The organism is Nocardia sp. Marseille-Q1738 (genome assembly GCF_965283145.1).
In genome coordinates, this window is record NZ_CBDIMS010000001.1 from 1,366,947 (window position 1) to 1,424,617 (window position 57,671).

Consider the following 57,671-nt stretch of genomic DNA (forward strand, 5'->3'; position numbering starts at 1 on the left):
TAATCGTGGATGGCGGCGCGCCCCGAGTACCGCTGCGGCCAGTCCGGCTTCGGTTCGAACGAGTACGAGTACAGCGGTGACGGCACGTCGCAGGCGGCGCCGGGGTAGGTGTTCTCCCACCACACGCCGCCGAGGTCGCTCGCGCGCTCGACGAGGGTGATGTCGTCGAAACCGTTGCGGCGCAACTCGATCGCCATCCCGATGCCGCCGAAGCCCGCGCCGATGATGAGGATCGATGGCCGATCGCGCGCTGTCACGGGCACCACACTCCTCACTCCGACCGTAGATGACTCCACTGTAGGAGCCCCCGGTCCGCCGTATCGAGAAATTCGGCCATACTGTCCGCGTGGAACGGGTGCAAGATCCGGAAATCCGCGATTGGAACTTTCCGCGCGGCGTGGCCAGCGTGGCGCTGATGGTCGGCTACGCGGCCGAGCACGGCGTGGCCGCCGCACGCATGCTGCACGGCACGGGGCTGACCGAACCGCAACTCCGGGATCCGGACGCGCAGATCGACGCGCATACCGAATTGGCGGTGATCCGCAATCTGGTCCGCGCGCTCGCCGACCGGCCCGCCCTCGGCGTCGAGGTGGGCCGCCGCTATCGGATCACGACGTTCGGCATTTTCGGCTTCGCCTGCGTCAGCAGCCCGACGCTCGGTGAGGCGATCGACTTCGCGCTGCGCTATCTGGATCTCAGCTTCACCTTCTGCTTACCGGTGGCACAGTTTCGCGAGGACGAGTTCGTCGCCGTGGTGCACGACGAGTCGGTGCCCGCGGACGTGCGCCAGTTCCTCGTCGAACGCGACGTGACCGCGATGCATCAGGTGATGAGCGACCTGCTTGGCACCCGGCTTCCCCTGACCAGGGCCGAATTCCGTTTTCCCGCGCCGGATTACGCGGACCGGATCGCGGAGGTCACGGTGGTGCCGCCGCGATTCGGCATGCCGGACAACCTGTTCGCCATCGAACCGGTACTGCTGGAACAGCCGCTGCCCCAAGCCAACGAGCACACCTGGGCGATGTGCCTGGCGCAGTGCCGTGAGCTGGTGCACCGGCGCAGGGCCCGCACCGGTATCGCGGCCGAGGTGCGGGAGCGCTTGGTGCCGCGCGGTGGCGTGGACGGATTCGCCGCGCCGCCCGGCATCGACGCGGTGGCAAGCGACCTGAACATGAGCACGCGCACGCTGCGCCGCCACCTCGACGCCGCTGGCACCAGCTATCGCGCCCTGCTGGACGAAGTCCGCCGTGCCTTGGCCGAGGAAATGCTCACGGCCACACCGTTATCGGTGAGCGACGTCGCGATCCGGCTCGGCTACGCCGAAGCCTCGACATTCATCTTCGCGTTCAAGCGGTGGACCGGTAACACCCCCGCGGCCTATCGCCGCGAACGCGCCGCGCGACGTTAGCTCGCTTCGCCGCGGCCGCTCCGGCTGCCGGTGTAGGCCAGTTCGCGGATCTTGCCGACCGCTTTGGGGAACAGTTCCACCTCGGACGGGTGATTGAGCATCGGATCGAAATAGTCCGTCCGGTGTTCGGCCGATTCGGCATGCCGCAGCGTGATTTCGGCCAGTCGCAATTGTGGCCCGCTGAGACGACTCGCGGTGAGGGTGAAGCTCACCAGGTCCTCGTCGAGATGGGCGTTCATCGCCTCGAGCGACGCCGACGCGGGCTGAGCGCCGTCCGGCTCGGCGAAGAACCAGGTCGGTGCGGAATTACTGATCCGGTAGGGCATCAGACAGCCGTAGCGGGCGCTGGCCCAGCCGCGGGCGGGGGTGAACACCAGTCGGCCCAGCAGTCCGCGGCCGGTGGTGGCCAACGCGAAATCCCACGGCTCGTCATCGCGATCGAGCACCCGGAACGCGAATCCGAGCACATCGGGGAGGCCGCCCGGCATTCCCGCCCCCTTGGACAACCGCGCGATCACCGCACGCTCGCCGGCCCCGAAGAGCGGCTCGAACTCGGCCTCCGCATGCAATCGGCCGGACAGGTGCAGGCCGTTGGGATGGAACACCCGAGCGTGCCGGATACGTGCTCCGGTCGCGAACGCGCCTTTCACCATTGCGGCTGGTAGGTCGACCATGGCGGTGCCTCCGGGTAGACGTCCGTTGTGTCTCCCGATTGCCCCGGCACGAGCCGGGTAAACCGCACTCAGCCCGGTTGCACGCCGATCCGGCCGCCCATCGGAACCGTACGGAAATGCGTGGTCAGGCGGTAATCGTCATCGATGACGTGCAGCCCGACCGCCGGGTCCGGCGCGTAGTCCATGACGTGGTCGGGCAGGTCGAGTTCCCATTCGCCGGCCAGCACCGACGCGGTGCTCGGCGCCACCAGTAGCGGTCGCCCGGCGAACGTGGTTGTCGCGGAGGAGTGCGCGTGCCCGGTGAGCACGGCGACGATCCGCTCGTCGGCGGCGACCAAGTCGGCGAGCCGCTGCGGATCGGCGAGCGAGATCTCGTCGACGATCGGGCTGTGCAGACGCGCGGGCGGGTGGTGCAGCGCGAGCAGGATCGGCTTGCCCGCGGGCGCCGCCGCGAGTACGCCGCGCAACCAGCCGTAGGTCTCCTCGGAGAGTCGTCCACCCGCCTCGCCCGGGATGCTCGAATCGAGCAGGGCGATGGTGAGATCACCGATCCGGTGGACGCGGTTGATCGGGGCGCCGGAGGTTGGCTCGCCGAGCAGCGCGGTGCGGAAGCCCGCCCGGTCGTCGTGGTTGCCCGGGATGGCGTACAGCGGGATCTCGGTCTCGAACGCCAGCTTGGCCTCGGCGTATTGCTCGGGTTTTCCGGAATCGGTGATGTCGCCGGTCACCAGGATGGCATCGGGCCTGCGGCGCAGGCCGGCGAGGAAAGCCAGCACCCGCTGCACACGGTCGGCGTTCCGGGTGCCGAGATCGAAATGTGTGTCGCTGACCTGAGCCACCAGGATCATCGCCATTCGCTTTCGCTAGGGGTTCGCTGCGTTGCGTCAGAGTGTGCCCGGGTCGTGGCCTCGGCACTTCCTCAGGCTAGTTGACCTGCGTATTACCCGTCGTCATGACGCTCGCCACCCGCTGTTGAGTGCTCCTCGATTTGTGTCTGCGGTCACACTGCGGGCTTCGTTTCGTCTCCGTCTCGGGACTGCTCGGCTACCGCGTCGGACAAAGTGCGCAGGGCGCGCAGGAACACGCGCCGGTCCGCGGCGGGCAGTCGCTCGAGCAATCGGTCTTCTCGGGCCTGGATATCGCGCTGGGCGCGATCGCGGAGTGCCCGGCCCGCCTCGGTGAGCGATACCAGGTTCACTCGCCGGTCCGCCGGGTCCGGTTCGCGCGTGATGAGACCGCGCCGCTGCAACTCGTCGAGCACGCCGATGATGCGGGTCTTGTCCGCGCCGATCGCTTTGGCCAGTGCGGCCTGGGTGTAGACGGGCTCGGCGTCGAGGCCGAGCAGGACGGCATAGCCCCACATCGACAGCTCGTGCCGGTCCAGGACGGGCAACTCCGCGGCCATGAGCGCCCGCCCGAGCGGCACGATCATCGCGGCGAGATCGGGACGGGCGTTCGGCATGGGTCGACGATACTGCTTGGCAGATCGTATGCATCTGCTTACGATCTATATATGAGTATAGTTGATGCGGAGGAACTCCGCGACCGGCACGCCCGTGCCGTCGGCGTGAGCGTGGCTGCCGTCGCCCGCGTGCGCCCCGAGCAGCTCGGCAACGAAACACCCTGTGCGGGCTGGCATCTCCAGGACCTGCTGGAACACATGATCGCGCAGAACCACGGATTCGCCGCCGCCGCTCGGGGCGGCGACGATCCCGCGATCTGGACCGTCCGCCGTTCCGCCGATCCGGTCGCGGACTATCGCGCCTCGGCCGACGACGTGCTCGCCGCGTTCGCTGCCGACGACGTCTTCCGGCGCACGCTTCAGCTCCCGGAAATCCTGCCCGGCTACGGTTTTCCGGCGGCACGCGCGATCGGCTTCCACCTGGTGGACAGCGTCGTCCACGCCTGGGACGTCGCACGATCGATCGGCGACACCATCACTCTCGATGCCGACGTGGCCGAGGAGGCGCTGCGAGTTGCCCTCGCGGTCCCCGACGGCCCGGAACGCTCGGCGCCCGGCACCGCCTTCGCGCCGGGATTGGTTGTTCCGGAAGGAACTTCGGTATTGGATCGAACGCTGCTCGTCCTCGGTCGCGCACCGAACTGGCCGGACGCCGCAGCCTGAACCGGCCCAACGCGGGGCAGGTCAGGGCTCCCGCATTTCGGCCAGAGGGACCTTCCATGGCAGCTTTTCGACGCCGGGCTGCCACTGAGTGGTGTCGAGGGTCAGCACCGGCCAGTCGGGATGTTCCGCCACGGCCGCCGCGTGCGCGGTGGCCATGTCGCATGGGTCGCCGAGCCGGCCGTGCACGCGGGCCAGTGCGGTGATGTGGTCGGGGTCGGACAGACTATCGAGTGTCACCTGCTCGACATGGGGAGCGACAGCGCTCAGCGTCTCGCCTCGTCGTAAAGGCCAGCCTGCGACGCATGAGCACGTCGGCGGGCGCCGCCATCCTTGATTGCCGAGCGTCCAGGCGGCGATCGATGGGTGAGCCGCAATAGCTAGTGGATTGTGTGCAGCAGCTCGGCTGCTCGGTCGAGGATCGCCGCGTCGGCGGGTCCCTCCATCGGTCGCCAGAAGTCTGCGTCGGGGTCGGCGGCGAGCGTCAGTTCCGGTGGCGTCCGCCAGGAGGCCGTGAGGCCGAGACGCCAGGAGTGCAGATAGGTTCGCTGGTGCGTGCCGGACCGATCGAACAAGGGGTCGCCGACGATCGGATGTCCGGTCCAGGCCAGGTGGATCCGGATCTGATGGCGTCGGCCGGTGATCGGGCGCAGGGCGAGCACGGTGTGCGCCGGGCCGCGCAGCACCGTCGCGAAGTGGGTGAGCGACGGATAGTGCTTCGCGGGAAGCAGATCGGCGTCGTCGACGAACCACCGGCCCGCAGCGTGCTGGATGCGTTCCCGCGGCGCGGCGATCCGCACCCGGTTCTTGCGTCCCACGCTGAGCGGCAGGTCGATCACGCCGGTGTCGGGCAGTCCGGTCGCCGCGACCACCGCCAGGTACGCCTTGTCGGCGGTCTGCTTGTTGAACTGCCTGGTCAGCTCGCCGTGGGCGCCGAGTTCCTTCGCGAACAGGATCAGGCCGGAGGTCACCTTGTCGATCCGGTGCACCGGATACAGCGTCTCGCCCGCAGCGGCGGCGAGTTCGACGATGTCGGTGTCGTGCCGTTCACCGGTCACCGAGATCCCGGCTGGTTTGTGCAACGCCAGAATCGCGTCGTCCTCCTCGACCAGGGAACGCGTGCGCAGCTGTGACCAGTCCGTTTCCACCGGAAGAGCATAGGGGCGCAGGCGGGCGGACTCCGCCATCGGCCCTGAGCCGGTCCGACCGAAGGCGAGGCAGCCGCTTACCTGTCGTTCCTGCCGTTGCGGCGCAGCAAGTGCGGACGCAGTCGGTTGAAGCCGCGCACGCGCACGCTGCGCAGGTGCTTGATATTGAATTCCGGGTCGCCGTCCAGAGCGGTGGCGGCCCGGTCGTCGATCAGAATGGTGCCGGGACGCGCGACGCCGGTCAGCCGGGACGCGATATTCACCACCGAGCCGTACAGGTCGCCGAAGCGTTGCAGCACGGGGCCGTACGCGACGGCTACGCGCAGTTCCGGGGTGCCGCCGACCATCATGGTCGACTCCTGGATGGCCAAGGCGATGCTGGCGGCGTCGGCGGCGTTCTCGGTGGCGAACATGACTTCGTCGCCGACGTTCTTGATCACCCAGCCGCCGTTCTCGGTGATGGCGGCCGTGGTGGTGGACTCGAATGCCTCCAGAAGCATGGACAGCTCGTCGGGGTGCAGGTGCCTGGTCAGCCGGGTGTAGCCGACCATGTCGGCGAAACCGACGGCCAGTTCGCGGACCGATTCGCCCGCGGTCGTCTCCGGGTCCAGTGAGCGTGACAGCGCCGCGGCCAGATGCCGTCGCCACGCATACGTGTTCAATCGCTCCAGCGTGGCGATCGCGCCCTCGGTGGCGGTGCGCACCGTCTCGGCCGGGTCGGCGCCGGGGCCCGCCTCGGCGATGCGCTCTTCGATCTCCGCGAGCACCAGGTCGATCTGCCATTCCGCCAGGCGCGCCATGCCCTGACCGAGCGTGCGCGCGGTCGCGGCCTGCTGCCGTTTGTCCGCGGACGACAAGACGTTCAGCTGCTGGAAGTCGCGGACCGCCGCGATGTCGGCGTCGGCGTAGTCGACCTCTTCGTCGCCCATGCTCGACGGGAAGCCGAGCGCCATCCACAACCGCCGGGTCAGCGCCGTCGTCGTCCCGGACTGCTCGGCGACTTCGGTGCGGTTGTACCGGCGCGCTCCGTCGAGCAGATAGGACTCGACGACCGATTGCACCAAGTCGGACATCTCGGTGGGCACCATGATCCGTACCTTACGGGCACCGCGGCTCCGGACGGCCGACCTTGGGGGAGTTCACATATTCAGCGGCCCGACCTTGCGTCCTCGCCATGCCACATCTGCCAGGGCTCGGTCTTGCCGGTTGTCAGCGGATGGGTGTGCGGCCGCGGAAGGTCCGGCGGAGGTCATCGATCCACAGGTCGGGGATTTCCCAGGGGATGAAGTGCCCGCCGCGATCGTGCGCGGTGAGGTTGACGTGGTTGTACCAATCGGCGCGGTCGCCCGCGAGGAAGTGCTGGACCCGCTGTGCGGTGGTGACGCCGGGTGGGTTCTCGTAGCCGACGAAGGTGATGCCGGTGGGCGCCTCGATGGCTGGTGTCCGGTGGTGCGACGGCGTCCACGGGTAGCGGTTGTTGTTGGCGTAGGTGCGGATCGACGTACCGATGGAATTGGTGACCCAGAAGATCATCGCGTGGGTGAGCAGGTCGTCCTTGGGGAAAACGGACTCGATGTCGCCGCCGTTGTCGCTCCAGCTCGCCCAGCGCTGCAGGATCCAGGCGAGCATGCCGGCGGGCGAGTCGGACAATCCGTAGGAGAGGGTGCTCGGTTCGAGTACGTGCGCGGCGAGATGGACGGCGAAACGGCGTTCCAGTTCGATGATCCGGGCCCGGACGTCGGTGGGTAGCCCATCCGGAATCGGCCTGCCGCCGCTGATGTCCCAGCCTCGATCGCCATCGAACAGCGTCAGCTTCTGACCCGACCCGATATGGATGCCGTACAGCTCGTCGGCGTACTTGTGCCCGAGCTGGCCGGTGACCAGCGCGCCCACGTCACAGCCCGCCGCGGCGTACTTCGCATGGCCGAGCGTCTGGGTCATGAGGACATGCCAGAGGTCCGCGACCTTCCAGAAGTTCATGTCCGGGTTGGGCAGCGGCGCGGAGAAACCGAAACCGGGGAACGAGGGAACGATCACGTCGAACGCTTCGGCAGGATCGCCGCCGAACGCCCCAGGGTCGGCGAGGGGGTCGACAACCTTGGCCCAGTGCCAGAAGGTCCAGGGCCAGCCGTGGGTGAGGATCAGCGGTGTCGGGTGTGGTCCCACGCCCGGCTTGCGCATGAAATGCACCGGGACACCCTCGATCTCGACGAAGTAGTGCTCATAGGCGTTGATCGCGGCCTCTGCCGCACGCCAGTCGTAACCGGTGCGCCAGTGTTCGACCAGCTGTTGCAAATAGTCCCGAGACACACCGTAGGACCAGTCCTCGTTGCCGGCGTCGAGCGGCCAGCGGGTCGATTCGAGCCGGTGCCGCAGATCGGCGAGCACCTCGTCGGACACGTGAATGGGCTTGGGCTCCAGCGGAAACCGATGCGTTCGGACTTCACGCGAGGAAGCGGTCTCATGGCTCATCGGGCCAGTATGCTCCGTGTGCTCGCCGGGTCGAGTCGGTACACCGGCCGGTTGACTCCCAGCGAAGGCGGTTGCCCACGCTCAGCGGCAAAACTGATCACGGCTTGGGGGTGGGGGTCCAATAGCCGGATCGGTGGCCTCGAGCCGCTGCTCGCGCGGCCGTGCGGAGGCGGTGCAGCAGATCCGACGGGGCTGCCAGATCGTTCCAGGTCCAGCGGACCACCATCCAGCCGAGAGCGAGGAGTTCGTCGTCGCGCGTCTTCTTCGCGTCGACTATCTGTCCGGGGAAGCGGGGACCGCGTAAGGCGTGGGAATACTCGGCTTTTCCGTCGAACTCGCCGATCAGGCCGAGGTCGGGGAACAGGAAGCCGACGCGGCCGACGCAGACTTCGCTATCGGAGAAGACGCGTGCTTGTACCTCGGGCTCGGGGAAACCGCAGTGGTGCAGCAGGATTCTGCTGCGGGATTCGCCGACGCTTTCGCTGCGGCCATCCAGGAAGTCGAGCACGCGGGCAGCTCTGCGGCGGCCCGGCCGGTGCCGGGCCCGCCGCAGGTGTTCCCCCAGTTCGGCGGTGGTCGTCAGACCGCGGCGCAGCGCGGAATCGCCGAGGGCGACGGATTGCTCGAAGCCTTCCGATCGGGCGATATCGATGACGGTACGCGCCGGAGTGGTCACTCGGATGTCCTCGACGAAGGTGATCTCGTCGGGTTCGACCTGCGCGGAATGGACGACGATCCGCTTGCTCAGGCGGCCGCCGTTGATCCGGTTCCTGGTCAGGTGCACGCGGTCGAGCGAGATATCCCAGGTCGACATCCCGTGCAGCACCGCTGCGGAGCAGTGGCTGGTGATCGCGGAATCGGACGTGGTCTCCGCGGTCGCGAAAGTGAGCAGCAGATGGCGATCCGTCGTGCTGAGACCGGAGTCCGGCGAATTCAGATAGCGCCCGGCCCGCAGGCGATGCCACTGGCCGGTGTGGCACAGCCGCCGCAGTTGCTTGTCGGAGAGTCCGGACGCCAGCGCTTGCCGACGCGAGATCAGTTGCGGTGCTTCCATACCGACGATCGTGGCGGACCCGGGAGCGCGGAACACCCGGCCGACTACCGAATGTGCATAACATGCCCGCTGTGGATAACACTGCCTTCTCGGCGGGACCTCAGCCCATGTGAGTCATGCCTGCCGCGACCACTTGGGCGATGTTGAGCACTTCGTCGGCGGTGGGTAGCGGCACGCCGTCGAGCGCGTGCAGCCGGTCGGTGCTGGCGAGGGCGAACATCGCCGAGACCCACGCCGCGGCGCATGCGCGCAGGGTGCCGGGACGGACCGGGACCGGCGCACTCGCTTGGAGCACCTTGGCGGTGACGTCCAGCATTTGGTCGCGCAGGCGGCGCAGCTGGCGTCGCACGTCGGGATGGGTGTCGGCCTCTCGCCACATGATCACCCGCAGCACCGACGAGTGATGGTCGCGCAGGTTGAGGGCGGTATCGAGGTTGACCAGGCTCGTCGCCGGATCACCCGGCGCGACCACGGTGCCGATGTCGTCGATCGGGTGCGCGGGCACTCGCTCGGACATCAGCGCGGAGAGAATCGAATCCTTGGTCGGGAAGTAGTAGAAGACGAGCCCTTTGGGAACGCCGGCCGCGGCGGCGATGGACGCCGTCGCGGTCGCGTCGAATCCCTGTGCCGCGAAGAGCTTTTCCGCGGCATCGAGGATGAGCTGCCGGGCGTCGCCATCGACTTTCGCGCTACGGCGACGTCCGGCGCGCCGGGATTTCGGCATCTGCATCAGTGATGCGGAGCCACGCCGTGCAGACGATCCGACACCGTCGGCAGTGCCGCCACCGCGACCACCGCCGTCACTACTCCGACTACCCATGCGGTCCAGGATGCGGCCCGGTACTCGGTGAAGTCCATGACCCAGGGGGAAATGAACAGCAGTACGGCGCACAGGCCCATCACATAGTCCGCCGCCGCCATCTCGGGACGAGCCATTTGGGCGAGGCCGGTGAGGGCGATGAGCGCGCCGAGCACGATCAGTGACCACATGGCGTTGGTGTTCGTGTCCACCCAGATGGGTGACAGAGCGGTGAAGACCCCGAGCACGACAGCCAGGAAATCTTGCGCGCGGCTCTCGGTGAACATTGTGTGCCTCCTCGGGCTGTGGATTGTGTCCTAGTTCTCGGTATAGTCCTGATTGACCGGCCGATCAATATCTGGATGACTACGATTTCGCGGCTGTGCGTGGCAGGGGTGGGACGTGACAGTCCTCACAGAATGGACGACCAAGCAAAGGTTAGGGTTAGCTGCGTGTCACCGCCGGTCCACCGAATCGGCGGTCCGGGTTCCAATGGAGGGATGGCCGCATGACCGCGCCGATCGTGATCGTCGGAGCCGGCCTCGCCGGCCTGCGCACCGCGGAGGAACTGCGCCGCGCGGGCTACGACGGTGAGCTGGTACTCGTCGGGGATGAGGCGCGACTGCCGTACGATCGCCCGCCGCTGTCCAAGCAGTTCGTGCGCGGCGAAACCGACGACACCACGTTGCGGCCGAGCGAGTTCTACGCCGAGAATCGCATCGATGTGCGTCTGAGCACCGAAGCGGTCGGCGTCGATACCGATGCCAGGCGCGTTCGCCTCGCCGACGGCAGCACGCTGGACTACGACCAGCTGATCATCGCCACCGGCCTGCGCCCGCGCCGCCTGCCCGGCCTGCCGGATCTACGGGGCGTGCACGTGCTGCGCGGTCACTCCGACGCGGTCGCCCTTCGCACCGACCTGGCTGACGCCGCGACGGCGCTGGTGATCGGCGCGGGGTTCATCGGCTGCGAACTGGCGGCGAGCTTCCGTGCGAACGGCGCCGGGGTCGTCTTGGTCGAACCGCAGGCGACGCCGCTGGCCTCGGTGCTCGGCCCACAGGTGGGCGAACTGATCGCGCGGATGCACCGCGAGGAAGGGGTCGACCTGCGCTGCGGCACCGGCCTGGACACCCTCCACGGCGATGACGCGGGCAGGGTCCGTGGTGCGCGGCTGTCCGATGGCTCGGAGATCGCGATCGACCTCGTCGCGATCGGAGTCGGCTCGCGGCCGGTGACCGAATGGTTGAGCGACTCCGGGATCGCCCTCGCCGAGCCGGCAGCCGGTGGCGGGGTGCTCGCCGACGAGGTCGGACGCACCTCGGTGACGGGAGTCTGGGCGGTCGGGGACGTCGCGGCCTGGCTGCACGAGACCGGATCGCGCAAACGGGTCGAGCATTGGACCAACGCGGGCGAACAGGCCAAACTGCTCGCCTGCGCGTTGCTCGGGGCCGCGCCGCCCACCGCGGCCCGCGTGCCGTACTTCTGGAGCGACCAGTACGACGTCAAGATCCAGGCCCTCGGCACCCCGAACGCCACCGACGACGTGCACATCGTCTCCGACGACGGCCGGAAATTCCTCGCCTACTACTCCCAGGCGGGCACTCTCACCGGCGTGGTCGGCGCGGGCATGACCGCCCAGGTGATGAAGGCCCGCGCCAAGATCGCCGCGGGCGCCCCCATGACGGAACTGCTCACCCCGAGCTGAGGCCCTCGCTCGAGGCCGCGATCGTCGCGCGGCGGTACGGGCTCGCAATTCCTGATTTCGCGAGCACATGGGTAACTCACCGGGAACGCCCAAAACCCGAGCGGACCCAACGCAGGACCTGAACGCAAATCTCCGTCACCCGACTAGTACGGCCTGAAGACTCGGAGAGGCGGGGGGAGAATACGCGGAGAGGCGGGACAGTAATACGGTGGTCCGGTGATCGTCGCGCTCATCGACTCGGGTCTAGGGTTGCTGCCCACCTCCGCTTGGTTGCGTAAGTTGCGGCCGGATGTGGATCTTCTCCTGCAATTGGACCCGCATGGCGCGCCGTGGGGGCCGAAGCCGGAGGAGTGGGTGGTCGAGCGCGTGGTGGACGCCGCGCGGACTTCCCTTCGATCGGGTGCGGAGGTGATCGTCCTGCCGTGCAACACCGCCAGCGTCACGGCGCTGGAGCATGTCCGCGCGGAAGTCGGGCCCGGCGTTCCGGTGATCGGCACCGTGCCCGCGATCAAGCCCGCGGCCGCCGTGTGCAGCTCGGTAGCGGTCTGGGCCACCGCCGCCACCACGGCGAGCCGGTATCAGGCCGATCTGATCGCGAAGTTCGGCGGCGATGCCGAGGTGGTCGGCGTCGCGTGTCATGGGCTGGCGGACGCGATCGATCGCGGCGACTTGGCGGCGGCCGGCGAGGCGATCGCCAGCGCCGCCGCGCAGACTCCCGAGGGCGTGCAGGGCGTGGTGCTCGGCTGTACGCACTATCCGCTGGTGACCGATGCGATCATGGCCGCGCTACCGGACGGTGTGCGCCTCTTCGACAGCGCGCAAGCCGTTGCCGCGCAGACCGTTCGGCGCATCGAAGCGCTTGGTCGCACGAGCACCGGGAACGGCGAGGTCCGGGTACTGAACAGCGGCAGGCCGGGTGCCCTGCCCGCCAGCGCGGCGGCTTTCGAGTCGGGCCGCATTCTGGGCGCGCAGGGGTGAACGCGCAGGCGCTCGGGAGCTGATCCGGCTGAGGCAGGTCGGAACGGAGGGTTGTCCGATGACTGAGGTGGCAAGCGCGGCGGATGTGCAGGCGGCTCTGCGGGCGATCGCGAACCCGGCCGACGCGGTGCACTTGCAGCGGTTCTTCAAGACCGGGCCGGGTGAGTACGGCGAGGGTGACGTGTTCATCGGCGTCCGCGTGCCGGCGAGCCGAGGTGTCGCGAAACGCTTCGCGGAGCTTCCGCTCGACGAGATCGACCGGCTGCTCGACAGCGCGGTGCACGAAGATCGCTTCGCCGGGCTGGTCATCCTGAACGCGCGATTCGCCGCCGCGTCCAAGCCGCGCACCTTCGACGACGCCGCTCGCGCCGCCATGGTGGAGCTGTACCTGGCGGCGGTACGCCGGGGCCGGGTGAACAACTGGGATCTCGTCGACGTGTCGGCCGAGAACATCGTCGGCCCGTGGTTGCTGGACAAACCCCGCGATCTGCTCTTCCAACTGGCACAGGCTGATTCGCTGTGGGAGCGGCGGGTCGCCGTGCTGTCCACGTTCGCGTTCATCAAGGCGGGCGACGCGTCGACCACATTCGCCTTGAGTGAACTATTGCTCGATGACCGGCGTGACCTGATCCAGAAGGCGCTGGGCTGGATGCTGCGCGAAATCGGCAAGCGCATCGACCGAGCGCTACTGATCGGCTTCCTCGACCAGCACGCCACGGCCATGGGGCGTACCGCGTTGAGCTACGCGATCGAGCATTTGCCGCCCGAACTCCGCGCCGAGTACCGCACTCGATGATTCAGCCGCGCAAGCGGCCGATGCCGATCGGTTCCGGAGCCGGACTCAGAACTGGATCTTCAGGTGATCGGTCACGGGATGCGCCTGGCAACCGAGAATGTAGCCGTTGTCGATGTCTTCGGGATCGAGGATTTCGGCGTTGTCCATTTCGACCTTGCCCTCCAGCACCGTGCACGCGCACGATCCGCATTCGCCTTCCTGGCAGGAATACGGCACGTCCAAGCCCTTGGCCAGCATGATGTCCACCAGCGTCTGCTTGCGCGGCCAGGTCAGCTCGTGTACTTCACCGTCGAGTTCCACCTCGACGGTCGCCGCGTCGGCGGCCTCCTCGTCGGACACCTCGACCGGCGCCTGGTCGGCGAACGGGTCTCCAGCGAGGGAGTTGAACACCTCGGCGTGCGTGCGCGAGCGCGGCACGCCCAGTTGCGCGAGAGCGTCGTGCACCCGGTCCATGAACGGCTTCGGCCCGCACATGAACGCGTCGTAGCCCCGATACGGCGCGACGAGGGTGGCCAGCGCGTCGGCCGTCGGCAACCCCTGCAGGTACTCCAGCCAGTGGATCACGGTGAGCCGCTGCGGGTGTTTGTCGGCCAGCTCGCGCAGCTCACCGGCGAAGATCACCGATTCGTGGTCGCGGTTGGCGTAGACCAGCACGATCCGGCCGGTGCCGCGTGCCAGCGCGGACTTCAGGATGGACATCACCGGTGTGATGCCGCTGCCCGCGCCGAACAGCAGCAGATCGTCGTCCAGATCCTTGGGCGTGAAAACGCCCGAGGGTGGCAGTACTTCGATCGGGTCGCCCGCTTTCACGTTGTCGCACACCCAGTTCGACCCGTAGCCGCCCTCGGTCCGCTTGACGGTGACCTTCGGGCGGTCGTCGGTGTAGGGCGAGCTGGCCAGTGAATAGCACCGGGCCACCGAGCCGGTCCGGTCGCTGGGGATGCGCAGCGTGAGGAACTGCCCCGGTTGGTAGCGGAACTTCTCGGCCAGTTCGTCGGGGACGTCGAAGACCAGCGAGCAGGTGTCGGCCGTTTCGGCGATCACCGCGGACACCCGCAGCACGACCGAGCGCGAGCCGTGCGGAATCTCGACAGTGGTCATGTCGTCCTCTCGAAAACCAAAACTAGAACGTGTTCCAGTTTCATCGTACGTCGGGCGTCGCCTGCCGGACAAGCTGGGCTTCCAGACCGGCGATCAGCACGTCCATGCCGAAGTCGTATGAGTACCGCCCGCGCAGGTCGCCGATGTGCCGGGTGGCCCGCTCCACGACGGGGGGCAGGGTGACGTCGGCCGGTGCGGACCGGTCCCGCGGGTTCACCCGGCTGCGGCCGAAGAGATAGGTGTGGATGGTCGCGTAGGCGGCGAGCACGTTGCGGTCGTCGAATCCCGCTTCGGCCAGGATGTCCATGATCGCGGCGATCAGGTCCAGCTGTTTGCCGAGCATCTGCTCGATCAGGATGTCGCCGAGACCGGGATGCTTGCGCAGCTTTTCGTCGATCTGGTCGACGAGGTCGCGCAGCCGGTGCTGCCACGGACCGGCTGCGGCTGGTGGCGTGCGGACTCCGGTGAGTGCCGCGCTGGCGACGAGGTCGAGCAGCTCGCGTTTGTCGGCCACGTAGTAGTACGGCGCCATGGGCGAGACGCCGAGTTCGCGGGACAGTCGCCGCATCGACAGTTTTTCCACGCCGTCCTGGCGGACCACCCGCAGTGCGGCCTCGACGATCTCGGACTCCGACAGTGTGCTGCCGCCCCCGTTCGCCTGCATTCGTCCGACTCCCATGCCACCTCTACCACCGCGGGGCGTATGTCGCCCGTCACATTCTGTTCAGCTGCTTGCCACCCGAAGTCTAAAGCGCCGCGTCCCGGCCCCGGTCGCCGCGCGTTCGACTCGGCGCGCATCCGGAAGGGCCGGTCGTCCGGACCGGCGACGGGCGGAATTCATCCGGTCGCCCTCCGGAGGAGGGGAACATGTTCCATTTTGTCAGCTGTGCGTGGGCGTGGGCGCAGGGTCGGTGCCTGAACCAGAGCGCGACGCGCCCGGCCGGTTTCACGCCGGAACGCCGACCCGGGCGGGCTTGCGACGAGAGTCCGCTGGCGTGCTGCCATGCAATTTGCTGAGAGGGTGCTAATGACCCGAGTTCGGCGGTGGCGCGGTCCGCGACCGGGCAATAGCCACTCTGTTGCCGGATGCTGGGAAAGTCGCGTGGGCGAATTGTCGGCATCGGGTCCGGCGCGCCAGGTGCCCGACCCCGGGCCGGTAGCGCCCGGAATTCCGCCGATTTTTCCGCACTGTTGATGTCCGCGCGCGAATCTCCGCCTAGCATGCCAGGAATGCGCCATGATCGCCTGCCCGATGGATTCGGGGTGCGGATCGATCCTCGGGTACGCGCATACTCCGGAGGGCGGGTACTGATCGGCGGTTCGCCGGCCCGGTTGCTGCGGCTTGCCCCGGAGGCCGCCGAGATGATCGGCGACGGGTACCTCGAGGTGAACGGCCCGAAGTCCGCCGTCGTTGCCAGACGGCTGCTCGACTCCGGAGTGGCCAATCCGCGTCCCCGCCTGCTGCCGTCGCCGGAGGACGTCACCATCATCGTGCCGCTGCACAACAACGCCGAGGGGCTGGCGCGGCTGCTCGCCGCACTGCGCGGGCACAACGTCATCGTGGTGGACGATGGTTCGGACCAGCCGGTCCGCATTCCGCGCAATCGCGGAACCCGTTGCCGGGTCACGGTGCTACGGCACGACCGCCGGCAGGGCCCGGCAGCCGCGCGCAACGCCGGTTTGCGGGCGGCGACCACCGACTTCGTCGCGTTTCTCGATTCCGACGTGGTGCCGCGCAGCGGATGGCTGGAGGTGATGCTCGGCCACTTCAGCGACCCGGGGGTGGCGCTGGTCGCGCCGCGGATCGTCGCGCTCGACCCGGAGTCCAACGCGCTGGCGCGTTATGAGCACACCCGCTCCTCCCTCGATCTCGGCAGGCGGGAGGCGGCCGTGCACTCACGCGGGCTGGTGTCCTACGTACCGAGCGCGGCGCTGCTGGTGCGCCGCAGGGCGCTGCTGGCCCAGGGCGGCTTCGACGAGTCGATGCACGTCGCCGAGGACGTCGACCTGTGCTGGCGGCTGGAACGGGCGGGCTGGCGGCTGCGCTACGAGCCCGCGGCGCACGTGGCGCACGACCACCGGGTCTGCTTCCGCGCCTGGTTCGGCCGGAAGCTGTTCTACGGCACCGGCGCCGCGCCGCTGGGCGAGCGACACGCCGGGATGGTCGCACCGCTCTCGGTGCCGTCCTGGACGCTGCTGGCCGCGTTCCTGTTCGCCACGCTGACCAAGTGGGGACTGCTCAGCGGGATCGTCACCCTGATCACCGCGCTGGCCCGCCTGCGCCGGGTCTTCGCCGAGCTGGACAACCCGACCCGCGTCGCCGCGATCTATCTGGCGCGTGGCTTCTTCGCCGGACTCTGGCGGCTCGCCTCGGCCATGTGCAGGCACTACTGGCCGATCACGCTGCTGGCGATGCTCGTCTCGCGGCGGATTCGGCGTATCGCCGTCACGATGGCCGTCGCGGACGGCCTGGCCGACTGGTTCACCCATCGCGACGCGGGCGGACTCGATCCGGTGCGATACGTGGCCTACAAGCGGCTCGACGACATCGCCTACGGCACCGGCCTGTGGCTCGGCGCTTTCCACGCACGCAGCCTGGAAGCGCTGAAACCCACGACGCCTCGCTGATTGAACCCGATCGTGTCCGCCCCGTCGCCCGCGCCGCCGCACCGCGCCCAGCTGAGCCCGCTCTCGAGGCCGCGATCGTCACGCGGTGGTTCCCGATCGGGAACAGGCTCACCCGACTCGTGCGGGCAGTCAGAGGGGAATCGCCGACAACCCCTGCGAGGAGCACGCTGTGGTCCAGTCGGCGAACGCGCCGCGAGGCATACGTGGCCTTTGGTGCTGCTCGGCTTTCCGAGCAAAATATGGACTCGCAATTATTAATCTCGTGAGTACATGGGTAACTCACCGGGAACGCCCAGAACTCTAGTGGCACCCCAGCGCAGGACCTGAACGCGAATCTCGCGTCACCCGACTAGTACGGCCTTAAGACCCGGAGAGGCGGAGGAGCGAGGCGGAACAGCATGGTCGACACACTTATCGTCGGGGGTGGTACCGCTGGGAGTGTCCTGGCGGAGCGGCTGAGCGCGGACCCGGCGCATACGGTGCGGGTGCTGGAGGCGGGGCAGTTGTGGGACGACCCCGCCGCGGTTCCCGTCGAATTGCTCGACGCGACCGCGATGCCACTGCGTCCAGGGGCGGAGTGGTTGTGGCACTACGAAGTGGTTCTCGCCGACGATCCGCCGGTGCCCGCGACCATCGTGCGCGGCAAGGTGATCGGCGGCTCGGGGGCGATCAACGGCGGGTATTTCGTCCGGGCCACGACGGCGGACTTCGACGCCTGGAGCCGGTCGCTCGGCGGCTCGTCCACCTGGTCGTTCGACGCCGTGCTGCCGGTGTTCTGCCGCACCGAGCGTGACCTGGATTTCGGCGATCGCCCGTGGCACGGCGACCGCGGTCCGGTTCCGCTGCACCGCACCAAGCATCCGGCCCCGGTCAGCGCGGCGTTCACCGCGGCGTGCCTGGACGCCGGATTCGGCGAGGTGCCCGATCTCAACGCGCCGGACTGCGGTGACGGCGTCGGCGTGGTGCCGTGCAACTGTGACCGGGGCAGGCGGACCGGCACGGCGCTCGGCTACCTGTTGCCCGCGTTGTCGCGCCCGAACCTGAGCGTCGCGCCACGCACGTATGCCACCTGCATTCGCTTCGATGGTTCGAGGGCGATCGGAGTGGATTGCGTGCGCGAGGGCAAGGCTCATACCGAGTGGGCCGACCGCGTCGTACTCAGCGCCGGTGCGATCGAGTCGGCCGTGCTGCTGTTGCGGTCCGGTATCGGCGATCCGGAAGAGCTTCGCGCACTGGGTATTCCGGTGGTGCACGCCGCCGCCGTCGGCGCCGGGTTCACCGACCATCCCGAGATCGGCATCTCCTATCAACTCGACCTGGCCGGGCGGCAGACCGTTCCGCTGGAGTCCGTGCTGGATGTCGGCGATATCGAGATCCGGCCGTACGCGGTGTCTTTCACACCGGGCGTGCGCAGGCTCGGCGTCGCGCTGATGCGCCCGCGATCCTGCGGCGTACTCCGGCTGCGCTCGGCCTATCCCGCCGACGCGCCGCTGATCGACTACCACTACCTCGCCGAGGAAGCCGATCGCGCCCGCCTGCGCGACGCGGTGTCGACCGCCGCCGACTTGCTGCGCCGAATGAACGCGCGTCCTGTCGATCCCATTCCGGCGCGCGCGAATCTCGACCTCTGGCTCCGCGCGAATCTGGCCACGTCGCAACATTTATCCGGGACCTGTCCGATGGGTCGCGAGGACGACGCGGCGGCCGTGGTGGACGAGATGTGCCGAGTGCGCGGCGTGACGGGATTGTCCATTGCCGACCTCTCCGTCGTGCCAGTGCCGCTGGGCCGTGGCCCACAGGCCACAGTGGTGATGCTCGCGGAAAAGGCGGCCGCGCACCTCGCCTCGTAGTGCGGATCATCGGGTCACCGTCGGCATGGCCCGCGCCCGGCTGTGACCTGACGGACAAAGCTGGCCATTCGCCCGCTACTCGCCGGTACAGTTTGGGGCGGAAAGAAAAGGCAAATGGTCAGCAACATGGCGGGTGGGCGGCCACCATGGCACGGCATCGAGCCGGACGCCCCACTCGGTGCGCTCGAGGTCTATGCCGAGCAGGCGCACGGATACCTCTGGGCGGGCGGCGATCAGCTCGGGAAGCTCGCCGGTTTGCTGCGCCCTGCCGTGCTGGAATCGTGGCTGCGCAGCCTGCGCGGTGGGGTCGACCCGATGGACGCGCTCGATGACCGCGGTCTGCGCGGCGCCGATCTGCGGCGCTACCTCCAGGCCCATCCGATCGCCGCGCTGATGCCACTGATCGACAAATTGCTCGTGAATGACACGGCCGCAACGGGCTTGATGGTCGTCGTCGCCGACCAGTTCGGCCGCGTGCTCTCGGTACAGGGCAATGACGAGCGGGTGGCGGCCGCGGCGGAGATCGGCCTGCGTGCGGGCGACGACCTGAGCGAGCGCCGCATCGGAACGAACGCGATCGGCCTGGTGGTGCGCACCGGGCGCGCCGCGTGGATCCACGGACCCGAGCATTTCCTGTACCGGATGCGTCGGATCACCGGTGCCGCGGCGCCGGTGCACGATCCGGACGGCAGGCTGGTCGGCGTGCTGATGATCGCAGGCGGTGTCCGCGTGGCCAAGCCGGAAATCCTCGCGCTGGTCAAAGCCACCGCCACCGCCGCGGAGATGGACCTGTTGCTCACCGCGATGCGGTCCGGGCAGCGCGACGCGGCCCGGCGCGACACGGGGCGGCCGCAACCCGCCGCTCGGCTCGGCCTCGACGTGCTCGGCCTCGGGCAGCCCCAGCTGAGCATCGCCGACCGGCGAGTTCCGTTGTCGCAGCGGCAGGCCGAGATCCTGCTGCTGCTCGCCGAACATCCGGAGGGGCTCGGCGCCGACCATCTCGCGCTGCTGCTCGACGACTCCGATCTGGACAACGGCACCATCCGCGCGGCCATGTCGCGGTTGCGCGCGGTGGTGGGTCCGGCCGTCTTCGGATCGCGGCCCTACCGTTTGCATGTTCCGGTCGCCACCGATGTGGAAGCGCTCCGCGCCGCGCTCGACTCCGGTGATGTCGATTCGGCTTTACGACTTCACGCCGGGCCCGTGCTACCGCGCTCGACCGCGCCGGGCATCATCGACATTCGCGACGAGCTCCGGGTGCGATTGCGCATCGCGGTGTTGAAGTCCGGCGATCCGGGGGTGCTGCGACGGTGGACGTCCGGCGCGGAAGGCCGGGACGACGCCGCGGCTTGGACGGCCTACCGCGCGACAGCCGATCCAGAGACACCGCTCTATGCGCAGATCGAGGCCAAGATCCGAGTCCTGGATCGCCGGATGGGCGCCGATGCAACGCTGATGCAACGTTTCGGCGCTTAATCTGCTCAGCCAGGGGTGCGGCAGGACGGCGCTGGGGCGAGAATGTGACCGCACACCCGCTTCGGGCCTCGGCTTCTGACCGCCGAAAGCCGTACCTGCACGTCCGTCCAGAAATTTTTAGAGGAAGTAGTTCCCTTTTATTGACGGACCGCCTAAGGTTCGCACTGCACGGATCACCTCCGTGTGATGTAACTGACATAGCCGTGGGTCCACGGCCGTGACGTTGGAGGAATCTGTCGCCAATCCGTGCGCGTGCGGTGTGACCGCTCGCGCTTTTTCGTCGACTCGTACGTGGTGAAAACGCCGCGCACCCGAGGTGGGCAGCCGGGAGCAGCGGCTTGTTCGTGCTGCCCGAAAGCATTCGGACGGCTGACGTTTCGCCACAAGTAGGAGGCTCTGGTGCAGGGTGCGGAGCTAGCCGGCCAGCAGGTCGCGCGCCGGACCTCGCCGGTGCTCGCCTCCGGCGCGGCACCGGGCGTCGCGTTCGCCCAGGCGCTGCGAGTGTCGGCGGGCACCGATACTCTCTCGGTGCCGATCGGCGCGCCGGTTTTCGGCATCAGGCGGTACACGCTCGGTGCACGGCTGCGGCCGGTACCGGCCGCAACGCCGGGTGAGCTGTATCTGTCGGGGGTACAGCTCGCCCAGGGCGGCATTGCGGCATCAGGACTGATGGCGTCCTGCATGGCCGACTCCCGCGGTCGTCCGGACGGCCGGTCGGGGGATCCGGTGCCGCGGACCACGCACCCCGAGCCGGATCGCACCGAGTCCGTGACCGCCGTGGGACAGGCGGTCGCGCAGGTGCCCGGTAACGAGCGACTCGGCCGCGACGACGACTCCTGCACATCCGGCGGCAACAGCTCCGTGGCGACCCCGGTCGCCCGGCCGGCCGCCGAACCGAACTGCCCGCTCGGGGTTCGCGATGGGTCTACCGCACGTACGGTGGCCGAACACGGCGAACTCGTCGAGCGGGCCGGTGGATCCAGCGGCGCGTCCTTGGTCGCGCAGCTGCGGGCATGGCCACGGCCGCCGCTGGTTCCGCTGTCTCCCGCGCGGCGGCGCAATCCGTTCCTGCGCTCGAGTGCGAGCCACGCCGTTTCGTTCGTGCTGGGATCGCATGGCCCAGCAGACGCCTTCGAACTGCCGCTCGCCGTCGACAACCCCGAGGCAATCGCGTTCGAACTGCCCGAACTGTCGGTGTCCAGCAGTACCCTGGACACCGGAGCGACCACGCTGGATCTCCAGCTCACGGTCACCGAAAACCCCGCCGGTGCCGGACTCGGGGAAGGTTCGGCATCGGCGGGAATTCAAACGGGGTCCCCTTCCGCCACGCCTCTCGTCTGTGCCGCCGTCGTCGCGCGCTGCGCGCGCCGGTTGGCCGGCTTCTTGCGCGTCACCTCGAACGCCGACATCGCTGCCGACTCGGCGCTGGTTGCCGACTCGGAAGGAAGCCGCTGATGACGCATGCAGATTCGGCCGAGTCCAGCCTGATCGGTACCCGGTCCGCCCCTGGCGATCGCGCGAAGCCGCGCCGTCCCTACGGCATCGACGATCTGCCCGCCCTGATCGCCACCGTCGCCGAGCTGCAGCCGTGGCGAGTGGCATTGCGCCATGACGAAGTCGTCGTCACCTATGCGGCGCTGGCGGCCGAACTCGCGGCGTCGTCCGAAGCCATGGGGCCGGAACTCGGGCCGGACGACCTGGTCGCGGCGGGCGTCTCCAATCGGCTTCCCGCGCTGCTGGAATCCGGCGAGCGCGCGCTCGGCGCGGTACTGGAGGCGCTACTCGACGGTGCGCGCACGGCGGCGCGCGAGGTCCTGTCCGCGCCCGCGCCGGTCGAGACGCTGGTGAGCCGGTTCAAGGAGCAGGTGCGCCGGACACCGGATGCGGTCGCGCTCGAATACGCGGGAGCGACGCTGGCCCACCCGTCGCCCGACCACCACCCCTCATCGAGTCGCTACGCGACGCTCACATACGCCGAATTCGGCGATCGGGTCACCGCGCTGGCCCGGCATCTGACCGCGCTGGGCGTCGGGCCGGAGACCCTGGTGGCCTTGGCCATTCGGCGCTCGTTCGACCTCCTGGTCGGCATGTACGCGATCATCGAGGCCGGTGGCGCGTATCTGCCGATCGATCCCGACGAACCGGCCGATCGCATTGCCGCCGTGCTGATGGTCGCCGAACCGGCTGTCGTGCTCACCACCACGTGGGACGAGCCGGAGTTCGGCGCGGATGTCCCGACGCTGCGGATCGATCAGCTCGCGGGTCTACCTGCGCCGCCCGCCCCCGCGGTCGCACGGTCGGCCGACGACATCGCCTACGTGATGGTCACCTCCGACTCGACCGGACGACCGGAGGGTGTGGCCGTGTCGCACCGGTCGATCGTGGCGAATCTGCGCTGGCGGCAGCGCATGTTCCGGCTACGGGCCGACGACGTGGTACTGCAGCGGACGCCGTGCACCGTCGACGCGTCGGTGTGGGAGTTCTTCTGGCCGTTGGCGATCGGCGCGAGGCTGGTCATCGCCGCGCCGGACGGGGACCGCGAGCCGGCTTACCTGGCCGGTGTGATCCGCGAGAGCGGTGTCACCGTCGCGCGTTTCGCGCCGTCCATGCTCGCGACGTTCGTCGCCGATCGGCACGCGGCGGCGCTGGACTCGTTGCGGATGGTCTTCGCCTCCGGCGAGGAGCTACCGGCCGCGACGGCGGCGGCCTTCCGCGACCTCAGCGGCGCGACCCTGTACCACCTGTACGGACCCAGCGAAGCCGCGATCGATGTGACCGCCCACGAGGTAACCGCCGAGGACGTCACCCAGGTGCCCATCGGTGCCGCCGCCGACGACACCGACCTGCTGGTACTGAACGACCACCTGCGGCCGGTGGCACGAGGTGCGGTCGGCGAGCTGTACCTGTCCGGTGTGCAACTGGCCCGCGGCTACATCACCAGCCCGGGTCTGACCGCCGAGCGATTCGTGGCCAACCCGCAAGGACCGGTAGGGGAGCGGATGTACCGCACCGGCGAAATGGTCCGCTGGAGCGACGACGGCGAGCTGATCTACCTGGGCCGCGGGGCCGTTGCCGCAACGTCGCCGGACAACACCCAGGTCACCGTTCGCACGCGCGAGACTGCCAGCGGGCGGATTCCGGCGCACGCGTCGTCCGACACGACCACGGCGGAGGGCTTCGCCGTCGAGCAATTGGGTGCCGTCGCGCACCCGCTGGTCCGCCGCGACCGGCCGGAGCCGGTTCCGCTCTCGCCCGCGCAGTGGCGGCTGTGGTTCCTCAATCGGATCGAGAGCCAGGACGGCGCCGACAGCGTCCACAATCTTCCGATCGTGCTCCGGTTGACCGGACGGCTGGATGTGAAAGCGCTGGAGCGCGCCGTGCTCGACGTGCTGGCCCGGCACGAGACGTTGCGCACCCTCTACCCCGAGACCGACAGCGGCCCTTACCCATCCGTCCTGGACGCCGCCGACATCGGCCTGGGCCTGCACGCGGTGCCGATCGGCCGCTCCGCGGTGGACGATGCCGTGGCGGGCATCGTCCGCACCGGATTCGATCTGACTACCGAGCTGCCGTCGCGGGTCGCGCTGCTGGCGGTCGACCGGGCGGACGGGTCACGGTTCGTCATCGGCGACGAATACGTGCTGGTGTTCGTCGTGCACCACATCGCAGCCGACGCCCAGTCGGTGGCTCCGCTGGTCACCGATCTGATCAAGGCCTATCTGGCCCGGCTGACCAGCAGACGACCGCAATGGGATGCGCTGCCGATGCGGTACGCCGACTACATCCTGTGGCACGCGGAACTGGTCGGGGCCGAGAACGTCCCGGGTGACCTGTCCTATCAGCAGTTGTGTTTCTGGCGTGACGTGCTCGACGGCGCGCCCGCGCAGCTGCCGCTGCCGACCGATCGGGCACGTCCCGCCGTGGCATCGCAACGCGGCGCGGCCGTGGAGTTCATGATTCCGCCCGAGGTGACCGCCGGTCTGCGCGCGCTGGCCCGGCGTAGCGGAGCGACGCTGTTCATGACGCTGCACGCCGCGTTCGCCGCCACGCTGGCGCGGCTGAGCGGCAGCGCCGATATCGTCATCGGCTCGCCGGTCGCCGGTCGCGGGGACCGTGCGCTCGACGCGCTCGTCGGCTTGTTCGACAACACCCTGGCATTGCGCACGCGGGTTGCCCCGGACGCTTCGTTCGCCGCGCTGCTCGCGGATGTGCGGGACGGCGATTCGGCCGCGTTCGCCAACGCCGACCTGCCGTTCGAGCGCCTGGTGGACGCCATGCAGGTGGATCGCTCCTCCGGCGCGCACCCGCTGTTCCAGGTGATGTTCAGCTTCGAGGCCGCGCCGCCCGCGGTCGGCGGTAGAGAGCTGGAGGTGCCGTGGCTATCGGTGCGACCGGTCGAAATCGCCGCCACAGGAGGTGAATTCGACCTGCACTTGGTCGTCGGCGAGAAGGCCGGATCGGCGGGACTATCCGGAAGCCTCCGCTACGCGACCGATCTGTTCGATGCCGCGACGGCCGAGTCCTACGTGGCGCGATTCCGGAGGTTGCTCGTCGCCGTAGCGGTCAACCCGAACGTGCGCATCGGAGACATCGAGCTGCTATCGGACGCGGAGCGCGCGCGGATCCTGCGCGAGTGGAATGCCACCGCGCACTCGGTCGGCGAATCCGGCACGCTGGCTTCACTTTTCGCTGCGCAAACGGCCCTGACACCGGATGCGCCCGCGATCACCTTCGACCGGACGACGTTGTCGTACGCCCAGTTCGCCGGGTTGGTCAACCGGCTGGCGCGGTGTCTCATCGCTCAGGGGGTAGGTCCGGAATCGCTGGTGGGGCTGTGTATTCGGCATCCGTTCGACCTGGTGGTCGGCATATACGCGGTCATCGAAGCGGGCGGGGGTTACCTTCCGCTGGACGCGGGCCGATCCGCCGAGGAACTCCTCGCCATGGCGCAGCCCGTGTGCGTGCTCACCGACGGGTCCGACCTGAATTGTGCTGCCGCCGAGATACGGATTGATCGGCTCGACCTGTCCGGCTATCCGGGCAGCCCGCTCACCGATGCCGATCGGCGCGCGCCACTGCGCCCGGCGAACACCGCGTATGTGGTGTTCACCTCGGGTTCCACGGGCGTGGTGATAAGCCACGGCGCCATCGTGAACCGGCTGCGCTGGATGCAGTCGGCGTATGCGCCGCTGGGGCCGGGGGATGTGCTGCTGCAGCAAGCGCCCGGCACCGACAACGCATCGGTGCCGGAGTTCTTCTGGCCCTTGCACGTCGGCGCCCGGATGGTGCTGGCGCGACCGGGCGGTCATCGGGACCCGGCCTATCTGGCCCGGCTCATTCGGAGCGAGGGCGTGACGGTGGCGCATTTCGTGCCATCCATGCTCGCTGCCTTCGTTGCCAAGGGAATCGAGGTGCCGTCGCTGCGGGAGGTGTTCTGCTCCGGCGAGACGTTGCCCGGCGCTGTCGCCCAGCGGATGCGTGGGCTGACCCGCGCGGCCGTGCACAACGGCTACGGACCTACCGAGGCGGCGGTGGAGGTGACCTTCCACGAGGTTTCCGACACCGACTTCGAGACCGTGCCGATCGGCAGGCCGATCTGGAACACCAGGGCCTACGTGCTGGACGGGCGGCTGCGGCCGGTGCCGGTGGGAGTGCCCGGTGAGCTGTACCTGGCAGGCGCCCAGCTGGCGCGCGGCTATCTGGGCCGCGCCGGGCGCACCGGTGACCGGTTCATCGCCGATCCCTTCGGTCCAGCGGGCGAGCGAATGTACCGCACCGGCGACTTGGCGATGTGGACCGCCGCGGGCGAGCTGGAGTTGCTGGGCCGCACCGACAGCCAGGTCCAGATCCGTGGCCTTCGGATCGACCACGGCGAGATCGAGTCGGCCCTGCTCGCGGTACCCGGCATCGGGCAGGCCGCCGTCCTGGTGCGCGACGATCGCGGCGCGGGCGAGCAACTGGTCGCCTACTTGGTGGCCACCGGCCCGGTAGAGATCGCCACGGTGCGGGAGGCGGTGGCCGAGCGGCTTCCCGGCTACCTGGTGCCGGAGGCTTTCGTCGTGCTGGATCGCTTCCCGGTGGACTCCTCCGGGAAGCTGGACCGCACGGCCCTGCCCGCGCCCGCGTTCGAACCGATTGTGTTCCAAGCTCCGCGCGGAGTAGCGGAAAGACTTGTCGCCCAGGCATTCACGGATCTGCTTCGAGTGACCGAGGTCGGCGTCGACGACGATTTCTTCGCCTTGGGCGGCGACTCGCTCAGCGCGACCCGGCTCGCCGCGCGGCTGAGCAAGGCCACCGGCGCCGAAGTGGCGGTGCGCACGATCTTCGACGCGCCAACGGTGCGCGCGCTGGCGCGGCGGATCACCGTTCACCGTCCGATCGAGGTCGCACCTGTCACGCCGCCGCCGAGCGAAGGGGTCGCGTTGTCGCCGATGGGGACCGAACCTGTGGCGTCCCCGAGCAAGGGTGCGGCGGCGGGGTTGTCGCCGGTTGAGAGCGCGCCTGTCGTGTCGCTGCCGACGCGGACCAGACGTGTGGCGCTGCCGAGCGAGGTTGAGCCGGGGGCGTCAGCGCCGGTTGAGACTGGATCCGTCGTGTCGCTGCCCGGTGGGAGCGGGACGGTGTCGCCGAGCGAGGCTGAGGCGGTGGCGTTGTCGTCGGTTGGGAGCGCGCCTGTCGTGTCGGTGCCGACTGAGAGTGGGGGCGTGGCGTCGGCGTCGAGTGAGGTTGAGCCGGTCGCGTTGTCGCCAGCTGGGACTGGATCCGTGGTGTCGCCGCTGCTGGGGACCGGACGTGTGGCGCTGCCGAGCGAGGTTGAGCCGGGGGCGTCAGCGCCGGTTGAGACTGGATCCGTCGTGTCGCTGCCCGGTGGGAGCGGGACGGTGTCGCCGAGCGAGCCGGAGGCGGTGGCGTTGTCGTCTGTCGGCAGCGCGCCTGTCGAGTCGGTGCCGACTGCGGGCGAGGGTGCGGCGTCGCCGTCGAGCCGGGCCGAGCCGGTCGCGTTGGCGCGAGCTGGGACTGAACCCGTCGTGTCGCCGCCGGTCGGACCGGTGGCGTCATCGTCGGTCGGGAGTGCGCCTGTCGTGTCGGTGCCGACTGAGAGTGGGCGTGTGGCGTCGCGGTCGAGCCGGGCCGAGCCGGTCGCGTCGACCCCGGTTGGGACCCGACGGGTCGTGCTGCCTCCGACCGCGACCGGACCCGTCGTTTCGCCGCCGAGTGAGACCGGCACTGTCGCGCTGCCGCCGCTCACGCCGCAGGAGCGCGGCGGGCCGATACCGCTATCGATCGCGCAGCAGCGCATGTGGTTTCTGAATCGGTTCGATACCGCGAGCGGTGGATACAACATTCCGTTCGCGCTGCGTCTGACCGGGGCGCTCAATGTGCCTGCCCTGGAGGCGGCCATCGCCGATGTGATCGCACGGCATGAGACGCTCCGCACGCTCTATCCCGAACACGACGGCGTGGCAACGCAAGTGCTGCTTCCTGCCGGGACGAAGCTGGTCGAGCTGGTCGCGCGGCCGGTGCCCGCGGCGCAGGTGTCCGAACTCCTCGGCGCGGCAACGCGGGCCGGTTTCGATGTGACCGCCGAGGTGCCGCTGCGCGTTCGACTATGGCGCGTCGAGGACGAAGCGCCCACTGGTGCACAGGTCCACGTCTTGCTGTTCGTCGTGCACCACATCGTGGCCGACGGCTGGTCTTTCGCCCCGCTGACCCGGGACTTGACCAATGCCTATGTCGCGCGCTGTGCGAGCATCGCCCCGGCGTGGGGACCACTGCCCGTGCAGTACGCCGATTTCGCGATCTGGCAGCGCGCCGCGCTCGGCTCGGCCGATGACCCGGCCTCCGTGCTGTCCGCACAGCTGAGCTATTGGACCGATCGCCTGGCCGGGCTGCCCGACGTGCTGACCCTCCCATCGGATCGGCCCCGCCCCGCGGTCGCCACGAACCGGGGCGGTGTGCTCACCGGACGGCTGGACGCCGCTCTGCACCAGCAGATCCGAGACTTCGCCGCCGCGCATCGCGCAACGCCGTTCATGGTCTTGCACACCGCGCTGGCCGTGTTGTTGAGCCGCTACGGCGCGAACGCCGATGTGGTGATCGGCGCGCCGGTCGACGGACGCGGCGCGGAAGCGCTGGACGACGTGGTCGGTACGTTCGTCAACACGCTGGTGCTTCGCACCGAGGTCCGCCGGGACACGAGCCTGGCCGAGTTGCTCGCGTCCGTGCGCGCGACGGATCTGGCCGCGTTCGATCATGCCGCGGTGCCGTTCGCGCAGGTGGTCGAGGCGGTGAACCCGGTCCGCTCGCAGGCGCACGCGCCGCTGTATCAGGTCGCGCTGACGTTGCGGAACCAGCTCACGCCGGAGTTCCGGCTGCACCGCCTGGCCATCGCCGCGTTCCAGGTCGGACCGGCGCCGATCCACCTGGACCTGGACTGGACGCTGACCGACCGCTACACCGCCGATGGCGCGCCGGACGGCATCGACGTGCACCTGCGCTACGCGCTCGACCTGTTCGACGCGCCGACCGTCGCCGGATTCCTCGCCGCGTTCGAACGCGTGCTGCGCGCCATGGTTCGCGACGCCCGCGTCCTTGTCGGCAAAGTCGAGCTGATGTCGCTGGCGGAACGCGGAATGCTGCTGTCGAACCGCAACGCCACAGCACATGCCCTGCCCGGCGAGACGCTGGACGACCTGCTCACCGCCCGCGTGGCGGCCACGCCCGACGAGATCGGCGTGCGTTATGAGGACTCCGCGATGACGTACGTGGAGTTCGCCTCCCGAGTCAACCGCCTGGCCCGCGCACTCATCGGGTTGGGTGTGGGCCCGGAGGTCATCGTGGGGCTGGCCGCCTCGCGCTCGATCGACATGCTCGTGGCGATGTACGCGATCGTGCGTGCGGGCGGCGCGTACCTGCCGATCGACCCGGCGCATTCCGCCGATCACCTGGCGCGGGTCGTCGCGAGCGCCGCGCCGCGGCTGGTGCTGACGGCGGGCGGCGCGGCGTTGCCCCGCCTGGACGGCGTGCCCGTACTAGACCTCGCCGATCTGGATCTGAGCGGCGTCGCCGAGGGGCCGGTGTCCGACGCGGAGCGGATCGCCGTTCCGCGCTGGGACAACACGGCCTACGTGTTGTTCTCCTCCGATGCCACCGGGCTTCCGACGGGTGTCGCGGTAACCCACCGCGCGATCCTGAACCAATTGCGCTGGCTCGAATTCCGCTACGGAGTCACCGCGTCCGACCGCATTTTGCAGCACGCTCCGCTGACCTCGGACGTATCGGTGTGGGAATGCTTCCTACCCGTCGCGGTCGGAGCCCAGCTGGTGATCGCGCGGCCGAGCGGGCACCTGGACCTCTGGTACGTCGCGAGACTGCTGCGTGAACACGGAATCACCATCGCCGAGTACGCGCCGTCGATGCTGGCCGCGCTGATCGGTCGGGGGATGGGCGACGCGTTGCATTCGCTCCGGCATTTGCGCTGCGGCGGTGAGGCGCTCACCCCGGCTCTGCTCTCCGCGCTGCGCGGCAGTGTGAGCGGCGCGCTGCACAACGCCTACGGCACGACCGAGACAGCGATTTCCGCGATCTGTCACGAGTTCACCGACGCGGACATCGAATCCGGCCGGAAACCGGCGATCGGCCGCCCGTGCTGGAACACCAGGGTCTACGTGCTGGACGCTCGGTTGCGTCCGGTGCCGATCGGTGTCACCGGCGAGCTGTATCTCGCGGGTGACCAGCTGGCGCGCGGCTATCACGCCCGCCCGGCACTCACCGCGGAACGATTCGTCGCCGACCCGTTCGGCGTGCCCGGCCGGTTGATGTACCGGACCGGAGATCTGGTGCGCTGGACCCGCGATGGCACAGTGGAATACCTGGGCCGCAGCGACTTTCGGATGATTCGTGGCGAGCGAACCGAACTCGGCGAGATCGAGGCCGCGCTCGCCGCCGTGACCGGAGTGACGAACGCCGCGGTGCTCCCGGCCGAGCACAACGACGGATCCGCATACCTCGTCGGTTACGTCACCGGTTCGGACCGCAGCCCCGCGGCCGTGCTCGCCGGGGTGCGTGCCCACCTGCCCGCCGCCGAGGTGCCCGCCCACCTGGTCGTGCTCGACGAGATGCCGCTGACCGCCGAGGGCAAGCTGGATCGGTCCGCCCTGCCCGCCGTCGAATGCAGGGGAATCGCAATCCCGGTCCGGGTATCGGGGAACGAGACCGACGCGGTGCCCGGTGAGACGCCGATGACCGACGAGGCCGAGCTCGATCAGTCGGCCGCCGTCCACTGCACGGGAACCGTAGTCGCGTTCCGCGTGTCGCGGGATGGGACCGAGGCTGTGCCCGGTGAGACGCTGATGACCGACGAGGGCGAGTTCGATCAGTCGGCCGCGGTCCACTGCACGGGAACCGTAGTCGCGTTCGGCGTGTCGCGGGATGGAACCGAGGTGGTGCCCGGTGAGACGGTGTTGTCGGCCCAGGGCGAGATCGATCGGTCGGCCCGGCCTGTCGTCGAATGCTTGGCGACCGCGGCGGGGTTCCGGCCGCCGCGGGAAGGGGCCGAGGCGGTGCTCGCCACGCTGGTCGCCGACCTGGTGGGTGTGGCGCGGATCGGCGCGGACGACGACTTCTTCGCCCGCGGTGTCGATTCGCTGCTGGCCGTGCGGTTGGTGGCCCGGGTCAACGCGACCTTGGGCTGCGCGCTGACCGTCCGGGAGGTGTTCGGGGCGCCGACCGTGGCCCAGCTGGCGCGCCGAGTCACGCCGTCGGCGGAGCCGGATGCGCCGTTGTCGCGCCGCGAGCGTCCTATGCGGATTCCCCTGTCGCCGGGACAAACCCGGATGTGGCTGGCACACCGGCTGGATCCGGACTCGGGTGTCTACAACATTCCGTTCGCCATCCGCCTCACCGGCGCGCTCGACTACCAGGCACTGCGCGCCGCCCTGCGCGACGTGATCGACCGGCACGAAGCGCTGCGCACCGTTTTCCCCGACGACGCTCAGGGCCCCGCCCAGGTGGTGCTGCCCGGACCGGACGTGTCCGGGCCGACTCTGCATCCGATCGCGGTGACCGAACCGCAGTTGCGCGACGCGGTGCTGGCCGCGACGGCTGCCGGCTTCGACTTGCGCACTCGGATTCCGTTGCGGGCAAGCCTGTTGCGCATCGGCCATGGCGATCACGTGCTCGTTGTCGTGGTCCACCACATCGCCGCGGACGGCGCCTCCGCCGGTCCGCTGGTCCGCGACCTGATGACGGCCTACACCGCGCGCGTCGCTGGGGAAACTCCACGGTGGCGTCCACTGCCGGTGCAGTACCCGGACTTCACGCTCTGGCAGCACGACGCGCTCGGCGCCGCGGACGACGCGTCATCGAGGTTGTCGAACGAGATCGCTTATTGGCGAGCCGAACTCGCCGGGCTACCCCCGGTGCTGGAGTTGCCCGCCGATCGTCCGCGACCGCCGGTGGCCTCCGGACCCGGCGCCACTGTCGAGTTCGCCGTCCCAGCCGATCTGACCGATTCGATTTCCGAGCTCGCGCGCAGGCACAGTGTTTCGACGTTCATGGTGCTACACGCCGCCTTCGCGACGCTGCTCGCGCGGCTGACCGGGGTGGACGACGTCGCCATCGGCACCACCGTCACCGGGCGCGGCGACAAAGCGCTGGACGACCTGGTCGGCATGTTCGCCAACACCGTTGTGCTGCGCACTCCGGTCGCCGCCGACGCGTCCTTCGCCGAGCTGCTCGGCCGGGTCCGCGACATCGACGTGCGCGCCTTCGCACATGCCGGTCTGCCCTTCGCCCGGCTCGTCGATGAGCTGAATAACGCTCGGTCGCAGTCACATTCGCCGATCGTGCAGGCCATCCTGACTTTCGCGCACCGCGATGACACAGTCATACGGCTGCCCGATCTCACGGTGTCGGCCTACCCGTTCGACAACCCCGTCGCGCAGGTCGACCTGGCCATGGAACTCGCCGAACACCAGGGGAACGCAGGCACCACGTTGCGCGGCGTGCTGCGGTACGCCACGGATCTGTTCGACCGCGCCACGGTCGAGGCGTTCGCGGCCCGCTTCACGCGGGTGCTGCGGACCGTGGTGTCCGACGAGTCGGTGCGCGTCGGCGGCCTGGACCTGCTGGACGCCGCGGAACGCGCGCTGGTGCTGGACCGGTGGAACGACACCGCCGCGCCGGTCGATCCCGCGGCCACCCTGATCTCGCTGTTCGAGGCGCAGGTGGCCAAGACGCCGGACGCGCCCGCGGTCACGGTGGAGGGGCGGACGACGGCCCACGCGACGCTGGCCCACCCGTCGCCCGACCACCACCCCTCACCGAGTCGCTACGCGACGCTGGCCCACCCGTCGCCCGACCACCACCCCCCATCGAGTCGCTACGCGACGCTGACGTATTCGGAGTTCGCGGGCCGGGCGCGGCGCCTGGCGCGCTGGCTGGTCGGAGCGGGCGTCGGCCCGGACGCCCCGGTGGCGCTCGGCATGCGATCCTCACTGGACTTGGTGGTCGGAATCTACGCGGTCACCCTCGCCGGCGGTGCGTGCGTCCTGCTCGACCCCACCCACTCGACCGATCGACTGGAACACGTGCTGCGGACGGTGCGGCCGGTGTGCGTGCTCACCTCGGGTTTCGACCTGGACGCGGGCGAGGCGCGGCAGGTCCGGATCGACCGGCTCGAGCTACGCGGATACTCCGCCGAGCCGCTGACCGCGCTGGACCGGCTCGGCGAGCCGCAACCGGCCCACACCGCGTATGTGATCTTCACCTCGGGCTCGACCGGACGCCCCGAGGGCATGGCGGTTTCGCACGCGGCGATCGTGAACCGTCTCACAGCTATGCAGTCGGCGTATCCGCTGTCGGCGGACGACGTGGTGCTGCACAAGTCCCCGGCCGCAGCCCCCGTCTCAGCATGGGAATTGTTCTTGCCCTTGGTATTTGGTGCGAAACTAGTGGTGGCGCGTCCGGACGGGCACTGCGATCCCGCCTATCTGGCCCGCGTGATCACCGAGCAGCGCGTCACCACGGTGCATTTCGTGCCACCAATGCTGGGGGTATTTCTGGCCGACCCGCGCGCCGCGGACTGCATTACGCTGCGCAACGTCTTCACGTCGGGGGAGGCGCTGCCCGCGGTCGCCGCGCGGCGCGCGCGAGAGGTGATCGGAGCGCGGGTGCACAATCTGTACGGGCCTACCGAGGCCGCCGCGGATGTCACCTGTCACGAGGTGACCGAGGACGACGTGGTGTCGGTGCCGATCGGCGCTCCGGTGTCCAACACGCAGGTGTATGTGCTGGATTCGCGCCTGCATCCGGTGCCGGTTGGTGTCGCGGGTGAGTTGTATCTCGCGGGTGCGCAGTTGGCTCGTGGTTTTGTGGCGCGTCCGGATCTGACGGCGGATCGTTTCGTGGCCAACCCGTTCGGTGCGACGGGTGCGCGGATGTACCGCACCGGTGACCTGGTGGCCTGGACGGCCACGGGTGAACTGAAACACTTGTGCCGCACCGACTTTCGCGGCCTGCGCATCGAGCTGATCGAGATCGAGTCGGCACTCACGGCACTGGATTCGATCGCTCAGGCGGCGGTGCTGGTCCGTTCCGATGAGCGGTTGGGTGACCAGTTGGTCGCGTATGTGATCCCACGGGCGCGACGCAGGATCGACACCGAGGACGTGCGCGCCGCGTTGAGTGCGGAACTGCCCGTGCACCTTGTGCCCGCGTCGTTCGTAGTGCTCGATCGCTTGCCGGTCGACAGCTCCGGCAAGTTCGACCGCAACGCGCTGCCCGCCCCGGTGCCCGCGAACTACCGCGCTCCGGCCACCCGCACCGAGGCGACCGTCGCGCGGATCATGGCGCGGTCGCTCGGCGTCGAGCGGATCGCTGTCCACGACGACTTCCTCGCCCTCGGCGGCGATTCGCTGCTCGCGATCCAGGTCGCGGACCGGCTCGGCGCCGAGCTGGACGTCGAGATCCCCGCACGCCTGCTGTTCGAGGCGTCCACCGTGGCCGCGCTCGCCGCGCGGACGCAACGGCTCATCGGCACCGGCGGCAAGCCTGCGCTGGTACGGCGGCCGCGCCCCCCGCGTGTTCCGCTCTCGCCCGCGCAGCAAGCGTGGCTCTCCAACCGGTCCGACCCGTCTGACGCCGAGCACAACCTCGCGGTGGTGGTTCGTCTCACCGGCTACCTCGACTCGGACACGCTCGCCGCCGCCGTCGGTGACGTGGTCGGCAGGCACGAGACGCTGCGCACCGTGTATCCCGACCTCGACGGCGCCGGTTATCAGCACATTCTGGATCCCGCACCGGTACCGGAGGTCCACTCGCTGGACCCGGCGGACGCGCTGCGCGAGTTCGTCGCCGGCCCGTTCGACCTGACCGCCGAAGTGCCGCTGCGCGTCGGCCTGGTCACCCGTTCCGACCGCGACCATGTGCTCGCGCTGGTGGCCCACCGCATCGCGGCCGACAGCTTCTCGATGGACGTGCTCGTCCGCGACCTCGCTACCGCTTACGCGGCCCGCGCCACCCGCACCGCGCCGGTCTGGGACGAACTCGATGTCCAGTACGCCGACTACGCGCTGTGGCAGCACGAAGTGCTCGGCGCCGAGGATGACCCGGACTCGATGGCCGCGCGCCAGCTGCGGTATTGGCGAGAGACACTGTGCGGATTGCCGGTACAACTCGGCCTCTCCACCGACCGCCCACGTTCCGCCGCCGCTTCCCGCTCGGCGGCGAGCGCGACGCTCGCACTACCGGACGACGTTCGCGACGCCATCGCGGTGGTGGCCGCGCACTACGAGGCAACGCCGCTCATGGTGGTGCACGCCGCGCTGGCGACTCTGCTCGCGCGGTTGTCCGGCACGACCGACATCGCGATCGGCGCGTCCATCCCGGGCCGGGACGACGCGGCGCTGGACGATCTGGTCGGCCCGTTCGGCAACACCTTGGTACTGCGCGCCGAGGTAATCCCCTCCGACACCTTCGCCGCGATACTGCGCCGGGTGCGGGACAACGATCTGGATGCCTTCGCCCACGCCGACGTGCCTTTCGAGCGCGTGGTCGAGGTGCTCGACCCGCCGCGCACGCAGAGGCGGCATCCGCTGTTCCAGGTCGCGCTGCTGTTCCAAGACCTCGCGCCGGTCGCCGCGGACATGGCGGGGGTCACCTTGTCGGGGTACGAATTCGGCCACGAGACAACGTCTTTCGATCTTCGACTAGCCGTCCTCGGCGGGGTGTTGCGCTTCACCTACGCCACCGACCTGTTCGACGCTCGCACCGTCGACACCTTCGGCACCCGCTTCGTCCGCCTGTTGGCCGCGGTGACCGCCGACCCGGAACACGTGGTCGGCGACATCGATCTGTCCGGCGCGGGCGAGCAGCGCAGCAGCGAGCGAAAGGACTCCGCGTACACCGCTTCATGACGAGAGGCACACGCCGAGCACCCCTGGATCCCCCCGAACCCTGACCCGACCAGGAAGAAGGAAAACCGAATGAACAACCCGTTCGACGACGATGACGCCAAGTTCTACGTCCTGATCAACGAGGAGGGTGAACACTCCCTATGGCCGGTCTTCGCCGCCGTCCCCGGCGGTTGGACCATCGCCTACGGCGCCGCCAACCGCAAGTCCTGTCTGCAATACGTGGAGAACCACTGGGTGGACATGCGTCCCAAATCGCTCATCGACGCGATCTCCAACGAGGCGAACTGACCACCTGAATACGCGGGGCGCGCTGGTCTCACATCCCCTGCCGACCGGCGCGCCCCGCCTCGTCTCACGCCTTGGTGCGGGCGTCGATCACCGCGTGGGCCTGTTGCCGCCACTCCGTGACGGCCCTCGTGCGTAAGCCGCCCAGCGCCGCGTCGAACTGCTTGGCGCGCTTGGTGACGGTGAGCCCGACGTAGGTGCGTGCGTTGGTAATCGCGCCGGTCGCCACCGCGCAGGCTTCGTCGACCTCCCCCGAGGCCAGCAGCGCCGTGGCGTGCTCGAAGCGGACCAGGGCGGGTTCCATGGTCTCCGACGGGTCGTACAGCGCCATCGCGCTGGCCGCGGCTGTGGCGGTCTCGTCGGCCCGGCCGAGGCGGGAATATCCGATCGCCTGATAAAAAGCGAGTTTCTCGGGGCGGAAAGAGAAAATACCGACCGAAAGGTCTTCCGGACCGACGTCGTCCAATGCCGCCGCCGATCGTGTAATACAGCGCGCGAATTCATCGGCGTGGCCCAGGTTGGCATGGGCGCGCGCCGCCATTCCCCACAACCATGCGGCAGCCGGGCCATATGACGGATTTTCTTGCAAACGACCGTCGAGTAACTGCAAAACTTCCTTCGGTTTATCGCTATAGGTCGGCAAATACGCGAGTCCGGCCAGGGCGATGTCTTCCGAATAGCGGTCGCCGATGTCCTGCGCGGCGTGGATCGCGGTGGCATACCACATGCGGGCCTGACCGAAATGCCCTTCATTGAACAGGATCTCGCCGACCACGTTCGCCAGTCTGCCCGCGGTGCGCACCAGCCGGACCTGCTGATGGGTGGGTTGCCGTTCGCCGAGACAGCCGCGGACCATGCGGAATTGCTCCAGGCTGGTATGCAGCAGCTCGTGCGGCGGCACCTGCACCACCCGCGTGCCGAGTACCTCGGCGGACTGCTCCAGGAACACCAGTCGCCGCTCGCTGATCGACCCGGCGTCGAGGGTCGTGAGCATCCGCTCCGGTTCGCTTGCCACCAGGTCCGCCGCCTGGCCTGCCATGCCTGCGCCGATGCAGGCCAGCAGTTCTCGCCTTCTCACGTCGTCTTCCTCGACTTCCTTGTCGAGCCCGATTTCCCTACCGAGCTTGCTCTGCCTTTCGGGCGCCGGATCGGCGCTTTCGCGGTCGGTGGCCGACTCCCGCAGCGCTGTGATCGCCCGCTCGAATCGCGCGACGACGAGTGCATCGGCTTCTGACACAACTCTGTCGAGAAGACGCTGGCTAGCAGCGTGCATCCGGGTTGTCCGGCCGTTCTCCCACAGGACTACGGTGCGCGGTGTGACGCCCACCAGACGCGCGAATTCGTAACGGCTTCGCTTCATCGCCGTGCGAAGCGCATGTACTGCTTCGCCCGTCCAGTCGACCTCCACCATAGGTCTCGCTTCCTTGCTCCAGGACGATACAAACGGAAAGTACTCGCAATTACCGCATTAGGGACTGTTATCTACCGAATCGCAACGCGCACTGTTGAAACTGCACCCGGCATCGGGGGTCACGCCCAAACCCTGTCGAGGGCGCCTGTTGCCCGGAGCCCGGCGCACGGTCCCGACACGGCCCGATCCATCCGTGTCGAGCGCGGTTCCGGCGGCGCCTTCTCGGTGCCGGGTGCACGCACTTGTGGAGGTGAAAGATGGACGTGTTGCACTCGGATGTCCGAGAACTGTGGCTGGTACAAAGCCGCGACTGCGCGCAGGAACCACTCGGCCTGAGTTACGACCGCGCGCGATTCATCCGCGCCGTCCACGGTGGGCACGGCGCGAGCTGCCGCCAGTATCTAGCCGCCTCCGCATTCTGTGTCCGGCAGGCCGCTGACCAGTGATCGGCCGTGGAACCGCTGCTGGCCATGCTCAGCGCATGCCTACTGCTGGTGGCCGCGATCACCGCCGTCGGCTCCTGCTTACCCCACAGTGGCGCCTCGGACGCCCACCGGCCACCCGACCAGCCGTTCACCATCGAACAAGCGCACCGAGTGATGCAGTGCCACCTTCCCTGCCGCGCCGACGCCTGCCCGCGTAAACAAGCGGCGTTCCGCACCCTGGTCGCCTCCGGGCGCGTGGTGCCCGACAACCGGGCCGACGGCTACTCCCGCTGACCTCGGACGCGGAGGCGGTGGAAACCGCTCCGGCCCAAAATATTTCGTTCGAATGCGTCCGTGCACTGCTCGGGATTTATGTGAGGGAATCCCGAGCACGCCGAAGTCCTCGTATCTCCACGCGGGGTGGAGATACGAGGACTGTCGCGATCGTGCGTCGAGCCGATAGGCGGTAGCGAGCCGCCCGAACGCCGCCATCGCCGCGCCCCTGCGCCGCCACTGCGAACTCATTTCCAGCACCGCCGTCGTCGCGGCAATCATCATGACCCGCAACGGATTCCGAAACCTCCGAGGCGGCAAACGATGACCAGTCCTCGCCCCACCGAGCCAGACGTCCACCTGAGCGTCTTCCTCCACGGCCTGCGGTTCGATTACATCGCCTGCGCCAGTGCCGCCGCCACCTTCGTCCAGGAATGGTGCGAAAAATACTTCGACGGCGCCGTCACAGTGGTTCCCGGCGAGCCCACCGGCCTGCGCCGCTTGCCGAACGAAAGGCTGTACCTGGACCGCTGATTCAGCCCTGCGGCGCTCGGCCGAACAGGATGACCTGCATGAGGCGGATCACCCGCAGCCGGGAGCATGCCGGGTCGTGCGAGCCGAAGCGCTCGCCCAGGTCGACTACCAGCGCCAGTGCGGCGTGCACCAGCAGGCGCGATTCGGCAGCGGACAGCTCGGGACGCGCGGCGGCGAGCAGTTTTGCCCACTCTTCGACATTGAGCCGCTGGATATTGCGCAGCACGGTGCGCTCCTCCGGCGGCACGTTGCTGATCTCGGCGTAGTAGACGAAGGTCAGCTCGCGCTCGGCGAACGAACCGGCCACGTACAGTTCGACCAGCGTGCTCAGCGCTTGCTCGGGGGTTTCGGCGGCCGCGACGGCGGGCCCGATAGCGGCCGACACCCGATCGGCCGCTCGCCGGAACGCGGCGGCGAGGATATCGCCCTTGCCGCGGTAGAAGCGGTACACCGCGGACGAGGTGGGCAGACCCGCGGCGGTCGCGATGTCCTCCACGCTGACATTCGGGTAGCCGCGCTGATGGAACAGTTCCACCGCGCGTACGAGCAGCAGCTCATGTGTGAATGTCAGCGGAATCTCCGTCGCTGCCAGGGTTTCGGCTTCGGCCCCGCCGGGCGGCAGCGTGCAACCGGCGATCGTGCGGCAGGCCTCGGTCAGCCGCGCGGTCAAGGCACGGACCGGAATCGCGACGTGGTGATCACCGATGCTGCTGAGCACGCTCAGCAAGGCCGCCGCGAGTACGGCGCGGTCGGCCTTGCTCAGCGCGGGCGTGGTTTCGGCCAGCAGCGACATGAGCGCCGCGTTCACGCTCGCGAGCTGTCCGGACAGGGTGGCCGCGTCGGCATCCGCCAGATAGCGGCGCTGCCAGCGCAGAAGCGCCGCACTGCGCCGATTGGCGATGGCGGCCGCGATCAGGGCGTCGAGTACCTGTTCGAGCCTGCGCTCGGCGGGTAGCTCGTCCGCGGTGTCCGGCAGCCGGGCCGCCTCCTGGCTGACCGCGCCCAGCCGCAGCACTTCCTCGCGGAACAGTGCGTACTTGCTCGGGTAGTGGCGATAGAGAGCGGCGGAGCTGATGTCGAGCCGGGAGGCGATGTCCTCCATGCTGACGCCGTGGTAGCCCAGCGCGCCGAACGCCTCCGCCGATGCCGCCGCGATCTGGGCGCGGCGATCGCGCGGTCGGCGCCGGATCTCCCGTGCCGGTTTCTCGCCCGCCGCCTTGTCCGCAGCGCGGCGTTCCTCGGCACCCATGCCGCGATGGTAGCCCAACCGGTCACTTGGTTCAGCGATGTTTCCCTGCTTCGGGAAGGGCTGAACACCGGATCACAACTAGTCCCGAAAGTGGCTGATGCCTATGTATATAGATGAAAATATGATCGAACTGTTCCTAACATAAACTTCCAATTGGGCGCGTTGGACCGAGTGCTATCACGGCATCGGGCGGCCCGCCGCACGGTCGGCTCGAGCGCTCACCGATTCCAAAGACCGGTGTCCGTGGTGATCCCTACCGCGCGGGGCAACCGAAGAGCACCAGCCGCATCAGCAGACGCACCCGATCCTGCGCCGCCAGTGGCTCATTGCCGAAGGCGCGACCGAGATCGACGACCAGCGCGAAGGCCGCGTGGACGAGGATGCGGGCCTCGGCGGGGGTGAGTTCGGTGCGCACCTCGCGCAGCAGCCGGGCCCACTCCTCGACGCTGAGCCGCTGGATGTTGCGCAGCACGGTGCGTTCCTCGGCCGGAACATGCTGGAACTCGGTGTAATACACGAACGTGAGGGCGCGTTCGGCGAACGAACCCGCGACGTACTGCGTGATCAATGCCGTGAGCGCGGCCTCGGAATCGCCGGCCGCCGCGACGGCGGGGCCGATGGCGCCGGAAACCCGTTCGGCGGCGCGGCGGAACGCAGCGGCCAGGATGTCGCTCTTGCCGCGATAGAACCGGTACACCGCCGAGGCGGCCGAAAGCCCTGCGGCGGTGGCGATGTCCTCCACGCTGACGTTCGGGTACCCGCGTTCGTGGAACAGCTCGACCGCTTTGCGCAGCAGCAGTTCGTGTTTGAACGAGTCCGGGATCTCCACCACCGCCACCGGTTCGACCGGACGCTGCGCGGGCAGATCCGCGTTCGCGATCGCCAGGCACGCCGAATTCAGCAGGCGGGCAAGAGATTTCGCGGGAAGTGCGGCGTGATGGTCGGCGATGCTGGTGATCGTGCTGAGCAATGCGGTACGCAGCACGCGCAGATCGTCGTCGGTCGTCTTCGGGCGCAGCGCGGCCACCTGGCTGCCCAGGGCGCCGAGGACCGTGGCCTGCTGATCGTTGAGCGTGATCTGGTCTTCGGGTTCGAGGTATCTGCCCTCCCAGCGCACCAGCGTGACGGTGGGGCGGTTCTCGATCGTGACGGCGATGAGCGCGTCGAGAACATGCCGCAGCCGCTGCTCGGCCGGCCAGTCCGCCGCCTCCTCGGGCAGCTGGACCGATTCGGTCATCGCCCGGCCCACCCGCAGCAGTTCCTCCCGGAACAGCGCGTATTTGCTCGGATAGTGCCGATACAGGGCCGCGGAGCTGATGCCGAGCCCCGAGGCGATGTCGTCCATGCTCACACCGTGGTAGCCGAGCGCGCCGAACGCGGCGGCGGACGCCGCCGCGATCTGGGCCCGCCGGTTCTTCGGCCTGCGCCGGATCTCCCGAGGTGCCGAGTCGCCGCTGCTCGCCTTCCGCGCCGTACGGCGATTGTCGACACTCATGACGAACATCGTAACGACCTGCTGCTATGGGCAGGCTCGCCATGTCATGGGATACGGCGTACGGCTCGCTCACTCAACGGCGAGCCTCGCCCATGACTTCCATGTCACCGATATCGGGTCCGACCCCGAACCCGTACGGATCGGTCAAGACCTGCTCCATCCGGCGCTGACGTTCGGAGACCCCTTCCGGGGCCACGCTCACCGTGTCTTTCTTGGCGGTCTTCCCCAACTCCTTGGCGGCCTGGGCTTGATTGTTCGTGTCGAACGTTGCCACCCCGAGCGTGTGCCACGCATCCAGTAGACGTTTGTCGCCTGACGCCGCGACGAGATCCGGGTCGTCGAGTTGTTCGGCGGAGGAGCAATGAACGGCGTCATATCCCCGCAGTGCACAGCGGTCGGCCAGCTCGGCCGCCCGCAGCATCAACGCCTCGTCGATCTCGATGACCTCGATCTGCGGCCAGAGTTGGTCCAAGAGGCGTCTGCAGGCCGAATAGGTCACGTCATCGAGGCGCCTCAGTCGATGAGCCTGCGCGAGCGCCGCGGAGGTCTCCACATAGAGGAGCCTGTTCGACACCACCGCGTCGGCATCATCCCAGAAGCGACGGCAAGCTCGACTGCTCGGCTCGTCGACCAGGAGCGGAACAAATGCGGAGGTATCGAGATATCCGATCACCGGCGCTGCTCATCGAGGAGTTCACTGACGATGCCGTTCCCGTGGACCGGCTCGGGGGCTGGCTGCTTCTTCTTTCGCGCAGGTTGAACGCGTCCTTCGCTGCGGAGCTGTTCCAGCCGGGTCAGGCGGCCGATCGGAACGATTCGGGCGATCGGCTGCCCGTGGTCGGTAACCGTCACCGTGTGTCCTGATCGGACCTCGGCTAGGTGTCGACTGAGGCTATCTCGTAGCTCTCGGATTCCGACGTCCATGGCAGCAGGCTCCTTTTGTGGCCACATGTCTGTATGCAATTATAGCCACAATGTTCACCCCGTAGTGCGTCGCCGCTGGGTCGCGTACCAGTCGAGCAGGTCGGGGTTGTCCACCGCGCTGCGCTCGACGACGCGGGCGGGGTCGGCGCCCTGGAACAGTTTCTTGATCGGCACCTCCAGCTTCTTGCCGGTGCGGGTGTGCGGGATGCCGGGGGCGAGGATGATCTCGTCGGGGACGTGGCGTGGGGAGACCTCGGTGCGGATGGTGTCGTTGATGCGGGCTTTCAGCTCGTCGGTGAGTTCCGCGCCGGGCGCGAGGACCACGAACAGCGGCATCCAGTAGCCGCCGTCCGGCTGTTCGGCGCCGATCACCAGAGCCTCGGCGATCTCCGGCAGCCGCTCGACGGACTGGTAGATGTCCGCGCTGCCCATCCGGATGCCGTGCCGGTTGAGCGTGGAGTCGGAGCGTCCGTGCACGATCACGCTGTGGTGGTCGGTGATGGTGATCCAGTCGCCGTGCCGCCAGACTCCGGGGAACATGTCGAAATACGCGTCGTGGTAACGCTTTCCGTCTTCGTCACGCCAGAAGTGGACCGGCATCGACGGCATCGGCTCGGTGATGACGAGCTCGCCGACCTCGCCGCGCACCGGCTGCCCCGCCGGGTCGTAGGCGTCCAGCGCGACAGCGAGGTAGGGCGCGGACAGCTCCCCCGGCCACACCGGTACGGTGCGCACGCCGCCGATGAACGCGGATACCACGTCGGTGCCGCCGCTGATCGAGGAGACCTGCACGTGGTCGCCGACGTTCTCGCCCAGCCACAGCGCCGAGGAGGTGGGCAGCGCGGAGCCGGTGATGCCGACCGTGCGCAGCGCCGAGAGGTCGTGGTCGGTGCGCGGCACGGAGCCCGCCTTGATGCAGGCCAGCACATATCCCGGGCTGGTGCCGAGGACGGTGGCGCCGACCTCGGCGGCGATGCGCCACAGCGCGTCGGGTGTGGGATGGGTGGGGCTGCCGTCGTAGCAGACGATCGTCGCCCCGGCCAGCAGGCCCGCGATCTGGAAGTTCCACATCATCCAGCTGGGGCTGGTGTACCAGAAGAACGTGTCCTCGGGCCCGATGTCCGATTGGAGGGCAACGGTTTTGAGGTGTTCCAGCAGCACGCCGCCGTGGCCGTGCACGATGCCCTTGGGCAGTCCGGTCGTCCCGGAGGAGAACACGATCCACAGCGGATGGTCGAAATCGACCGATTCGGTGGTGATCACCGGGGGCGCCGCCGCCGTCGTGGTGATCGCTTCGCTCCACGGCATCGCGTCCGGGACGCGGAGTCCGAGCCGGGGGATCGCGATCGTGCCCTTCAGTGAATCCAGCCCCGCACGCAGCTCGGTGATGTCGGCGCGCTTGTCGTGCGTCTTGCCGCCGAAACGGTAGCCGTCGGCGGTGACCAGGACGGTGGGTTCCAACTGACCGAGCCGGTCCAGCGCGGCCTTCGGCGAGTAGTCCTGACCGCAGGCGCTCCAGACCGCGCCGATGCTCGCGGTGGCCAGGAACGCGACCACCGCCTCCGGGATGTTCGGCAGATACCCCACCACCCGGTCGCCGGGCCGTACACCGAGGGAGCGCAGCGTACGGGCGAAAGTGGCGGTGTGATCGATCAATTCGGCCCAGGACACCTCCCGAATCGGGCCGTCCTCGCTGACCGCTTTGATCGCGGGCCGGTCGGTGCGCAGCTGGCGGATCACTTGGTCCACGTAGTTGAGCCGGGTACCGGGGAACCACCGCGCGCCCGGCATCTCGGCGTTCGCCAGCACCTCGCCGGCGACCTCGCCGAGCTCGAAGTAGTCCCACAGCGCGTGCCAGAAACCGGCGAGATCCGTGATCGACCACTGCCAGAGGTCGTGATAGTCCGCCGCGCGCACCCCCGTGCGCTCGGCGACGAATCGCGTGAAGTCGGTGATCCTGGCAGCAGCGATGTCTTGTTCGGTCGGCACCCATTGTGGCTGCATGGCGGTCCTCCTCGCTGTGGAAACTCGGTGATCAGACGCGGTCGGCGCGTCGCACGATCTGCTCGGCATGCCGGAGTACGGGGGCATCGACCATCCTGCCCTCGAAGGCGAACACACCGCGATGCTTCGGCACTTCCTCGAGCACCCGCCGGGCCCACGCGAGGTCATCCTCCGACGGCGCGTAGGCGGCCCGCAGCACCGGGACCTGGCTCGGGTGGATCGCGACCTTGGCGTCGAAGCCGACCGCGACCGCGTCCTCGGCCTCCGCGCGCAGGCCGTCCAGATCACGAATATCCAAGTAGACCGAGTCCACAGCGAACTGTCCGTACGCCTTCGCCGCCAACAGCGCGGTGGACCGGACCTGCCGGGCCACGTCGCGGTAGCTGCCATCGGCGTGCCTGCTCCCCGTGCCGCCGAGGCCCGCCACCAAGTCCTCGGCGCCCCACATGACGCCGATCGCGTTGGGTGCCAGCACCGCTTGGCCGACCGCAACCGCGCCGAGCGGCGACTCGATCAGCGCGATCACCTCGTAGTTCTCCAGCTCCGTAATCTGTGCCGCTGATTCGCATTTCGGCAGCATGATCCGGCGGTAGCCGGTTTCCGCCAGCGCCGCGAGATCGAGCGCGTGCTCGTCGGTGCCCGCCGCGTTGACGCGCACCACCGTGGTCTCGGGGTCCAGCGGGGTGCCGACCAGCGCGGTGCGCGCCGCCGCCTTGTCGGGTGCGGCGACGCCATCCTCCAAGTCGAGGATCACCACGTCGGCCGCCGCGGCGGCCTTCCCGTAACGCTCCGGGCGGTCCGCGGGGCAGAACAACCAGGCCGGACCCGCCATCTGCCAGCTCATGCGGCGCCACTTCCGGTCCGCACGGACTTTCCAGGGTTGCGGGCGCTGCCGCCTCCGGGCCTGACAATCCTGCCGGGCCCCCTGTCGGTACGTGCAGGCTCTGGGCATGGATGCGCGGCTGCTGCCTCGCTCAACGCGCTCATGCCTGCTCCGGGGCTTTGCGGACCAGCGTCTTGCGGACCGCGGTGGCGACGACGTCGCCGTGCTGATTGCGCGCCGTGTGCGCGAAGGTGACGATCCCCTCGCCGGGGCGGCTCTTCGACTCGCGCTTGTCGGTGACCACGGTTTCGGCGTACATCGTGTCGCCGTGGAACAGCGGCTTGGGGAAGGAGACCTCCGAGAACCCGAGGTTGGCCACGATGGTGCCCTGGGTCAGCTGCGCCACCGACAGCCCGACCAGGGTGGACAGCGTGAACATCGAGTTCACCAGCCGCTGGTTGAACGGGGGCAGCTGCTCACTGAACGCCGCGTCCAGGTGCAGCGCCTGGGTATTCATGGTCAGCGTGGTGAACAGCACGTTGTCCGCCTCGGTGATGGTGCGGCCGGGCCGGTGCTCGTAGACCACCTCGGTGTCGAACTCCTCGAACCAGAGCCCGCGCTGCACCACTGCCCGCCGCGTCACAGCCCCAGCTCCCGTCCGATCAGCATCAGCTGCACCTCCGTCGTGCCTTCGCCGATTTCCAGGATCTTGCTGTCCCGATAGTGCCGGGCGACCGGGTACTCGTTCATGAAGCCGTAGCCGCCGAAGATCTGTGTCGCGTCGCGGGCGTTGTCCATGGCGGCTTCGCTGGCCACCAGTTTCGCGATGGACGCCTGCTTCTTGAACGGCTTGCCCGCCAGCATCAGCGCCGCCGCGTCGTAGTAGGCGGTGCGGGCGGCGTGCGCCCTTGCTTCCATTCTGGCGATCTTGAAGGCGATGGCCTGGTTGCGTCCGATCGCCCGGCCGAAGGCCTCGCGCTCCTTTGCGTAGCGCACGCTCTCGTCCACGCAGCCCTGCGCGGCTCCGACGGACAGCGCGGCGATGGCGATCCGGCCCTCGTCGAGGATGCGCAGGAAGTTCGCGTAACCGCGACCGCGCTCGCCGAGCAGGTTCTCCTCGGGCACCCGCACGTCGGTGAAGCTGAGCGGATGAGTGTCGGAGGCGTTCCAGCCGACCTTGTTGTACGCGGGCTCGGCGACGAAACCGGGAGTGTCGGCCGGCACCAGGATGGTCGAGATCTCCTTCTTGCCGCCGGTTTGCCCGGTCACGGCGGTCACCGTGACGAGCACCGTGATGTCGGTGCCGGAATTGGTGATGAATTGCTTGCTGCCGTTGATGATCCACTCGCCGCCGTCGGCGACCGCGGTGGTCCTGGTGCCGCCCGCGTCGCTGCCCGCGCCCGGCTCGGTGAGCCCGAACGCGGCGAGATGGCGGCCGCTGGTCAGCTGGGGCAGCCATTCCTGCTTCTGCTTGTCGTTGCCGAACCGGTAGATCGGCATCGCGCCGAGCGAGACGCCCGCCTCCAGCGTGATGGCCACGCTCTGGTCGACCTTGCCCAGTTCCTCGAGTGCGAGGCACAGTGCGAAGTAGTCGCCGCCCATGCCGCCGTATTCCTCGGGGAACGGCAGGCCGAACAGGCCCATCTCGGCCATCCCGGCGACCACCTCGTACGGGAAGGTGTGGTTCGCGTCGTGCTCGGCCGCCACCGGCGCGACCACCGACCGCGCGAAGTCACGCACGGTCAGCGCGAGATCGCGGTACTCCTCCGGCAGCGTGCCGGTGGACAGGAAGTCGGTCATGTCGGGATTCCTTCTCGTTCAGCGTGTTCGGGTTCGGCTCGAGCGGCGACGACGCGCGCGAGCACCTGATCGAGGCGCACCTGGGCGCCGGGCTCGACCAGCAGTTCGACGGTCCCGCCGACCGGGGCGGTGAGGGAGTGCTCCATCTTCATCGCCTCCACGATCACCACCGGGTCGCCCGCGGCGACGGCGGAGCCGGGAGCGACCGGCACCGCGATCACGGAACCCGGCATGGGACTGCGGATCTCGGCGTCGCCGACGTGCTCGTCGGCGCCGCGCACGTCGACCTCGGCGACCTCGCGCAACACCGCGATGCCGGACGGTCCCGCTACCCACAGCAGGCCGTCCTGCTCGGCGACCCGGTAGGTGCGCCGCAGGCCGTCCCTGGTCAGGGTCAGCACACCGGCGTAGGCGTCGCCGCCGCGGCCGGTGAATGTCGCGGTGAGCGAGGAGGTTTCGCCGTCGCCGATGCGAACCACACCATCGGCCGGCGTGCCGGAGAGGTAGACGTGCTCGACCCGATCGCCGCCAGCGAGCCGGATCGGCGTCGGCGCGTCGGCTCCGATCCGCCACCCGGACGGGACCGCCCACGGATCGCCCGGCGTCGTCGGCCAGCGGCGCAGCCAGTGACAGACCGCGGCGGCGATGAACTCGTCATCGCCGGTGGGAGCGGGATGGAACCCGGCCACTCGCCGGTCCAGCAGATCGGTGTCCAGCCGTCCTTCGGCGACATCCGGGTCGGCCAGCAGAAAGCGCAGGAACTCGATATTGCTGGTCACGCCGAGCAGCACGGTCTCGGCCAGCGCCCGGTCGAGTTTCGCGAGCGCCGCGGTGCGATCACCGGCGTGCGCGATGACCTTCGACAGCATCGGGTCGTAGTCGCTGCCGACGCGCGTGCCGATTCGCAGTCCCGAATCGACCCGCACTCCGGGACCTTCCGGCTCGTCGAGATCGAGCACCGTTCCGCCGGTGGGCAGGAATGCGCGCCCCGGGTCCTCGGCGTACACCCTGGCCTCGATGGCGTGCCCGACCATGCGGATGTCGTCCTGCGCCACCGCGAGCTTCTGCCCGGCCGCGACCCGGATCTGGCATTCCACCAGGTCGACGCCGGTGACCAGCTCGGTCACCGGATGCTCCACCTGCAGGCGGGTGTTCATCTCCATGAAGAAGAACTCGTCGGGACGGTCGGCGGAGACGATGAACTCCACGGTGCCCGCGCCCACGTAGTCCACGCTGCGGGCGGTGTTGCAGGCGGCGGCGCCGATCCTGGCCCTGGTCGCCGCGTCCAGCAGCGGCGAGGGCGCCTCCTCGATCACCTTCTGGTGGCGGCGTTGCAGGCTGCATTCGCGCTCGCCCAGGTGCAGCACGTTGCCGAACTGGTCGGCGAGGATCTGCACCTCGATGTGCCGGGGCCGGGTGACGAATCGCTCCAGGAACAGGGTGTCGTCCCCGAACGCGGCGGCGGCCTCGCGGCGCGCGCTGCGCAGCGCCTCCGGGAGGCGTTCCGGATCGTCCACCCGGCGCATGCCTTTGCCTCCGCCGCCCGCGGACGGCTTGACCAGCACCGGATACCCGACCTCGGCGGCCGCGGCGATCAGCTCGTCATCGGTGAGGCCGGGCGAAGCGATGCCGGGCACCACCGGGACGCCGAACGCGGCCACGGTGTTCTTCGCGGTGATCTTGTCGCCCATCACCTCGATCGCGCGCGCGGGCGGGCCGAGGAAGACGATGCCCGCCTCGGCCAGCGCGGCGGCGAAAGCAGCGTTCTCCGACAGGAATCCGTAGCCGGGATGAACGGCCTGCGAGCCGGTGCGCACGGCGGCGGCCACCACGGCGTCGATGGACAGGTAGCTCTCGCGCGCCGGAGCCGGGCCGAGTCGTACCGCCGTGTCCGCCTCGTGGACGTGCCGGGCGTCCGCGTCGGCGTCGCTGTAGACCGCGACCGAGCGAATTCCCATGGCGCGCAACGTGCGGATCACCCGAACGGCGATCTCGCCGCGGTTGGCGACGAGCACGGTGTCGAAGTCGACCGGAACGGATTTGTTCAACATCGCCATCACATCCGGAAGACGCCGTAGGAAACGGGCTCGAGCGGGGCCTGCGCGCACACCGACAGGGCGAGGCCGAGCACGGTTCTGGTGTCGGCCGGGTCGATGACGCCGTCGTCCCACAGGCGCGCGGTCGAGTAGTAGGGATTGCCCTGGCTCTCGTATTGGTCCCGGATCGGGGCTTTGAAGGCTTCCTCGTCCTCGGCCGACCACGGCTGCCCGCTGCTGTCGAGCTGGTCGCCGCGCACGGTCGCCAGCACGGCCGCGGCCTGCTCGCCGCCCATCACCGAGATCCGCGCGTTCGGCCACATCCACAGGAACCGGGGCGAATACGCGCGCCCGCACATCGAGTAGTTGCCCGCGCCGTAGGAGCCGCCGATCACCACGGTGAGCTTGGGCACCCGTGCGCAGGCCACCGCGGTGACCATCTTCGCGCCGTGCTTGGCGATGCCGCCCGCCTCGTAGTCGCGGCCGACCATGAACCCGGTGATGTTCTGCAGGAACAGCAGCGGGATGCTGCGCTTGTCGCACAACTCGATGAAGTGCGCGCCCTTCATGGCGGATTCGCTGAACAGCACGCCGTTGTTGGCGACGATGCCCACCGGATGGCCGTGGATGCGTGCGAATCCGGTGACCAGGGTCTTGCCGTATTCGGCCTTGAACTCGTGGAAGCCGCTCTCGCCGTCACTTGCCCCGTCGACCAAGCGGTGGATGACTTCGCGTACGTCGTAGGGCGTGCGCAGATCGACCGGTACCACGTCGTATAGCTCGGATTCCGGCGCGGCGGGCGCTACGGTCGACCGCACTTCCCACGGGCTGGCCGCGCGCGGTCCGAGCGTGCCCACGATGCGGCGCACGATGCGCAGCGCGTCCTGGTCGTCCTCGGCCAGGTGGTCGGTGACGCCCGACGTGCGCGAGTGCAGTTCGCCGCCGCCGAGTTCCTCGGCCGTCACCACCTCGCCGGTCGCGGCCTTCACCAGCGGCGGCCCGCCGAGGAAGATGGTGCCCTGGTTGCGCACGATCACGGCCTCGTCGCTCATCGCGGGTACGTAGGCGCCACCGGCCGTGCAGGAGCCGAGCACCGCGGCGATCTGCGGAATTCCCTTGGCGCTCATGGTCGCCTGGTTGTAGAAGATGCGCCCGAAATGCTCGCGGTCGGGGAACACCTCGTCTTGCCGCGGCAGGTACGCGCCGCCGGAGTCGACCAGGTACAGGCACGGCAACTGGTTCTGCAACGCGATCTCCTGCGCGCGCAGATGCTTCTTCACCGTCATGGGGTAGTAGGTGCCGCCCTTGACGGTGGCGTCATTGGCCACGATCACGCACTCGCGCCCGGACACCCGGCCGATCCCGGTGATGATCCCGGCGCCGGGGGACTCGTCGCCGTACATCCCGGTCGCGGCCAGCGGGGACAGCTCGAGAAACGGGCTACCCGGATCGAGCAGTTGGTCCACCCGCTGCCGCGGCAGCAGCTTGCCCCGCGCCACGTGGCGTTCGCGCGCCTTCGCGGGCCCGCCGAGCGCCGCGGCGGCCAGCCGGGCGCGCAGGTCGTCGACCAGCGCCGCGTGCGCTGCGCGGTTGCCGACCTCTTCGGTAACGGTCATCACGCCATCCTGTCGCCTGAGTTAGTCGCCGATAACTGGAATTCAGGTTAGTCTTGGTTAACCGAGATGTCCAGATCGGCGGAAAGGACCGCGTGTGACCAGTGCCGAATCCGTCGCGCCCACCCGTCGCGAGCAGCTGAAGGCGCAGCGCAGGGCGCACTTGCTGGAGGCGGGCGCCCGGCTCATCGCCGACCGCGGCTTCCTCGGCATGCGCCTGGACGACCTGGGCGCCGCCGTCGGCATCAGCGGTCCGGCGGTTTACCGGCACTTCCCGAACAAGGAAGCGTTGCTCATCGAGCTGCTGGTCGGGGTGAGTCAGCGGCTGCTGGACGGCGGCAAGACGGTGGTCGCGGCGGCGAATTCGGCCGAGCAGGCGCTCGCCGGGCTGGTCGACCACCACCTGGACTTCGCGTTCGGCGAGCCGGAGCTGATCCGCATCCAAGACCGAGACCTGGACAACGTCCCCGCCCCGGCACGCCGGGAGATCCGCCGCACCCAGCGCCAATACGTGGAGATCTGGGTGGCGGTGCTGCGCGAGCTGCATCCGGAGCTACCCGAGGAGACGGCGCGGGTGCAGGCCCACGCCGTCTTCGGCCTGATCAACTCGACCCCGCACAGCGCGAGCACGGCGACCGCGGTCCGGGCCCGGCCCGTGCTGCGCCGCATGGCCCTGGCCTCCTTGGGTTGAGCGCCCCCTCATCGAGCGCTCCACCCGCCGTCCATCGTGTAGGACGCGCCGGTGACCATGCCCGCGTTCGGTGACGCGAGCCAGCCCACCAGCGTCCCGACTTCCTCCGGCTCGACGAGGCGTTTGATCGCGCTCTCGGTGAGCAGGATCTTTTCCACCACCTCCTGCTCCGGCACGCCGTGTGCCTTGGCCTGGTCGGCGATCTGCTTGTCCACCAAGGGTGTTCGCACATAGCCGGGGTTGACGCAGTTACTCGTCACGCCGTGCGGGCCGCCCTCGAGTGCGGTGACCTTCGACAGGCCCTCGAGCCCGTGCTTGGCCGTCACATAGGCGACCTTGTACGCGGAGGCGCGCAAGCCGTGCACCGAGGAGATGTTGATGATCCGTCCCCAGCCCCGCCGGTACATGTGCGGTAAAACCGCGCGCACCAAGAGAAACGGCGCCTCCACCATCAGCGTGAGCAGATCGCGGAACCGCTGCGGGGCGAAGTCCTCGATCGGGCTGATGTGCTGTACTCCGGCGTTGTTCACCAGGATGTCGGCGTCGAGTTCCAGCGTTTCCAGTGACGCGACGTCGAGCAGGTCCACCGCCCACGACTGTCCGCCGAGCTCACGGGCCACGGCCTTCGCGCCGACGTCATCGATATCGGCGACGGTGACCACCGCGCCGCGCGCAGCGAGCGCACGGGCGCAGGCCGCGCCGATGCCGCTCGCGCCGCCGGTGACCAGGGCGGTGCGCCCCGCGAGATCGTTCATCGCACAGTCACTTCGGCGGTCCGCGCGCCGAGTTTTTCGGCGTCGGCGCGGTCGATGCTCGCCAAGCTCAGTCCTTTCGTTTCCCGGGCCACGAGCACGGCGATCGCGCTGATCGCCGCCGCGCCGGCCAGGTACCAGGCGATCGGCACGGCGGAGTCATAGGTGTTGAGCAGCCGGACGGCGATGATCGGCGCCAGCGACCCGGCCGCGATCGAGGTCACCTGATAGCCGAGGGACACACCGGAATAGCGCATCCGGGTGGGGAACATCTCGGCCATGATCGCGGGCTGTCCGGCGTACATGAAGGCGTGGAAGACCAAGCCGATGATGATGGCGGACATGATGATCGCGTTGTGGCCGCTGTCCATCATCGGGAAGGCGAAGAAGCCCCAGGTGCCCGCGGTGAGCGCGCCGACCAGGTAGACCGGCCGCCTGCCGAAGCGGTCGGACAGGCTGCCCACCAGCGGAATCGTCACGAAGTGCACCGCGTGCGCGGCGAGCAGCCACCACAGGATGACCGAGGTGTCGGCGTGCACCTGCACCTTGAGATAGGTAATGGTGAAGGTGACCACCAGGTAGTACATGACGTTCTCGCCGAAACGCAGACCCATCGCGGTGAGCACCCCGCGCGGGTAGCGGCGCAGCACCTCGACGACGCTGAGCGAGGTTGCCTTGATCTGCTCGGCTTCCTGTTGCGCAGCGACGAAGATGGGCGCGTCGGTGATCTTCGTGCGAATGTAGTAGCCCACCAGCACCACCACGGCCGACAGCCAGAACGCCACCCGCCAGCCCCAGCTGAGGAACGCCGCGTCCGACAGCGTGGAGGTGAGCACCAGCAGCACCATCGTCGCCAGCAGGTTGCCTGCGGGCACGCCCGCCTGCGGCCAGCTGGCCCAGAAACCGCGGCTGCGGCTCGGACTGTGCTCGGCGACCAGCAGCACCGCGCCGCCCCATTCTCCGCCGACCGCGAAACCCTGGATGAAGCGCAGGATCACCAGCAGCGCGGGCGCCCAGTAGCCGATCTGCGCGAAGGTGGGCAGGCAGCCCATCAGGAACGTCGCCGCGCCCACCAGCACCAGGCTGAACTGGAGCAGCTTCTTGCGGCCGTATTTGTCGCCGAAGTGCCCGAACACCACGCCGCCGAGCGGCCGGGCGGCGAAACCGACGGCGTAGGTCACGAAGGCGGCCAGGATGGCGTCCAGGTCGCTGGTGCCCTTGGCGAAGAACACCTTGCTGAACACGAGCGTGGCGGCGGTGCCGTAGAGGAAGAACTCGTACCACTCGACTACCGTGCCCGCCATCGACGCGGCCACCACGCGCCGCAGGCCGCTCGTCCCGCTGGGATCCGCACCGGTCGGCTGAGCCGGGTTCGCCCCGGCGCTGTGCACCCTCATCGCACATCTCCTTCGTGCCCGGGGCCACACTTCGGGTCTCGATGTGACGGCCCCCACAATGTCTTGGCTGAAACGAGTATTCGTGCAGACGAATTGCGCCGCAATGACCATTAATGCAGCACGCATCTGCGACGATGCAGATATGAGCCCGGCTTTCGCGGGGTCACCCCGGCGCCCCAGTGCCGATGACCTGCTCGTTCTGCTCGCGGTCGGACGATCCGGCCGCTTCGTCACCGCGGCCGAAGAGCTCGGCATCAACCACACCACGATCTCGCGCCGCATAGCGGCGCTGGAACAGACCCTCGGCGGCCGGGTGCTCACCCGGGTGACCGGTGGCTGGGAGCTGACCGACCTCGGCAAAGAGGCGCTCGCCGCGGCCGAGGTGGTGGAGTCGGCGGTGAAATCGCTCGCCGCCGACGCGGGCGGCAACCGGGTGCTGGAGGGCGTGGTCCGGATTTCGGCGACCGACGGTTTCAGCGCCTACATCGCCGCGCCCGCCGCCGCGGAAGTCCGGCGGCGCCACCCGAAAATCACCGTCGAGATCGTGGCGACCACCCGGCGGGCATCGCAACAGCGATCAGGGCTGGATCTCGAGGTGGTGGTCGGTGAACCGCAAGTGCATCGTGCTACCGCGATTCGCCTGGCCGACTACTGCCTCGGCCTCTACGGCTCGCGCGAATACCTGCGCGAGCACGGCATCCCCGCGACGATCGACGACCTGTCCCGGCACCCGCTGGTGTACTTCATCGATTCCATGCTCCAGGTCGACGATCTGGACCTCGCCTCCAGCTTCGCCCCGGCTATGCGCGAATCCGTCACCTCGACCAACGTTTTCGTGCACGTCGAGGCCACCCGCGCCGCCGCTGGTCTCGGCCTGCTGCCCTGTTTCATGGCCGACCGGCACGCCGACCTGATCCGCGTCCTCGCCGATTCGGTGACGGTCACCCTCGGATACTGGCTGGTCGCCCGCGCCGAAACGCTCCGCCGCCCCGAGGTCGCCGCCGTCGTTGCCGCGATCCGAGCGGTGATCGACGACCAGCGGGATACTCTTCTCGGCCGACCTCGGTGACTTTGCCGCAGCTCGCCAAGCTCCATGCCGGTCTTGTAGCTGAGCTGAACGTCCTCGTCGGAGGTGGCCAGAAAGTCCGTCACGCTGACGAATACCGGGGCGGAGATGTCTTGCCGTGGTCCGGCTTGCCACGGCATGAGCACAGTGCCTTCCGAAAACGGCTGGTCGCCCGTCATGGCCGCGCCTGCTCGGTCGAGCGGATTCGCGTTGGTTGAAATGCAGTAAGCATCGATGATGGTACGCATCTGCTTACTATTTGCCCCCAATCGTCCAAAGTTCGCGTGTGGGCGGGGTATTGCCGCGGTGCTTTCTCGGCACGCATGTGGTAGGTTTTCGTTGAATGATCGTTTAATCAATGAGGTTGTGGTGGGAAGCCGACGAGAACAGGCTGAGTGGCGGCGCGAGCGCTTGCTCGACGCGGCGTTGGACGTGTTCGCCGTGAAGGGGATCGACGGTGCTTCGGTCAAGGACATCGCGGCTGCCGCCGAGGTGACGCCGGGGCTGCTGTATCACTACTTCGCCGGCAAAGAAGCGCTGGTCACCGCGTTGCTGCGGGAGCGAGGGTTCGCCAAGCAGTTGCGCGAATTGCTGGAGCAAGCGCGTGGACGATCGGCGAGCGAGGTCCTTCCCCGGGTGATGCGCGAGTTCGACGGCCTTCTGGCCGACAATGCCAAGCTGCTCAGGCTCTTTTTCGCCGCGGGCCATTCGCACGAGAACGTTCGGGTTGTGTTGGCGGAGTTCGTAGCGGAAGGGCGGGCCGTGATGGCCGACTATCTGCGCTCACGCGTCGCAGCGGGGGAATTGCGCGACCACGATGCGCACACCACCGCGACCGCTCTGTTCGCGACGCTCGCCGTCGGCCGCAGCGCCGGAAACCCGGTCGATGTCGACGAGCTGGTCGGTCTCGTGCTCCACGGCCTCATTCGAACCGATGGCGGCACGCCACCCGAAGGAGAGATCGATGGTGCATGACATGAAGGTGCAATGCTGCGTGGTAGGCGGCGGCCCCGCCGGGCTGATGCTGGGGACCCTACTGGCCCGGCAGGGTGTCCAGGTGGCCGTTCTGGAGAAACATGCCGACTTCCTGCGCGATTTCCGCGGCGACACCATCCATCCGTCCACTCAGGAACTCATCCATGAACTCGGCTGGCTGGACGAATTCCACCGTCTCCCGCACAGCACCATGGATCGGGTCACCGTCGCCGTCGGTGGTACGCCGGTGACATTCGCGGATTTTCGGAAGCTGCCGGTCCGCAGCCCCTACATCGCGTTCATGCCGCAATGGGAGTTCCTGAATTTTCTCGCGACGAAGGCGGCGGGGTTTCCCGGGTTTCGGCTTTTGCAGCGCACCGAAGCAACCGATCTGCTCATCGAGAACGATCGTGTCGTCGGTGTACGGGCGACCACCGACACCGGAAGCGTCGAAATCCGCGCCGACCTCGTCGTGGGGGCCGATGGTCGACACTCGCGCATGCGAGAACAGGCCGGTTTGCGTGCCGAGGCGAGCTCACCACCCATGGACGTCCTGTGGTTCCGGCTGTCGCGGCGGGAGACGGACCGGGTGGAGTTCTTCCAGGGCGGCAAAGGGGCAATGGTCGCCATCGACCGCGGTGACTACTGGCAGGTCGCGTACACCATCCCGACGAACTCCTATCAGGAGCTGCGGGCGCTCGGTATCGGCGAATTGCACAGGAGGATAGGCGAACTCGCCCCCGCGTTGCGTGACCGCGTTCACGAACTAGCCAGCTGGGACGACGTCCATCAGCTCACGGTGCGTGTCGATCGGCTCGACAACTGGTATCGACCGGGACTGCTCTGCATCGGCGATGCCGCGCACGCGATGTCACCGGCGGGCGGGGTCGGAATAAACCTGGCCATCCAGGACGCCGTTGCGACCGCGAACATCCTCGGCCCGAAACTGCTCACCCACAGCCTGACCGACGCCGATCCGCCGCGCGTGCAAGCACGCCGCCAACTGCCGGTCAAGCTGACTCAGCTGTTTCAGCTGGCCATCCTGCGGGATCTCTACCCGAAGAACCTCGACGACAACACGGCCACCCACCTGCCACCGATCTTCCGGGTTTTCCGTCGGCTCCCTGTGCTGCGTCACGCGGTGGGCCGGTTCATCGGACTCGGCGTTCGGCCGGAACACATCCGGAGCTGAACCCGGGCGGCGACGGCCTCATATGCAGGGCTTTGCGGGGGTGATCAACTGAGGTCCCTGGGTTTCGTTCGGCCCGGCAGGGGATGGGCCAGGAAACCATCGGCGAAGAACATCATGGAGCCGCACTGATCGCATCGGTAGGCGTGTTGCTGCACGACCTGCTGACCCCACTCGCTCGGATGGTCGGTCATGAAGCCGGAATGTCCGGTGATGAAACCGAGCACGCCGATGTAGGTCCGTTGCCGTTCACACCAGGGACACATCAGGTCGACGGACTCGCGCCTGCGACGAATCTCGTTTTCCCGCAGCGTTATCCGCTGCTGCGCCTGATCGATATAGCGCCTGGCGTCCGCCAGTGACAGCCGCTGCGGTTCACTCCACGAGCCTTCGTACACATTGTCGACGGCAGTCCGGAGGTGCGCGAACTCCGCTTCGGAATATCGCACCACCCGCGTACCTCTGAGACCGCCTTCTACGCGATAGGTGACCTCCGCCCGTGAAACGCCCTCCGGCAAGCCTCTGGTCAGCTTTACCCGCTTGGGGTCATCCGCATCCGGCTTGAATTCGATCCCCCGATTCGACACACCATGCACGATACCGTCCGGACCGACACGGTGAAGTGTGCTGGAGTTCTGCCGAAGGTGCGGCCACGCTTCCGAAGCTCGAAAGCTGCACGCCGACAGGGCATAGACTCCAGGGAACTGCGCCGATAGTCGAGTCGCAGGGGTATCGGGGTCCGGATCGCCCGGCGAGCGAACCAACTGCGACAACCACGGCAGACGGTTGATTTCAACGAACTGGAACCGAAGGGAAGCCGAGTCAATGAAACTCCGTAACGTCGCGGCCGGCATCGCGCTCGCTGCCGCCGCCATCTCCGTGACCCCCGCTGTTGCTTCCGCCGAGGACCCGGAGTTCCCGCGCAACGGCATCGTCCCAGCTGGGACATACCAAATCAGTCGCAACCCAGCCAACGTCATCGGCACGCCGCTGGAGAATTGCGTGCTGCAAGTCTTCGTGGACGGCAAAACAGTGGTACTGGTCTGCGGGACCTCCAGCCGGGCAGGGCATCAGACCCCCGTAGGCCCCGACGAGACCTACA

General features: G+C 68.5%; 45 protein-coding genes (2 of these 45 cut by a window edge). 18 read left to right on the forward strand and 27 right to left on the reverse strand.

The features are described from left to right. Positions 1-257: the 5' portion of a flavin-containing monooxygenase gene (locus ACWPXK_RS06265; protein WP_454195016.1), read on the reverse strand. 1,210 nt of this gene lie to the left of the window's left edge; the window shows 257 of its 1,467 coding nt (coding positions 1-257); it begins with the start codon at positions 255-257; the stop codon falls past the left edge of the window. A gap of 89 nt (positions 258-346) precedes the next feature. On the opposite strand from ACWPXK_RS06265, the gene ACWPXK_RS06270 reads away from it, so the two are divergent. Then, complete coding sequence (locus ACWPXK_RS06270) at positions 347-1,408, forward strand: AraC family transcriptional regulator (protein WP_454195017.1); 1,062 nt, start codon at positions 347-349, stop codon at positions 1,406-1,408. Here the strand turns inward: ACWPXK_RS06270 and ACWPXK_RS06275 are convergent. The 3 genes from ACWPXK_RS06275 to ACWPXK_RS06285 all read right to left on the reverse strand — a co-directional run bounded on the left by ACWPXK_RS06275 (position 1,405) and on the right by ACWPXK_RS06285 (position 3,544). Next, the gene (locus tag ACWPXK_RS06275; RefSeq protein ID WP_454195018.1) at positions 1,405-2,082 is read right to left on the reverse strand and encodes a phosphodiesterase; all 678 of its coding nucleotides are present in this window, start codon (positions 2,080-2,082) and stop codon (positions 1,405-1,407) included. The genes ACWPXK_RS06270 and ACWPXK_RS06275 overlap by 4 nt on opposite strands. A gap of 68 nt (positions 2,083-2,150) precedes the next feature. Then, a complete protein-coding gene (locus tag ACWPXK_RS06280; RefSeq protein WP_454195019.1) occupies positions 2,151-2,936 on the reverse strand; it encodes a metallophosphoesterase in 786 nt (261 codons plus the stop codon). 146 nt (positions 2,937-3,082) lie between these two features. Continuing rightward, a complete protein-coding gene (locus ACWPXK_RS06285; RefSeq protein WP_454195020.1) occupies positions 3,083-3,544 on the reverse strand; it encodes a MarR family winged helix-turn-helix transcriptional regulator in 462 nt (153 codons plus the stop codon). Positions 3,545-3,595: 51 nt separating this feature from the next. Between ACWPXK_RS06285 and ACWPXK_RS06290 the strand changes: the two genes are divergently transcribed. Continuing rightward, positions 3,596-4,207 carry a TIGR03086 family metal-binding protein gene (locus ACWPXK_RS06290; protein ID WP_454195021.1) on the forward strand — a complete coding sequence of 204 codons (612 nt, stop codon included), beginning with the start codon at positions 3,596-3,598 and terminating at the stop codon, positions 4,205-4,207. A gap of 21 nt (positions 4,208-4,228) precedes the next feature. Here the strand turns inward: ACWPXK_RS06290 and ACWPXK_RS06295 are convergent, their stop codons facing one another. The 7 genes from ACWPXK_RS06295 to ACWPXK_RS06325 form a co-directional block, all read right to left on the reverse strand. Continuing rightward, complete coding sequence (locus ACWPXK_RS06295; protein ID WP_454195022.1) at positions 4,229-4,444, reverse strand: hypothetical protein; 216 nt, start codon at positions 4,442-4,444, stop codon at positions 4,229-4,231. Positions 4,445-4,584: 140 nt separating this feature from the next. Next, the gene (locus ACWPXK_RS06300) at positions 4,585-5,352 is read right to left on the reverse strand and encodes an RluA family pseudouridine synthase (RefSeq protein WP_454195023.1); all 768 of its coding nucleotides are present in this window, start codon (positions 5,350-5,352) and stop codon (positions 4,585-4,587) included. A gap of 77 nt (positions 5,353-5,429) precedes the next feature. After that, a complete protein-coding gene (locus tag ACWPXK_RS06305) occupies positions 5,430-6,440 on the reverse strand; it encodes an adenylate/guanylate cyclase domain-containing protein (RefSeq protein ID WP_454195024.1) in 1,011 nt (336 codons plus the stop codon). Between the two features lie 121 nt (positions 6,441-6,561). Beyond that, positions 6,562-7,824 (reverse strand): epoxide hydrolase family protein, encoded by a 1,263-nt coding sequence (locus tag ACWPXK_RS06310; RefSeq protein ID WP_454195025.1) that lies wholly within the window; start codon positions 7,822-7,824, stop codon positions 6,562-6,564. A 97-nt stretch (positions 7,825-7,921) separates the two neighbouring features. Beyond that, positions 7,922-8,878 (reverse strand): type IV toxin-antitoxin system AbiEi family antitoxin domain-containing protein, encoded by a 957-nt coding sequence (locus ACWPXK_RS06315; protein ID WP_454195026.1) that lies wholly within the window; start codon positions 8,876-8,878, stop codon positions 7,922-7,924. A 100-nt stretch (positions 8,879-8,978) separates the two neighbouring features. After that, complete coding sequence (locus tag ACWPXK_RS06320; RefSeq protein ID WP_454195027.1) at positions 8,979-9,602, reverse strand: TetR/AcrR family transcriptional regulator; 624 nt, start codon at positions 9,600-9,602, stop codon at positions 8,979-8,981. A 5-nt stretch (positions 9,603-9,607) separates the two neighbouring features. Continuing rightward, complete coding sequence (locus tag ACWPXK_RS06325) at positions 9,608-9,964, reverse strand: SPW repeat domain-containing protein (protein WP_454195028.1); 357 nt, start codon at positions 9,962-9,964, stop codon at positions 9,608-9,610. 221 nt (positions 9,965-10,185) lie between these two features. Between ACWPXK_RS06325 and ACWPXK_RS06330 the strand changes: the two genes are divergently transcribed. The 3 genes from ACWPXK_RS06330 to ACWPXK_RS06340 all read left to right on the forward strand — a co-directional run bounded on the left by ACWPXK_RS06330 (position 10,186) and on the right by ACWPXK_RS06340 (position 13,156). Beyond that, positions 10,186-11,382, forward strand: a complete 1,197-nt coding sequence (locus ACWPXK_RS06330) for an NAD(P)/FAD-dependent oxidoreductase (protein ID WP_454195029.1) — start codon at positions 10,186-10,188, stop codon at positions 11,380-11,382. 216 nt (positions 11,383-11,598) lie between these two features. Then, positions 11,599-12,360, forward strand: a complete 762-nt coding sequence (locus ACWPXK_RS06335; protein WP_454195030.1) for a glutamate racemase — start codon at positions 11,599-11,601, stop codon at positions 12,358-12,360. 58 nt (positions 12,361-12,418) lie between these two features. Then, a complete protein-coding gene (locus tag ACWPXK_RS06340; protein WP_454195031.1) occupies positions 12,419-13,156 on the forward strand; it encodes a DNA alkylation repair protein in 738 nt (245 codons plus the stop codon). Positions 13,157-13,201: 45 nt separating this feature from the next. Here the strand turns inward: ACWPXK_RS06340 and ACWPXK_RS06345 are convergent, their stop codons facing one another. Next, positions 13,202-14,257 carry a 2Fe-2S iron-sulfur cluster-binding protein gene (locus ACWPXK_RS06345; RefSeq protein WP_454195032.1) on the reverse strand — a complete coding sequence of 352 codons (1,056 nt, stop codon included), beginning with the start codon at positions 14,255-14,257 and terminating at the stop codon, positions 13,202-13,204. A gap of 40 nt (positions 14,258-14,297) precedes the next feature. Then, entirely contained in the window at positions 14,298-14,936 is a 639-nt protein-coding gene (gene mftR2, locus ACWPXK_RS06350) for a mycofactocin system transcriptional regulator MftR2 (protein ID WP_454195033.1), read from the reverse strand. Between the two features lie 551 nt (positions 14,937-15,487). Between mftR2 and mftF the strand changes: the two genes are divergently transcribed. The 6 genes from mftF (at position 15,488) to ACWPXK_RS06380 (ending at position 35,915) form a co-directional block, all read left to right on the forward strand. Then, positions 15,488-16,885 (forward strand): mycofactocin biosynthesis glycosyltransferase MftF, encoded by a 1,398-nt coding sequence (gene mftF, locus ACWPXK_RS06355; protein WP_454195034.1) that lies wholly within the window; start codon positions 15,488-15,490, stop codon positions 16,883-16,885. A 398-nt stretch (positions 16,886-17,283) separates the two neighbouring features. Beyond that, a complete protein-coding gene (gene mftG / locus ACWPXK_RS06360; RefSeq protein ID WP_454195035.1) occupies positions 17,284-18,735 on the forward strand; it encodes a mycofactocin dehydrogenase MftG in 1,452 nt (483 codons plus the stop codon). 114 nt (positions 18,736-18,849) lie between these two features. After that, positions 18,850-20,211: a GAF domain-containing protein gene (locus ACWPXK_RS06365; RefSeq protein ID WP_454195036.1), complete on the forward strand. Its 1,362-nt coding sequence runs from the start codon at positions 18,850-18,852 to the stop codon at positions 20,209-20,211. 399 nt (positions 20,212-20,610) lie between these two features. Next, positions 20,611-21,666: a hypothetical protein gene (locus tag ACWPXK_RS06370; protein WP_454195037.1), complete on the forward strand. Its 1,056-nt coding sequence runs from the start codon at positions 20,611-20,613 to the stop codon at positions 21,664-21,666. Further along, positions 21,666-35,627: an amino acid adenylation domain-containing protein gene (locus ACWPXK_RS06375; RefSeq protein WP_454195038.1), complete on the forward strand. Its 13,962-nt coding sequence runs from the start codon at positions 21,666-21,668 to the stop codon at positions 35,625-35,627. Before ACWPXK_RS06370 ends, ACWPXK_RS06375 begins: the two co-directional genes overlap by 1 nt. A gap of 69 nt (positions 35,628-35,696) precedes the next feature. Next, positions 35,697-35,915 carry an MbtH family protein gene (locus tag ACWPXK_RS06380; protein WP_454195039.1) on the forward strand — a complete coding sequence of 73 codons (219 nt, stop codon included), beginning with the start codon at positions 35,697-35,699 and terminating at the stop codon, positions 35,913-35,915. Positions 35,916-35,979: 64 nt separating this feature from the next. Here ACWPXK_RS06380 and ACWPXK_RS06385 read toward each other — a convergent pair whose 3' ends face one another. Continuing rightward, a complete protein-coding gene (locus tag ACWPXK_RS06385) occupies positions 35,980-37,323 on the reverse strand; it encodes a helix-turn-helix domain-containing protein (RefSeq protein WP_454195040.1) in 1,344 nt (447 codons plus the stop codon). A 452-nt stretch (positions 37,324-37,775) separates the two neighbouring features. Here ACWPXK_RS06385 and ACWPXK_RS06390 point away from each other — a divergent pair, with 452 nt between their 5' ends. Beyond that, complete coding sequence (locus ACWPXK_RS06390; RefSeq protein WP_454195041.1) at positions 37,776-38,042, forward strand: hypothetical protein; 267 nt, start codon at positions 37,776-37,778, stop codon at positions 38,040-38,042. Between the two features lie 303 nt (positions 38,043-38,345). After that, the gene (locus ACWPXK_RS06395; RefSeq protein ID WP_454195042.1) at positions 38,346-38,555 is read left to right on the forward strand and encodes a hypothetical protein; all 210 of its coding nucleotides are present in this window, start codon (positions 38,346-38,348) and stop codon (positions 38,553-38,555) included. Position 38,556: 1 nt separating this feature from the next. Here the strand turns inward: ACWPXK_RS06395 and ACWPXK_RS06400 are convergent, their stop codons facing one another. From ACWPXK_RS06400 to ACWPXK_RS06445, 10 genes are all read right to left on the reverse strand, one after another. Then, positions 38,557-39,804: a TetR/AcrR family transcriptional regulator gene (locus ACWPXK_RS06400; protein ID WP_454195043.1), complete on the reverse strand. Its 1,248-nt coding sequence runs from the start codon at positions 39,802-39,804 to the stop codon at positions 38,557-38,559. 253 nt (positions 39,805-40,057) lie between these two features. Then, positions 40,058-41,299, reverse strand: coding sequence for a TetR/AcrR family transcriptional regulator (locus tag ACWPXK_RS06405; RefSeq protein WP_454195044.1), 1,242 nt, complete (start codon positions 41,297-41,299; stop codon positions 40,058-40,060). Between the two features lie 73 nt (positions 41,300-41,372). Further along, the gene (locus tag ACWPXK_RS06410) at positions 41,373-41,972 is read right to left on the reverse strand and encodes a type II toxin-antitoxin system VapC family toxin (protein ID WP_454195045.1); all 600 of its coding nucleotides are present in this window, start codon (positions 41,970-41,972) and stop codon (positions 41,373-41,375) included. Then, the gene (locus ACWPXK_RS06415) at positions 41,969-42,250 is read right to left on the reverse strand and encodes a type II toxin-antitoxin system Phd/YefM family antitoxin (protein ID WP_454195046.1); all 282 of its coding nucleotides are present in this window, start codon (positions 42,248-42,250) and stop codon (positions 41,969-41,971) included. Before ACWPXK_RS06415 ends, ACWPXK_RS06410 begins: the two co-directional genes overlap by 4 nt. A gap of 27 nt (positions 42,251-42,277) precedes the next feature. Continuing rightward, positions 42,278-44,227 carry an acetoacetate--CoA ligase gene (locus tag ACWPXK_RS06420; RefSeq protein ID WP_454195047.1) on the reverse strand — a complete coding sequence of 650 codons (1,950 nt, stop codon included), beginning with the start codon at positions 44,225-44,227 and terminating at the stop codon, positions 42,278-42,280. Positions 44,228-44,258: 31 nt separating this feature from the next. Further along, a complete protein-coding gene (locus tag ACWPXK_RS06425) occupies positions 44,259-45,071 on the reverse strand; it encodes an HpcH/HpaI aldolase/citrate lyase family protein (protein ID WP_454195048.1) in 813 nt (270 codons plus the stop codon). Between the two features lie 139 nt (positions 45,072-45,210). Next, positions 45,211-45,693, reverse strand: coding sequence for a MaoC family dehydratase (locus ACWPXK_RS06430; RefSeq protein ID WP_454195049.1), 483 nt, complete (start codon positions 45,691-45,693; stop codon positions 45,211-45,213). Continuing rightward, positions 45,690-46,850: an acyl-CoA dehydrogenase family protein gene (locus ACWPXK_RS06435; RefSeq protein ID WP_454195050.1), complete on the reverse strand. Its 1,161-nt coding sequence runs from the start codon at positions 46,848-46,850 to the stop codon at positions 45,690-45,692. Before ACWPXK_RS06435 ends, ACWPXK_RS06430 begins: the two co-directional genes overlap by 4 nt. Then, positions 46,847-48,901, reverse strand: coding sequence for an ATP-binding protein (locus tag ACWPXK_RS06440; RefSeq protein WP_454195051.1), 2,055 nt, complete (start codon positions 48,899-48,901; stop codon positions 46,847-46,849). Before ACWPXK_RS06440 ends, ACWPXK_RS06435 begins: the two co-directional genes overlap by 4 nt. A 5-nt stretch (positions 48,902-48,906) precedes the next feature. Further along, entirely contained in the window at positions 48,907-50,502 is a 1,596-nt protein-coding gene (locus ACWPXK_RS06445) for a carboxyl transferase domain-containing protein (protein WP_454195052.1), read from the reverse strand. Between the two features lie 94 nt (positions 50,503-50,596). Between ACWPXK_RS06445 and ACWPXK_RS06450 the strand changes: the two genes are divergently transcribed. Further along, a complete protein-coding gene (locus ACWPXK_RS06450; protein ID WP_454195053.1) occupies positions 50,597-51,190 on the forward strand; it encodes an SACE_7040 family transcriptional regulator in 594 nt (197 codons plus the stop codon). Positions 51,191-51,198: 8 nt separating this feature from the next. Here the strand turns inward: ACWPXK_RS06450 and ACWPXK_RS06455 are convergent, their stop codons facing one another. Together ACWPXK_RS06455 and ACWPXK_RS06460 are read right to left on the reverse strand one after the other, a co-directional pair. Beyond that, positions 51,199-51,945, reverse strand: a complete 747-nt coding sequence (locus ACWPXK_RS06455) for a 3-hydroxybutyrate dehydrogenase (RefSeq protein ID WP_454195054.1) — start codon at positions 51,943-51,945, stop codon at positions 51,199-51,201. Continuing rightward, positions 51,942-53,339 carry an MFS transporter gene (locus tag ACWPXK_RS06460; RefSeq protein WP_454195055.1) on the reverse strand — a complete coding sequence of 466 codons (1,398 nt, stop codon included), beginning with the start codon at positions 53,337-53,339 and terminating at the stop codon, positions 51,942-51,944. The genes ACWPXK_RS06455 and ACWPXK_RS06460 overlap by 4 nt, the downstream gene beginning before the upstream one ends. A 142-nt stretch (positions 53,340-53,481) precedes the next feature. Between ACWPXK_RS06460 and ACWPXK_RS06465 the strand changes: the two genes are divergently transcribed. The 3 genes from ACWPXK_RS06465 to ACWPXK_RS06475 all read left to right on the forward strand — a co-directional run bounded on the left by ACWPXK_RS06465 (position 53,482) and on the right by ACWPXK_RS06475 (position 56,572). Continuing rightward, positions 53,482-54,408 carry a LysR family transcriptional regulator gene (locus ACWPXK_RS06465; protein WP_454195056.1) on the forward strand — a complete coding sequence of 309 codons (927 nt, stop codon included), beginning with the start codon at positions 53,482-53,484 and terminating at the stop codon, positions 54,406-54,408. 408 nt (positions 54,409-54,816) lie between these two features. Further along, complete coding sequence (locus ACWPXK_RS06470; protein ID WP_454195057.1) at positions 54,817-55,380, forward strand: TetR/AcrR family transcriptional regulator; 564 nt, start codon at positions 54,817-54,819, stop codon at positions 55,378-55,380. After that, positions 55,370-56,572, forward strand: a complete 1,203-nt coding sequence (locus tag ACWPXK_RS06475) for an FAD-dependent oxidoreductase (RefSeq protein WP_454195058.1) — start codon at positions 55,370-55,372, stop codon at positions 56,570-56,572. The genes ACWPXK_RS06470 and ACWPXK_RS06475 overlap by 11 nt, the downstream gene beginning before the upstream one ends. Positions 56,573-56,616: 44 nt before the next feature. Here the strand turns inward: ACWPXK_RS06475 and ACWPXK_RS06480 are convergent, their stop codons facing one another. Beyond that, a complete protein-coding gene (locus ACWPXK_RS06480) occupies positions 56,617-57,156 on the reverse strand; it encodes a hypothetical protein (RefSeq protein ID WP_454195059.1) in 540 nt (179 codons plus the stop codon). Positions 57,157-57,394: 238 nt separating this feature from the next. Between ACWPXK_RS06480 and ACWPXK_RS06485 the strand changes: the two genes are divergently transcribed. Then, positions 57,395-57,671, forward strand: partial view of a hypothetical protein gene (locus ACWPXK_RS06485; protein ID WP_454195060.1) — the 5' portion only. The gene runs 143 nt beyond the window's last position; 277 of the gene's 420 nt are visible here — the first part of the coding sequence; its start codon is at positions 57,395-57,397; its stop codon lies off the right edge, out of view.

What these genes read in the sequence shown, in the direction of transcription:
- ACWPXK_RS06275 (WP_454195018.1), bottom strand. Translation starts at nt 2,082, where the DNA reads ATGGTCGACCTACCAGCCGCAATGGTGAAAGGCGCGTTCGCGACCGGA.
- ACWPXK_RS06280 (WP_454195019.1), bottom strand. Translation starts at nt 2,936, where the DNA reads ATGGCGATGATCCTGGTGGCTCAGGTCAGCGACACACATTTCGATCTC.
- ACWPXK_RS06285 (WP_454195020.1), bottom strand. Translation starts at nt 3,544, where the DNA reads ATGCCGAACGCCCGTCCCGATCTCGCCGCGATGATCGTGCCGCTCGGG.
- ACWPXK_RS06290 (WP_454195021.1), top strand. Translation starts at nt 3,596, where the DNA reads ATGAGTATAGTTGATGCGGAGGAACTCCGCGACCGGCACGCCCGTGCC.
- ACWPXK_RS06305 (WP_454195024.1), bottom strand. Translation starts at nt 6,440, where the DNA reads ATGGTGCCCACCGAGATGTCCGACTTGGTGCAATCGGTCGTCGAGTCC.
- ACWPXK_RS06310 (WP_454195025.1), bottom strand. Translation starts at nt 7,824, where the DNA reads ATGAGCCATGAGACCGCTTCCTCGCGTGAAGTCCGAACGCATCGGTTT.
- ACWPXK_RS06315 (WP_454195026.1), bottom strand. Translation starts at nt 8,878, where the DNA reads ATGGAAGCACCGCAACTGATCTCGCGTCGGCAAGCGCTGGCGTCCGGA.
- ACWPXK_RS06320 (WP_454195027.1), bottom strand. Translation starts at nt 9,602, where the DNA reads ATGCCGAAATCCCGGCGCGCCGGACGTCGCCGTAGCGCGAAAGTCGAT.
- ACWPXK_RS06325 (WP_454195028.1), bottom strand. Translation starts at nt 9,964, where the DNA reads ATGTTCACCGAGAGCCGCGCGCAAGATTTCCTGGCTGTCGTGCTCGGG.
- ACWPXK_RS06330 (WP_454195029.1), top strand. Translation starts at nt 10,186, where the DNA reads ATGACCGCGCCGATCGTGATCGTCGGAGCCGGCCTCGCCGGCCTGCGC.
- ACWPXK_RS06340 (WP_454195031.1), top strand. Translation starts at nt 12,419, where the DNA reads ATGACTGAGGTGGCAAGCGCGGCGGATGTGCAGGCGGCTCTGCGGGCG.
- ACWPXK_RS06345 (WP_454195032.1), bottom strand. Translation starts at nt 14,257, where the DNA reads ATGACCACTGTCGAGATTCCGCACGGCTCGCGCTCGGTCGTGCTGCGG.
- mftR2 (WP_454195033.1), bottom strand. Translation starts at nt 14,936, where the DNA reads ATGGGAGTCGGACGAATGCAGGCGAACGGGGGCGGCAGCACACTGTCG.
- mftF (WP_454195034.1), top strand. Translation starts at nt 15,488, where the DNA reads ATGCGCCATGATCGCCTGCCCGATGGATTCGGGGTGCGGATCGATCCT.
- mftG (WP_454195035.1), top strand. Translation starts at nt 17,284, where the DNA reads ATGGTCGACACACTTATCGTCGGGGGTGGTACCGCTGGGAGTGTCCTG.
- ACWPXK_RS06365 (WP_454195036.1), top strand. Translation starts at nt 18,850, where the DNA reads ATGGTCAGCAACATGGCGGGTGGGCGGCCACCATGGCACGGCATCGAG.
- ACWPXK_RS06375 (WP_454195038.1), top strand. Translation starts at nt 21,666, where the DNA reads ATGACGCATGCAGATTCGGCCGAGTCCAGCCTGATCGGTACCCGGTCC.
- ACWPXK_RS06380 (WP_454195039.1), top strand. Translation starts at nt 35,697, where the DNA reads ATGAACAACCCGTTCGACGACGATGACGCCAAGTTCTACGTCCTGATC.
- ACWPXK_RS06385 (WP_454195040.1), bottom strand. Translation starts at nt 37,323, where the DNA reads ATGGTGGAGGTCGACTGGACGGGCGAAGCAGTACATGCGCTTCGCACG.
- ACWPXK_RS06395 (WP_454195042.1), top strand. Translation starts at nt 38,346, where the DNA reads ATGACCAGTCCTCGCCCCACCGAGCCAGACGTCCACCTGAGCGTCTTC.
- ACWPXK_RS06400 (WP_454195043.1), bottom strand. Translation starts at nt 39,804, where the DNA reads ATGGGTGCCGAGGAACGCCGCGCTGCGGACAAGGCGGCGGGCGAGAAA.
- ACWPXK_RS06405 (WP_454195044.1), bottom strand. Translation starts at nt 41,299, where the DNA reads ATGAGTGTCGACAATCGCCGTACGGCGCGGAAGGCGAGCAGCGGCGAC.
- ACWPXK_RS06415 (WP_454195046.1), bottom strand. Translation starts at nt 42,250, where the DNA reads ATGTGGCCACAAAAGGAGCCTGCTGCCATGGACGTCGGAATCCGAGAG.
- ACWPXK_RS06420 (WP_454195047.1), bottom strand. Translation starts at nt 44,227, where the DNA reads ATGCAGCCACAATGGGTGCCGACCGAACAAGACATCGCTGCTGCCAGG.
- ACWPXK_RS06425 (WP_454195048.1), bottom strand. Translation starts at nt 45,071, where the DNA reads ATGAGCTGGCAGATGGCGGGTCCGGCCTGGTTGTTCTGCCCCGCGGAC.
- ACWPXK_RS06435 (WP_454195050.1), bottom strand. Translation starts at nt 46,850, where the DNA reads ATGACCGACTTCCTGTCCACCGGCACGCTGCCGGAGGAGTACCGCGAT.
- ACWPXK_RS06440 (WP_454195051.1), bottom strand. Translation starts at nt 48,901, where the DNA reads ATGTTGAACAAATCCGTTCCGGTCGACTTCGACACCGTGCTCGTCGCC.
- ACWPXK_RS06445 (WP_454195052.1), bottom strand. Translation starts at nt 50,502, where the DNA reads ATGACCGTTACCGAAGAGGTCGGCAACCGCGCAGCGCACGCGGCGCTG.
- ACWPXK_RS06455 (WP_454195054.1), bottom strand. Translation starts at nt 51,945, where the DNA reads ATGAACGATCTCGCGGGGCGCACCGCCCTGGTCACCGGCGGCGCGAGC.
- ACWPXK_RS06460 (WP_454195055.1), bottom strand. Translation starts at nt 53,339, where the DNA reads ATGAGGGTGCACAGCGCCGGGGCGAACCCGGCTCAGCCGACCGGTGCG.
- ACWPXK_RS06465 (WP_454195056.1), top strand. Translation starts at nt 53,482, where the DNA reads ATGAGCCCGGCTTTCGCGGGGTCACCCCGGCGCCCCAGTGCCGATGAC.
- ACWPXK_RS06475 (WP_454195058.1), top strand. Translation starts at nt 55,370, where the DNA reads ATGGTGCATGACATGAAGGTGCAATGCTGCGTGGTAGGCGGCGGCCCC.